Consider the following 55,386-nt stretch of genomic DNA (forward strand, 5'->3'; position numbering starts at 1 on the left):
CGACGTCACCTACGTCAATCCCGGCTACCAGCCCGGCCGCTTCCCGATCATCGGCGCCGGGGAATTGCCGTTCCTGATCTCGGACGCCAAGGGCGGCTCGATGGGACTGGACGCCTGGTATCGCAAATATGCCGAGAAGGAGATGAAGGACGTCAAATACTGCCTCGCCTTCGTCCATTCGCCCTCCTCGTTCCATTCCCGCACCAAGAAGATCGTCAACCCCGAGGACGTGAAGGGCATGAAGATCCGCCCCGCCCACGCTACCATGGCGAACTTCGTGACCTCGCTCGGCGGCACCAACGTGCAATCCTCGGCGCCCGAGGTCCGCGACATCATCGAGCGCGGCGTCGCCGACGGCGTCACCTTCCCCTGGGGTTCCCTCGTGCTGTTCGGCATCGACAAGGTGACGAAGTACGACATGGAGGCGCCGCTCTACACCACGACCTTCGTGTTCGTGATCAACAAGGACAAGTACAATGCGATGTCCGACAAGCAGAAGGCCGCGATCGACAAGAACTGCTCGATCGAGATGGCGGGCGCGGTCGGCGAGCACTGGGGCAAGTTCGAGGATGCCGGCATCGACAAGGTGAAGGCGGAATCCGGCCACGAGGTCTACAAGCTGACGGCTGAGCAGACCGCCGCCTGGAAGAAGGCCGCCGAACCGCTGGTCAAGACCTGGGGCGAGGGCGCCAAGAAGGCCGGCGCCGATCCCGACGCGGCGCTGGCGGATCTGAAGGCTTCGCTGAAAAAGTACAACGCGCTCGCGGAGTGAGGCGATGGCAGGCTCTCTCTCCCCATCTCCCCGTTCTTACGGGGAGAAGGTTGGGGTGAGGGGCTGCTTCCGCAAAGTTGCTGACAGATAGACTCGCGGAGAGTCCCCCTCACCCGGAATTCGCGCTGCGCGCGAATTCGGGGAGAGGCGAAATGCGCAGCGAGACCTGAGCCCAAAATGACGCCACTCGATAGGACCACCCCATGAAGCGCGCCTGGATGGATCGCGTGATCGACTCGATCGAATGGATCGCGGCCGGCTTCGTCGGCCTCGTCGCGCTCGACATCTTCCTGTCGGTGCTGTTGCGCAACACGCTGAACTATTCGATCCCCGACAGCTTCGACATCGGCCGCATGCTGCTCGGCATCCTCATTTTCTGGGGCATCGCGGCGACCTCCTATCGCGGAACCCACATCACGGTCGACCTCGTCTGGGGCAATGTCGGTCCGCGCTACCAGCGCTGGATCGACGTGTTCGCGACACTGGTGCTGCTGTTCGTCGTCACCGTGCAGACCTGGACGCTGTTCGACAAGGTGCGCGGCACCTACAACGACAATGTCCAGACCTTCGACATGCACATGCCGACCTGGCCGTTCTTCGCGGTCGCCTGGATCGGCGACGTCTCCGCCGTGCTGCTGATCGCGATCCGCACCTACCGGCTGATCTTCCACCCCGAAGAGATGCACGACCCCAAGATCAAGGCGACGGAGTAACCATGAGCACCGATGCCGTCGCCGCTATCGGCTTCGTTTCCTTATTTCTCCTGATGCTGCTGCGCGTGCCCGTCGGCATGGCCATGGGCCTCGTCGGCGTCTCCGGCTTCTCCTATCTGGTCGGCGCGACGCCGGCGCTGAAACTGGTCGGCCAGACCTCGATGCGGACCGTGACCGACTACACCTTCGGCGTCATTCCGATGTTCCTGCTGATGGGCTCGTTCGTCTCCCATTCCGGCATGAGCCGCGAGCTGTTCCGCGCCGCCAACGGTTTCGTCGGACATCTGCGCGGCGGGCTCGGCATTGCCACGGTCGGCGCCTGCGGCGGCTTTGCCGCGATCTGCGGCTCATCCGTTGCGACCGCCGCGACCTTCTCCGCCGTCGCCTACCCGGAGATGCGCCGCTTCGGCTATCCGCAATCGTTTGCCACCGGCGTGATCGCGGCAGGCGGCACGCTGGGCGCGATGCTGCCGCCCTCCACCGTGCTTGCGGTCTACGGCATCATCACCGAGCAGGACATCGGAAAGCTGTTCATCGCCGGCATCATCCCGGGCCTCTTGGCGATGACCATGTACATGATCACGATTTTCCTGATCGGCTATTTCAGGCCCGACTTCCTGCCCAAGGGGAAGGTGACGCCATGGCGCGAGCGCTTTGCCGGGTTGAAGGAGATCTGGGCGCCGGTGCTGCTGTTCGTCTTCGTCATCGGCGGCCTCTATGGCCTGCCGTTCCTGCCGCGCTTCACGCCGACGGAAGCCGGCGGCGTCGGCGCCACCGGCGCCTTCATCATCGGCGTGCTGACCGGCCGGCTCGACCGCGAAAAGGTGCTGGCCTCGCTGCTGCAGGCGACGCGCACTGCGGCCGCGGTGTTCACCGTGCTGATCGGCGCGCTGATCTTCGGCTATTTCCTCACGGTGACCCAGACGCCGCAGAAGGTCACTGAATTCCTCACTGGGCTCGGCCTCGGACCCTACGGCGTGCTGGCGCTGATCATGGTGATGTATCTCGTGCTCGGCTGCCTGATGGACGCCATGGCGATGATCATCCTCACCGTGCCGATCATCTTCCCCGTGATCATGCATCTCGGCTTCGACCCGATCTGGTTCGGCGTCATCATCGTGATGACGGTCGAGCTCGGCCTGATCCATCCGCCGGTCGGCATGAACGTCTTCGTCATCAAAAGCGTGGTGAAGGACGTCTCGTTCTCCACCATCTTCAAGGGCGTGATCCCGTTCGTGGCGACGGATCTCGTGCGCCTCGTGATCCTGATCGCCTTCCCGCTGCTGGCGACCTGGCTGCCGACGCGCATGATGGCGCATTGACGTTTTGAGGCTGGACAGTCGCCACAACGGCGGTGAGCCCCCTCGCCCCGCTTGCGGGGAGAGGCGAAGACGCCGGCGCCTTCTGACATGACAGTTGGAGTGATCGATGACCCCCACTCTCGAGACCAAATACGTATTCACCATCACAGCGCGCATCGGCGACGTCATCACCGCCGGCGAGACCGGCATCGGCGTTCGTCGCATCATCCCGATCATCGGCGGCGAGGTGACGGGCACCGTCATCGGGAAGGTGATGCCGTTCGGCGCGGACTTCCAGACAATCCGTCCCAACGAGCTGATCGATCTGGAGGCGAAATACGCCTTCGAGACTGACGATGGCGCAATCGTCTATGTAGAGAACAAGGGCATGCGCTTCGGACCGGTCGAGTTGTTGCAGAAGCTGAAGCACGGCGAGCCGGTCGATCCGAAGCTGATCTACTTCCGCACCGTACCGAAATTCGAGACGGGTCACGAGATGTATCGCTGGCTGATGCAGCACATCTTCGTGGCCTCCGCCGCGCGCCATGCGGACCGCGTGGTGATCGACGTGCATCAGGTGATGTGAGGGAGTCCGTGCGTCCCTTGGACGGCCAACGAAGTTGGCCCGCAGGCATTCAATTTCCTGCAACCGGTAGTGGCAATACCTCAACTGCGCACAGGGGGCGCGGGTACCAGCCGGCGGCTAGCTACCCTGCGCCTCCAAGCATTTCGAGGGAGCGCTGTCCGGCACAACGAGTGAAACGCACCGCGAGAAGGCAGACGTGCGCCCGACGCGACGTGAAAGTCGGATCGCAATCCGCCTTTGACCCAGGGCTCGGCTGGTTTCAGGATGGTCCGGCGCAAGGTTGCGCAGACCAGGGGAGTGCCACCATGTCCCTCATGGCTTCCAGCGGCTCGAGCCCGCAGCACCGCTTCGATCCTGCCGAAATGGGCGCTATTGCCCACCTCTACCGCGGCGAGGTCTATCGCTCGACCATCTGGCGAACGCGGCTCGACAACACGACCAACTGGGCGATCGTCACGATGGGGATCGCGCTGTCGACGACTTTTTCGACCCCGGGAGCATCGCCACTGCCGATGGTGCTCGTCGGCCTGCTGGTCGCCGTGTTCCTCGCCATGGAGGCGCGGCGCTATCGCTATTTCAACGTTTGGCGGGCTCGCGCGCGCTGGCTGGAGAAGAATTTCTACGCCCCGATGTTCACGGGCGAAGCACACGACGATACCTGGCAGGCCATTCTCGCGCGCGACTACACCGCACCCCGTCACCACATCTCATTCGTCCGCGCCGCAGGACGGCGGCTGCGTCGCAACTATGTTTGGATCCTCGTCATCCAGGCGGTCGCCTATTACGGCAAGATCGCCATCCATCCGACGCCGGCCGCGAACCTGGCGGAGTTCGTCGATCGTGCCGCCGTCGGACCGCTTCCCGGCGGGATCGTCCTCATCATGGGCTTTGCCTACGATTTCGGCTGGCTGGCGTTTGCACTCGGCACGCTGTGGCTCGACCAGCGCGAGCACGGCGCCAAGGGCGACGGAGTGGCGATGGGCTAGCGACGGGGTGTTGCGACCACAGACGCGGCGCGGCCGTCGCCACTGTCCTCGCCCTCTTGGGCAGGGAACCCTGTCCCATATTGACTCCTCCAAAATTCGTTATACAACATAACTATTCTGACAAGGACGCAAATGACACAGGGAAACGCCGAGACCGCGAACGCGGGCGCCTCCGGGCTACTCCGGATCGAGCGGGCAGACCGGGTTCTGACCGTGGGTCTGAACCGGCCCGCCAAGCGCAATGCGCTCAATGACGGCATCATCCTGGAAATCGGCGAGTGTTTCGCGAACCTGCCCGAGGACATCGGCGCGGTCGTCATCCACGGCATCGGCGACCATTTCTCCAGCGGTCTCGACCTGTCCGAATTGACCGAGCATGACGCCACGGGCGGCCTGCTCCATTCCCAGATGTGGCATAGGGTGTTCGACCGCATCCAGTACAGCCGCGTGCCCGTCATCGCGGCGCTCAGGGGCGCGGTGATCGGCGGCGGGCTGGAGCTTGCCTGCGCAGCGCATATCCGCGTCGCCGAGCCCTCGACCTATTTCGCGCTGCCGGAGGGACAGCGCGGCATCTTCGTCGGTGGCGGCGGCTCGGTGCGGCTGCCGCGGCTGATTGGCGTCGCCAGGATGATGGACATGATGCTGACGGGCCGCGTCTATAGCGCGACCGAAGGCGCGTCCTACGGCTTCGCGCAATACCTGACCGAGGCCGGCCACGGGCTCGGCAAGGCGCTGGAGCTCGCGACCAAGGTTGCGTCCAACGCGCCGTTGACGAATTTCGCCGTGCTCCAGGCGTTGCCGATGATCGCCGAGGCCAATCCGCAGACCGGCCTGTTGATGGAGTCGCTGATGGCGACCGTCGCGCAGAGCGATAAAGAGGCAAAGCGCAGGATCCGCGAATTCCTCGAGCACAAGACCGCAAAGGTGAAGCCGAAGTCATGAGCGCGCAGCCGTCCTCTTCCAGCATGGAGCGCGGCGCGAGCACTTTCCCGCTGCGGCCGATCTCGTTCGGCGATCCCGTCGTCAACATCGAGCGGCGTGAAGACGGCACGATCTATCTCAGGCCCAAGCAGCCGCTCGGCGACTATCCGGTCCGCATCACCGATCGCCTGCATCACTGGGCCACGACCACGCCGGACCGCGTCTTCATGGCCGAGCGTGAAGGCGGCCGCGGCTGGCGCAAGATCACCTATGCCGAGCTGCTCACCGCGAGCCGGCACATTGCCTCCGCGTTGATCCAGCGCGGCCTGTCGGCGGAGCGGCCGGTCGTGATCCTCTCCGGCAATTCGATCGACCACGCGCTGCTGGCTTTCGGCGCTTTGTACGCAGGCGTTCCGTTCTGCCCGGTGTCGCCGGCCTATTCGCTGGTGTCGAAGGATTACGGCAAGCTATCTTACCTGATGAAGCTGCTGACGCCGGGCCTCGTCTTCGCCGCGGACGCCGACAAGTTCGCCGATGCGCTTGCCGCCAACGTCTCGCTCGGCACCGAGATCGCCGCGTCCTACGGCAGCGTGCCGGGCCGCGACGTCACCCTGCTTGCCGACCTCATGGCCGCGCCGATCCGCGGCGACCTCGACGACGTCCATAGCAGGATCGGCCCCGACACGATCGCAAAATTCCTGCTGACCTCGGGCTCGACGGGCAATCCCAAGGCCGTCATCAACACGCAGCGCATGATCTGCGCCAATCAGGTGATGCTGCGCGAAACGCTCGCCTTCCTCAAGGACGAGCCGCCCGTCATCATCGATTGGCTGCCGTGGAATCACACCTTTGGCGGCAACCACAATATCGGGCTGACGCTCTACAATGGCGGCTCGATGTATCTGGACGCCGGCAAACCGGTGCCCGGCGGCATCGAGGAGACCGTGCGCAATCTCCAGGAGATTTCGCCGACGGTCTATTTCAACGTGCCCAAGGGCTACGAATCGCTGCTGCCCTATTTGCGCAAGGACCAGGGGCTGCGCGCAAAGTTCTTCGACCGGCTGCACGCGATGTTCTTCTCGGGCGCCGCGTTGTCGCCGTTCGTCTGGAACAGTCTCGACGAGCTCGCGGTGAAGGAGAAGGGCTATCGCGTGCCGATGCTGACCGGCCTTGGCGCCACCGAGACAGCACCGTTCTTCATGTCGGTCAATCCGCGCACCAGCCGCTCCGGTCATGTCGGACTCCCGGTGTCGGGCAACGAGGCCAAGCTGGTGCCCAACAACGGCAAGCTTGAGGTGCGCGCCAAGGGGCCGAACGTGATGCCGGGGTACTGGCGCCAGCCCGACATCACCGCAAAATCCTTCGACGAGGAAGGATTTTACAAGATGGGCGACGCGCTCAAGCCCGCCGACCCGAATGATCTCAACGCCGGCTTCGACTTCGACGGACGCGTCAGCGAGGATTTCAAGCTGGCGAGCGGCACCTGGGTCAGCGTCGGCCCCTTGCGCGCGCGCTTCGTTGCGGCCTGCGCGCCCTTGGTGCGCGACGTCGTCATCGCCGGCATCAACCGCGACGAGATCTGCGCGCTGGTCGTGCTCGATCTCGACGGCTGCCGCCTGATCAACCCGACGCTGCCGGCCGACGATCTGGTCGTCGCGACGCGCGACCGGCTGGTTCGCGAGGCTTTCCGCGAGCGCCTGACCATTTTCCTCAGCCAGGCCACGGGCTCCTCGACCCGGATCACGCGCGCGATCCTGATGGACACGCCGCTGTCGATCGACAAGGGCGAGGTCACCGACAAGGGCTCGATCAACCAGCGCGCCGTGCTGGAACATCGCACCGCATTGATCGACGAGCTCTACGCTGCCAATCCGTCGGACCGTGTGATATCGGTCCCCTGAGAAATCATCGCCAAAGGAGAACGCCATGTTGTTGAAGGATCAGGCAGCCATCGTCACCGGCGGCGCATCAGGGCTTGGCGCGGCCACCGCGCGAAAGCTGGCAGCGCAGGGCGCCAAGGTCGCGGTGTGCGATCTCAATACCAAGCTTGCCGAAACGGTTGCGGCCGAGGTCGAGGGCGTGCCCGTGACCTGCGACGTCTCCGATGCCGCGTCCGCTGAAGCCGCGATCGCGCAGGCGACGAAGGCCCACGGCCCGGCGCGCGTGCTGGTCAACTGCGCTGGCATCGGCGTGGCAAAACGCGTCGTTGGCCGTGACGGTCCGATGGCGCTTTCAGACTTCGACAAGGTGATCAAGGTCAATCTGATCGGCACCTTCAACATGCTGCGCCTCGCCGCGGCCGAGATGTCCAAGCTGGAGCCGCAGGCGAGCGGCGAGCGCGGCGTCATCATCAACACCGCCTCCGTGGCGGCCTATGACGGCCAGATCGGCCAGTCCGCCTATTCGGCGTCCAAGGGCGGCATCGTCGGCATGACGCTGCCGATCGCGCGCGAGCTCGCGCAGTTCGGCATTCGCGTGCTGACGATTGCGCCCGGCCTGTTCCTGACGCCGCTGCTCGCCAACCTGCCGCAGGAAGCCCAGGACTCGCTCGCTGCCGCGATCCCCTTCCCGCGCCGGCTCGGCAATGCCGACGAGTTCGCCGCACTCGCCCTGCACATGGTCGAGAATGCCTATCTGAACGGCGAAGTGGTGCGCCTCGACGGCTCGCTGCGCATGGCGCCGAAGTAAATTCGTGACGTAAGGCACCGCCATGTTCGTGAACCGGCGCGAGGTCCAGATCCAGTGGGGTGATTGCGACCCTGCCAACATCGTCTATTACCCGCGCTATTTCGCGATGTTCGATGATTCGACCTCGACCCTGTTCGAGGTCGCCGGCTTCTCCAAGCAGGACCTGGTCCGCAAGTACGGCCTGGTGGGCATTCCCATGGTCGACACGCGGGCCAAGTTCTACATCCCCTCGACCTATGGCGACTGGATCACCATCGAAACCAGAATCGAGAGCATCAAGCGCTCGAGCTTCGAGGTGAAGCACGACGTCTACAAGGACGAGGCGCTGGCGATCGAGGGGTTCGAGACCCGCGTCCTGGTCGGCCGCGATCCTGCCAACCCCGACAAGCTGAAATCGGCACCGTTTCCGCCGGAGATGGTCGCCAAATTCACGGGACGCTAAATCGCCGCATCACCAAAAGAGGGGGCTGAATTGCCCCCCGATTTCTGCTTTCAAGGAACGACGTCAAGGGAGGAATAGATGAAACGCTTTTATTTGACCGCTGCCATCACCGCGGCCGCACTGGCGCTGCCGGCACTGCCTGCGCTGGCCCAGACCAGCGAAATCACCATCGGCATCACCACCACCACGACCGGCCCGGGCGCGGCGCTTGGCATTCCCGAGCGCAACGCGCTGGAATTCGTGCCCAAGGAGATCGGCGGCGTGCCGCTGAAGGTGATCGTGCTCGACGACGGCGGCGATCCCACCACCGCGACCACCAACGCCCGGCGCTTCGTGACCGAATCCAAGGCCGACATCATCATGGGCTCGGCGCTGACGCCGCCGACGATCGCGGTCTCCAACGTCGCCAACGAAGCCGGCATCCCGCACTTTGGTCTGGCACCCTTCCCGATCACGCCGGAGCGCATGAAGTGGTCGGTGGCAATGCCGCAGCCGATTCCGATCGTGGGCAAGGTTCTGTACGACCACATGAAAGCCAAGGGTGTGAAGACGCTCGGCTATATCGGCTATTCGGACTCCTACGGCGACCTCTGGTTCAACGACCTCAAGGCGCAGGCGGTGCCGATGGGCATGACCATCGTCGACGAGGAGCGCTTCGCCCGTCCTGACACTTCGGTGACCGGACAGGTGCTAAAGCTCGTCGCGGCCAATCCCGACGCCATCCTGGTCGGCGCCTCCGGCACCGCCGCCGCGCTGCCGCAGACCGAGCTGCGCGAGCGCGGCTATCAGGGCCTGATCTACCAGACCCATGGCGCGGCCAGCATGGACTTCATCCGCATCGCCGGCAAAGCGGCCGAGGGCGTGCTGATGGCCTCGGGCCCTGTGATGGACCCCGAAGATCAGCCGGACGAAGCTGCCACCAAGAAGCCGGGCCTCGCGCTCAACTCGGCCTATGAAGCCAAGTACGGTCCGAACAGCCGCAGCCAGTTCGCCGGCCATTCCTACGATGCATTCGAGATCCTGAAGCGCGTGATCCCCACGGCGCTGAAAACCGCAAAACCCGGAACGCCGGAATTCCGCGAAGCGATTCGCCAGGCACTGCTTTCCGAGAAGGAGCTTGCAGCGAGTCAAGGCGTCTACAACTTCACCGAAAAGGACCGCTACGGCCTCGACGAGCGCTCGCGCATCCTGCTGACGGTGAAGAACGGCAAGTACTCGCTGGTGAAGTAGGCAGAGCGACAGTTTGAGACGACGAGAGCCGGCCCATTGGGCCGGCTCTTTTGTTTTTCTTCGGGATCAAATTGCCACCTGGGTCGTCATGCCCGGGCTTGTCCCGGCCATGACGATGTGGGGAGTTCAGCGCTTCACGAATAACCGACTTGCAAGCGCTAAGCCGCCTGCCGCAGCGGGGTCCAGGCGAACTCCGGATAGTAATCGTCCATCATGCGGTCGACATACGCCGTGAGGTTTGGAAATCCCTCGGCCCGCTGCCGCAGTCCAGATTCGAAGAATGGCGTCAAGATCCCGGCGAGTGCGCCGAAGGCGGTGGCGTCGACGCCGCAGGGCTTGTTGCCCATCAGATACGCCTTGTCGCCGAGCTGCACCGACAGCGCGAACAGCGAGCGCACGGCGAGATCGACGTCGTCATCGGGCGCATGGCGGCCGAGGCCGGAGAGCAGATAGTTCTCGGCGACGCGGAACTGTGCGTCCTCGCGGAGTTTTTCGCGGCTGTGCTCCGGCGCACCGTCGAAGAAATGCGCAGGGCCCTTGGCGAAGTTGACCGGATCCACCCAGCGGGCGCCGACCAGCGCCCAGTAGACGTGATGCTCGATCATGCGCTCGAACGCCCAAGCCTGCGCACGCTCCTGCAACGAGAGGCCGGCATCGAAATCGAAGCCGTAGCGGCGCTCGATGTGGGCGCGGATGAAGGTGGAATCGGCCACCGCCTCGCCGCCGTCGTCGATGAAAGGCAGCTGCCCCTTGGGCGAAGCCGGCGGCATTGCCCGCTCCTTCCGGTATGGCAGCCCCGCCATCTTGAGCTGCACCTCCGTCTTGGTGACGAAGGGGCTGATTTCCGGCAGGCCGAAGCCAGCGCCAAAGCCGTAAAGCGTGATCATGCGAGCTCTCCTGAACCTGTCGAACGAGAAGGAACCTAGCGGTCTGCTGCTGCCACCATGGTGGCAGCAGCCGTGATATCTTCTGCAAAGCGGGCCCCTCGCCAGGCGAGCCCCATGAAATGGCGGACCAGCGCATCCGCGGCATGAACCAGCGAACGCGTCACGGCGGTCGCGAGCGCAAGGCGGAGGTCGACAATGGTGAAATCGAGCGAAACGAGGCGGCTGAATGCCCAAGCCTGCCACGCCTGCACCTGGAAAGGCTGGCTCCGCCACAACGGGCCGGCCGGGCCGGAATGGGTTGAAATGATCATGGACAAATCCTCTTCAGTCGATGTGTTGCCCCGGTATAGAACTCACCTGCTGCCAACATTCTGTCAGCAGCCGCACGCCGCCTTCTGAGAAAGACCACCGAGAAAAAGCAGCGATAAGAGACCTGTCATGAGACGCGCCGACCGGCTGTTTCAAATCATCCAGGTGCTGAGGCGCACGCGTAAGCCGCTGACGGCGGACGCGATCGCAGCCGAGCTCGAGACCTCGAAGCGCACCATCTATCGCGACATCGCAACCCTGATCGGCCAGCGCGTGCCGATCCGCGGCGAGGCCGGGATGGGTTACATCCTGGAAAAGGGTTTTGACCTCCCGCCGCTCATGCTGACACCCGACGAGATCGAGGCGGCGGTGCTGGGTGCGCAATGGGTCGCAGGCCACGCCGACTCCGCTCTGGCGCGCGCGGCCGAAGACTTGATGGCCAAGATCGCCGACACCGTGCCTGAGCGCCTGCGGCCCTTCGTGCTGGAGCCGGCGAGCCGGGCGCGGCCGAGCTGGAACAGGGAGCCGGACCGCCTGGACATGGCGCGCACCCGCACTCATATCCACGAAGGCAAGAAGATCATGCTGCGCTATCGCGACGAGCAAGGCCGCCCCAGCGAGCGCGTGATCTGGCCGATTTCGGTCGGCTATCTCGAAGCGGTGCGGCTGCTGGCAGCCTGGTGCGAGCTGCGCGGCGACTTCCGCAGCTTCCGCACCGATCGCGTGGTCGAGGCGACCTATCTCGACGAGAAATATCCGGAGCGGCGCGACGTGCTGCGCGCAAGATGGCGGCAGAGCCTGGTCTGGGGTCCGCCAAAGGATACGTGAGGACGATGGAAGAGATCGACCCGTCGAGCTGTTGCCAGGGTTGCGGCGCCTGCTGCAGCTATTCGGAGAACTGGCCGCGCTTCTCGATCGAGAGCGACGAGGAGCTTGCCGCGATTCCCGACGCGCTGGTCAACGCGCGCCAATCCGGCATGCGCTGCGAGGGTGATCGCTGCGCGGCCTTGCAGGGGGAAATCGGAAAAGCGACGGCCTGCGGCATCTATGAAGTGCGGCCGGACGTGTGCCGCACCTGCATGCCGGGCGATGCCGAATGCGCGATGGCGCGGCGGAAGTTCGGGTTGCCGATGATAGAGGCCGTTTAGGCCGGAACGGCTTCGCTGATCTCGTCGTCGAGCTCGTCATCGAGCGGTGCGAGCACCGAGAGCGGTTTGGTCGACAGCGTGATCGGCTTGCGCCCGCCCGACAGCGACGATGAGGATTTCGCCGTGCCTTCGCGCGACAGCGTGTAGAGCGTCGAGCCGACGCGGCCGCCGTTCTCGATCAGGTCGCGCTCGCTGCAGCTTGCTGCGATCGCGACCGCCAGCGAGTGCAGATGGCTGCGGCGGTAGCAGAACAGCGCCAGCCTGGCGCGAACATCAGGGGAAACACTCTCAACCAGCCTCGGCAGGCCGCTCTCGCTGGCGCGATACATCTCGCCAAGGAGCTCGTCGCGGACCGGGCAGAAATCGCCTTCAAAGGTGTCGCGGCTTGAAAACATTGCAGTTCTCCCTCGTGTGCGGAAGATGCAGCGCAATTCTCTAACGAAAGGTTAACCACGCCGGGCGGCAGTCGTCCGGGGTAGTTTCGCGTGACCCGCGAATCAGGAGGGGGGCTTTGCTGATTGCCGTCATTCCGGGGATCGCGAAGCGAGAACCCGGAATCTCGAGATTCTCTCAGGAGCGCAATTGCGCTCCATCGTTCGGTCCTGCGGACCGCCCCCGGAATGACTGCGCAGCCCTCAGTTCGCCGCCATGAAGATGGAGAGGCCGAAGCCGGTCAGGTGATGCAGCGCCTGGTCGACGCCGATCAGGGTCCAGAACCAGGGATGCGCGAGGTCGACGCCGAAATTGGCGGAGACGAATCCCTTGGCGCGGTCGATCGTGATGTGGATCGCGAAATCAATGAAGGCCACGAACCAGAATTTTGGCGCCACGATCACGATCAGGGGCAGCGCAACGGCAAGGTGGACCAGGCAGTGCACCAGAAGCGGCAGGGCCCAGCCATGCTTCTGGTCCTTGCCGTGCGCCATCCAGGCGGTTTGGAGAACGAAATCGGCAATGATGTGCTTGAAGGTGAGCAGCAACATCCAGCCAATGAGCGCTTCAACCGGAATCGCCGATAACATGGTTGGAAACGACAAGCTGACGCCCTCATTGACGTGACGAGAAGAATTGGAGCGTTCAGCGCGACTTCTTCTTGGACCGGTCAAATCGCCGGGACGCGTGATTTATGACATCTCCCACGGCGGAATGCAGCCGGGTGGAACCGGAAAATCGCCAACTGTGGCTAACTGGTGATAGGATGACCAATAGCCGCGGCCACATCGGGTAAGGTTACCCTCCGGCTCGAAATTTGCATTCCGCTAGCCCGGCGCTATCATCGCCGCTAGAGAATATCGTTCTTTTTTCAGGCGTTTACGAATTACGGGGCGTCCGCCCATGAGCGCACTACCCGCCATCAAAGAGTAAGGCCAGAGTGCTGCCATGGGTACTGAAGGCCCCACCGCATCGCCGACCGTGCCTCCGCCCCGGCGCACCAAGGTGATCAAGACCAACCAGCAGCAGGTTTTCCTCTACGTCGTGCTGACCCTGCTGCTGTCGCTTGCCACCGTCTGGGCCGGCCGCACGCTGGTGCACAATTCGGAAACGCTCACCTTTGCCGTCGGTGGACCCAACAGCGACGAGGCACTGTTCGCGGCCAAGCTCGCTGCTCTCCTGAAGAACAACGCCTCGCGCTTCCGGATCAAGATCGTCAACAACGGCGACAACGCCAAGGCGGTCGTCCAGTTCGACCGCAGGCAGGCCGACCTCGCCGTGCTGCGCACAGATGCCAGGGTACCGCTGCGGGCGCGCACACTCGCGATCCTCGAGCACGACCTCGTGCTCCTGCTCGGTCCCGGCAACAAGAAGATCAAGTCGCTCGCCGAGCTGAAGAAGAAGAAGGTCGCGGTCGTCGCCGAGAACGAAGCCTCGCTCGCCTTCGTCCGCAGCATCCTCGACGTTCCCGACGGCCCTGACGCTGCGAAGATCCAGATGGCGCCGCAGGGCACAACACTCGACAAGCTGTTTGCGCCGTCAAACGGCTTCGGCGCAGTGGTCGCCATCGTCCACGCTTCGAAGGCGGTGCGGGACAAGTCCTATGAGCAAGCCGCCAAACGCGGCGGCTTCACGCTGAACGCGATCGACGAGGCCAAGGCGCTGGCGCGCAAATTCCCGGGTATTTCCGACGAGACGCTGACAGCGGGTACATTGTCGACCTCGCCGCAAATTCCCGACGACGATCTCGACACGATCGGGCTCGAATGGCTGCTGGTCGCACAATCCAGGATGTCCCCGACCACCGCCGGCGAGCTCGCACGCACCATTTACGAGAACAAGTCCGCACTCGGACTCGACAACGGCTTTGCCACCAGGATAGAGCCAGCCTCCGTCGAGAAGGACGCCTTCGTGATCGCGCATCGGGGCGCCGCCGACTACATCAACGACGACACCAAGTCGTTCATGGATAAGTACAGCGACATGATGTATCTGGGCGCCGCCGCGCTCAGCGTCATCGGCTCGATCTTCGCGGCGATCTACGCCAAGATCACCCGCATCGCACCGGAGAAGGCCAGCGAGCTCTCGACTGCGATTCTCGATATCGGCGAGCGGATCGAGCACGCCCACTCGCTGGATCAGCTCGAATGTCTCCAAGACGAGCTGGAGGCCATCTTGCGCGGCGCCGTGATCGGCCTCAGAGACGGCACGATCAGTACCGACGGGCTCGACACCTTCAAGCTCGGCTACGAATTCGTCCGCGACGAAATCGGCATGCGCCGCGACTATCTGAAACGTCATGCCAGCGAAGCTGAAAAGACCGCGCGCGATGCCGGCCCGGCCCCGCTGGACGACAGCAATGTCGTGGTGGTGAAGACCGCCCAGAGCGCCTGATCCACCGGGCTGGGCCAACCCACCACCCTCATGTTCCGGACAAGCTGCAATGCCGAAGGCGTTGCGGCGCCGAGCCGGGACCCAGGAACCCACCACACCATGCGCTGCCATCATTACGTGCTGCGCCGCGCCCGGGGCACGGCACTGAGGCTATGATGTCCCGCCTGATCGTGAGCCGGCGGTCTGGAACCCTGCCCATCCGCAACCGTTGGCTTCCAGTTACAACCGGAGAACGCGGCATGCGTGCACTCCTGATCACCCTCCTTCTGGCAATGCTTGCGGCGGCCGGCTACTTCGCCTATTCCGCGATGGCGGTCGAAGGTGAGCCGATCCCGACTGAAGGTTATGTGGCGCTGGCGCTGGGTGCGGGGTTTTCGGTCATCGTCGGGGTCGGGCTGATGGTACTGCTGTTCTTCAGCAGCCGTCGCGGCTACGACGAGCCGCCACACTTCAGATAGCCACTCCGCCAGCGATGGTGGCACGGACCGGCAAGGCCCGGCGCAGCGGCGCCGGCAAAACGGCCTGCGCCATCGTTGACGGCCTCCGCCCGGGCGGGCACTTTGGTGTCGACGTCCCAACCGGGGCCTCGAGACTTGCCCCGAGACCGAATAGCCTTCCCGCATGTCCAAGCCGCTGATCTCCGCTCTGGCCCAGTTCACGGCCGCCACGGCCGGCCGCAACATGACCAAGGCGGCTTATGTCGCGGTGATCGTCGGCGTGCTCAGCATGGTGTTGCTGACGGACAGCCGGGCCAAAGAGGCGCGCGGCTGGGTCGACGCCCTGCTCTGGACCTGCCTCGCCTATTTCGTGTTCGAATGGCTGGTGCGGCTGCGCCACATGACGCGGCAGGGGCGTCTTTCGCTCTATGTGTCCTCCTCCGCCGGCATCGTCGACGCGATCGGGGCGCTGGCCGTGCCGGTCGCGCTTCTCCTCGGCGTTGAGCCGAAGACGGCCTGGCTGCTCAGCGTGCTCTGGGTGCTGAAGGTGGTGCCGGGCATTCCCGGCCTGCGGCAGCTGCGCCGCGTGCTGGTGCTGGAATCGGGGCCGCTGCTCAGCGTGCTCGTGATCTTCCTGATGGTGGTCTTCCTCGCTTCCGTCGCCGAATATTTCCTGGAGCGCGACGTGCAGCCGCAGACCTTCGGCAGCGTACCGGCCGCGCTGTGGTGGGCGGTGGTGACCCTGACGACGACCGGCTATGGCGACGTCGTGCCGGTCACGCCGCTAGGGCGCTTGGTGGCGGCCCTGGTGATGATCTCCGGGCTCGGCGTGTTCGGCCTCTGGACCGGTATTTTGGCGACCGGATTCGCCGCGGAGACGCGGCGCGACAATTTCCTCAAGACCTGGGAGTCCGTCAGCAAGGTACCGTTCTTCGCGACCCTGGGACCCGCGGCCATCGCCGACGTCACCCATATGCTGCGCACCATCGAGCTGCCGGCGCGCACCACGGTCATCCGCAAAGGTGCGCAAGGCGACTGCATGTATTTTATCGCCGCCGGCGAGGTCGAGGTCGATCTGCCCGGCAAGAAGGTGCAGCTCGGCGAAGGCGACTTCTTCGGCGAGATGGCGCTGCTCGGCAACAACAAGCGCGGCGCGAACGTCTCGACCACGAAAGTGTCGCGGCTTCTGGTGCTCGACCTCGTCGATTTCCGCGTGCTGATGGCGCGGCATCCCGATCTCGCCGAAACTATCGACGCGGAAGCAAAACGGCGTGCGCTCGAGAACAAGTAATGGAGACAAGAATGTCGGATACAGCCGAGACGGCATCCAGCCCCCTGCTCGAGATCACCGGCGCCCGCGCCACCATCCGCCTCAACCGGCCGAAGCATCTCAACCGGCTCCAGGCGGAGGATCTCGGCGAATTGACGAGACTGTTCGACCGGGTCGAGGCCGATCGCGACATTCGCGTGCTGGTGCTGACCGGCACCGGACGCGCCTTCTCCGCGGGCTACGATCTCAATTCGGTGGCAGAACGCGCTGTCAGCGCCAGCGAGCAGCAGAGCGCGGGCTCGGCCTTCGAGGTGGTCGTCAACCGGCTCGAGGATCTCGGCGTGCCGACGATCTGCCGGCTCAATGGTGGCGTCTATGGCGGCTCGACCGACCTCGCGCTCGCCTGCGATTTCCGCATTGGCGTCGATACCGCGGAAATGTTCATGCCGGCGGCGCGGCTTGGGCTGCACTATTACCCGAGCGGTATCAAACGCTACGTGACCCGCCTCGGCGTGGACAATGCGAAGAAGCTGTTCCTGACCGCACAAAAGATCAGCGCCCCGGAGATGCTGCGCATCGGCTATCTCACCGCGATGGTGCCGGTGGAATTCCTGGACGAGGAGGTCGACAAGCTCGCTGGCCTCCTCGCCGGCAACGCGCCGCAGGCGATGCGCGGCATGAAACGCGCGATCAACGAGTTCGCCCGCGGTGAGCTCGATGAGGAAGCCGCCGACCAGCGCCACCGCGACAGCATGCGCGGCGAGGAGATCAAGGAAGGCATCAAGGCGTTTGCCGAGAAGCGGGCGCCGCGGTTTTGAACTCTCATCCACCCGCCGCAGCGGCATGCTGCGCCGCCATCTCGGCGTCGGCGGCGGTGACGCGCTGGAACGCCGGCCGCGCGGTCATGCGCTCGGCATATCTTACGAAGACGTCCTTCTTCGGGACGATGCCGAACATCATGGTCCAACTGAAGGCGACGCCCCACAAGATATCGGCCGCCGTCATACGCTCGCCGAGCAGATAGGGTCCTTTCGCCAGCTGGGCCTCGAGCGCACCCAGCATGGTGTCGTAATCGGGATAGGGCGATTGCGTGATCGGCGCCGGCTCGCGCTGCATGAACTTGTCGATCAGGGCCGGCTCGAACGACGATCCGTAATAGGCGATCCAGCGCAGATAAGGCCCGCGCAGCGGATCGTTCAGGGCGGGCGTCAGCCCAGCCTGCGGGAACAGATCGGCGAGATAGATGGTGATGGCGACCTGCTCCGTCACCAGCGCCTCGCCGTGGCGGATCGCCGGCACCTTGCCGAGCGGATTGATGGCGAGATAGGCGGGCTTGCGCTGCTCGCCGGCCTTCATGTTGAGAATATGGAGATCGTAAGGTGCTCCCAGCTCCTCCAGCAGCACCCGCGTGCCGGTGGCGCGCGTCTGCGGCGAATAGAACAGGGTGACGCGGATCGGATCGGTCATGGCAGTCTCCATCTGGCCGGCTGGCGATGGGCTGCTTCTAGCGAACCATACCTGACATTCTCTGTCAGGTATGGTTTAAGGCATCATGCGCGCGAGCCGGATGCTGTCGATCCTCACCACACTCCAGGCCAGGGGGCGGGTCACCGCGCCCGAGCTCGCGGAAGCCTGCGAAGTCTCGGTGCGCACGATCTATCGCGACATTGACGCGCTCGCCGCGTCCGGCGTTCCCGTTTACGCCGACCGCGGCGCGGAAGGCGGCTATCGCCTGCTCGACGGCTATCGCGTGCGGCTGAACGGGCTGTCGCAGAGCGAGGCCGGCGCGCTGTTCCTGGCGGGATTGCCAGGCCCGGCCGCGGCGCTCGGGCTCGATGCCGCGATGATCGCCGCCCAGAACAAGCTGATGGCCGCCCTGCCTCCGAATTTGCGCGAGGATGCCGGGCGGATGCAGGAGCGTTTCCACCTCGATGCGCCAGGCTGGTTCGGCGAAGCGGAAGACCCGAAGCACCTGCGCACCATCGCCGGCGCGGTGCTGCGCGGGACGCTGATCAGGATCCGCTACCAGAGCTGGCGCGCGGAGAAGCAGCGCCGCGTCGCCCCGCTCGGCCTCGTGCTGAAAGGCGGCAGCTGGTATCTCGCCGGGCAAGTCGACGGCAGCGTGCGCACCTATCGCGTCGCACGCGTGCTCGACTGCACGGCGCTCGACGACCGCTTCGACCGCCCCGCCGATTTCGATCTCGCCGCCTATTGGCAGGCCGCGACACTTCGCCTCGAGGCCGAGATGCATCCCAATGTCGCGATCGTCCGGCTGTCGCCATTCGGCGTCAAGCTGCTCGACGCGCTGAGCCAGCCCTACGTCAAGGCGCGCACGCAGCTCGAAGAGACGGCCGACGCAGACGGCTGGCGCATTGCGCGACTGCCGGTCGGCAAGACGTCGTGGCACGCCGCAGCCGAATTGCTGCGGCTCGGGCCCGAGGCCGAGGTGCTGGAACCCGCCGATCTCCGCGACAAGATGGCCGAGCTGACACAGGCGATGGCTGTGCGCTATCGCGCGGTACGAAGAGCCTGACAGCGGCACATTTGCCGCAGCCGACGAAACAATCCTGAAACACGATTCTTCCCTCGCGCCATGAACGAGTTCGCGGCTCGCGCCGACGCAGACGCAGGGACACAACAACGGCCTCGCGCCAAACTGGAGAATGAAGATGTTTCGTAAGCTCGCTCTTGGTCTGATCGCTGCCGGCTCGCTCGGCGCTGCCGCTCTCGCGCCCACCGCCGCTTCGGCTCACGGCTTCCATCACTGGGGTCATGGCTGGGGCCCGGGCTGGGGCTATGGCGGCATCTACGTCAACACCGGCGTCAGCAACTGCTACCAGGAGCGCGTCGTCCGGACCCGCCACGGCCTGCGCGTGCGCGTCGTGAATGTCTGCCCCTACGGGATCTACTGATAACTCGCGTTCACGACAAAGCTCCGGTCGCATTGCGGCCGGAGTTTTGCGTTCGTTCAAGCGATTTTGGTGTCAGCCGGCCTGCCGCTGCCGGCGAAACCACGCCCAGGTCTCGCGCGTCGTCCTGATGTAGCCGCGCCCGCGATGGAAGATCTCGCCGTCGACGATCTCGTTCAGTTTCGGCAATGCGTGAAAGGGAATCGAGGGATAGGCGTGATGCTCGACATGATAGGGCATGTTCCACGCGAACCATTTGACGATGGCAGCGGTATAGGTGGTGCGGGTGTTCTGGAAGGCGCTGCGGGTACGATCGCAACCGGTGTGCTCGGCCAAGAGATAGGGCCGCAGGAAGAATTGCCCGATGACCAGCGGAACGACCCAGACCATGAGCAGCAGCGCGGAGGAGAACCACAGCGAGAGCGCGAGCAGCAGAACATAGAGGGCGGCATAGACGCGCGCTTCGGTCACGATAATGGCGCGCTTGTTCTCGGGGATCCAGGGCACCGTGACCTTGCCGGTGACGGCATGGCCGAGCATCAGCCGGAGGCGCCCCGCAACCTGGAGCAAGCCGCTATAGGCGATCACGATCTGGGTGTCGGATTTCGGCTTCACGCCGACGATCAGCTCCGGGTCCCTCTCGGGATCCTGGGTGTAGCGATGATGGTCCCAGTGGAACAAGCAGTAATATTCGTAAGGTTGCCCGATGATGAAGGCCGAGAGATAGCCGACCGTGAGATTGAGGCCGCGGCTCTTGAACGCGGTCTTGTGCGCGGTCTCGTGCACCGCCATGAACAGGAAGGCGACGAAATAGCCCTGTATTACCATCAGCGGCAGCGCCCAAAGGACGCCATAGCTCGAGCTGACTTTCCAGATCAACGACCCGACCAGAATGACCACGCCGTAATGGCAAAGGCTGCGCACCGCGCCCTGGAAATTGGAGCGGGCCGACAGTTCGCGCAGCATCGCCGGGCTCAGCGGCTTCAGGCGATGGCCGGACTCGGAAACGGTTGCGTCAGTCATGATCGGGTGCCTGTCTTACTTGCGGAGGAGCCCGGCGATCTCGGCCTTGATGAAGACCTGGTCGCGGGGATTGTTGACGGGATTGCCGGCGCGATGGCCGTGCAGCGATGGGATCGGATGCAGCACGGCTGACTTTGCATTGATCAGCTTGCCGAGTTCGTCCTCGTTGTCGCGGACGTCGAAATAGCGATCGGTCGCGCCCGGCATCAGCAGCATATGCGCCTTGATCGCGGCGAGCGCACGATCGAGATCGCCGCCGAAGGCCGAGCACCGGCTGATGTCGCCGCGCTGCCAGATGCCGATCTGCGCCAGGAGATCGTTGGCATCGCGCCGCGCGAAAGTCGCATCCCAGGCGCGGACGAGATAGTCCTCGAGCGAGGTGAAGCCGGCCTCGCGCCAGAGCTCGTCGCGATAGAAGCCGTGCGACATCGCCCAGCCGGCATAGACGCGTCCCATGGCGCGATAGCCGGCGACGGGCCTTTCGACGAACCGGCCGTCCCGGAAAGCGGGATCGCCGGTCAAGGCGGCCTTCACGCTTTCCAGGAAGACGTAGTTGTAGGGCGCGCAACGCGCGCTGCCGCAGACGACCGCGGCACGCGCGACCATATCAGGATGCAGTGCCGCCCAGTGATAGGCCTGCATGCCGCCCATCGACCAGCCATACACCAGCGCGAGCTTTGTGATGCCGAAGCGCTCGGCGAGAAGGCGATGCTGAACGGCGATGGCGTCGTGAAAGCTGAGTTCGGGGAACGGCGCGGCGGAGTTCGACGGCGAGGATGACAGGCCGTTGCCGAACAGATTCGGGATGACGATGAAATAGCGCGAGGGATCGAGCACGCCGTCAGGCCCGATCAGCCACTCGGTGTCGAAGTGCTGCGCGCTGAACGAGGTCGGATAGAGGATGACGTTGTCTCTGGCCGGGCTGAGCGTTCCGTAGGTCTTGTAGGCGAGCTTCAGCTTCGGAAAGACGACGCCGGATTGGAGCACGACGTTGCCGGCCTCGAAGATCTCATAATCGCGCTCAGCCATTGTGCGTCCCACTCTCGCTCGCGGCCCCCACGACGCGACGCGGCAGCGGCGATGCATCGATCATGCCAGCAGCAGACGCGCCATTGCGTCACACTCAATAACTGTACTTATAGTACATTTATTATGGACCGGCAAGACAAATCCGATCGGGCGCCGGGTCTCAGGCGATGGCCGCGATATATCGCGCCACCGATGCCGCGAACGCGGCCTTGGCAGCGCTGGCGATGTTGCGTCCCCACCAGGCGCCATAGATGCGATCGAAGGCGAGCGGCTCGACGGCAGCAGCGATCCGCCGCACCGCGGCTGCGTTGAGCGGCATGTAGTTTGGATAGGAGTACATGAAGCTGACGAAGCGGCGGTCCATCGTCACCTGCGCGATGTCCCCGGTGAGCAGAGCGCCCGCGCCGTCCGTACCGCGTGCCCAGTGCAGCATGGTGGCGCCGGCGAAATGGCCGCCGGTGCGCAGCAGCAGCACGTCATCGGAGATGCGATGCTGATCGCCGGTCCAGTGCACGATCGACGGATGTGGACGCGTCACCCATTGGCCATCGTCCGCGTGCAGATAGACCGGCACGCCGCCGAAGGCATCGCTCCAGTCGGCGAGCGCACCATAATAATGCGGATGCGAGATCGCGATCGCTTTCAACCCGCCGAGCGAGCGGACGTGAGCGATCGCCTCCGGCGTCGCCAGCGGCACGCAGTCCCACATCATGCATCCATCCGCCTGCGGCACCAGCAGCGCGCGCTGGCCGATGGCGAAACTCGGCTCGAGGGCGAGACCGGTGAGGCCGAGATCGTCGCGCCAGACGACGCGGTGACGTTCGGCCACCGTCTCGCGCGTCATGAAGGTCTGCCCCTTCCAGTTCACATATTGGCGTTCGTCCTCGCAGATCGGACAGGATGCGGGCGGATGTCCGCCATCCGGAAATTGCGCGCCGCAGGTTTCGCAGGTCCAGAGTGGCATGGCCGTAGTCCTATTGAGACCGTCGCAAGTATGACATGACGTCGCGGGGCCGCGATCGCAAGGGCGATCGGAACCAACGTGATGAGCGCAGGTTAGGTTCTGGTCCGCCCGGGCACCTATGAGCCCGCAGTCTCCGCCTCATGCGAGATCCCAGTCGATCGGCAACATTGCGTTGAGCGTCTCGATGACATCGCGCCCTTCACCGTCTCGTATCTGGCCCCTGTTCGCGCTCAACTTCTTCATGGCCGACATGCAGTCCGGCATCGGACCGTTCGTCGGCGTCTTCCTGCAGGAGCGCGGCTGGGCCAGCGGGTTGATCGGCACCGCAATGACGATCGGCAACGTTGCGGGCATGCTGATCACCACTCCGATCGGCGGCTTCATCGATTCCAGCCGCAACAAGCGCATGTGGGTCGTCATCCCCGGCATCTGCGTGGTCCTTGCCTCCGCGATCATCCTGATCTCGCAAAACTTCTGGGCCGTCACCTTTTCCCAGGTCGCGCAATCGCTGGCGAGTGCGGCGATCGTGCCGGCGGTGACGGGTATCACGCTCGGCATCGCCAAGCAGAAGGGCTTCAACGCGCTCAACGGCCGCAACCAGGCGTACAACCACGCCGGCAACATGGTCGGCGCCGCGTTGTCGGGCTATCTCGGCTACAAGTTCGGGTATGTCGCCGTGTTCCTGCTGGCCGCCATATTCGGCGCCATCGCGATCGCCTGCGTGCTGATGATTCCAGCCCAGGCGATCGATGATCGCGCCGCGCGCGGCAGCAAGGAGGACGATTCCAAAGCTCCGCCGGATGCGCTCACGATGCTGCTCAAGCACAAGCCGCTACTCGTGCTGGCGCTGACACTCGCGCTGTTCCATCTCGGCAACGCCGCCATCGTGCCGCTCTATGGACTTGCGGCCGTGGCCGACGGCCAGGCCAACGGCCCGAGCTTCGTCGCAACCACCATCGTGATCGCACAGGGCATGATGATCGTGACCTCGCTGATCGCGATGAAGGCGGCGAGCAAGCGCAATTACTGGCCGGTGATCCTGGTCTCCTTCATGTTCTTACCCGTCCGCGGCGTGCTTGCCTTCTTCGTCACGGGATGGTGGGGTGTCGTGCCGATGCAGGTGCTCGACGGCATCGGCACCGGACTGCAAACTGTCGCCGTCCCCGGCATGGTCGCGCGCTCGCTCAACGGCACCGGCCGCATCAATCTCGGCCAGGGCGCCGTGATCACGGTGCAGGGCGTCGGCGCGAGCCTCAGTCCCGCACTCGGCGGCTGGATCGCGCAATGGATCGGCTACGGCCCGACCTTCCTGCTGCTCGGCGGCTTCGGCCTCGCGTCTATGGCGCTGTGGCTGGCCTTTGGCGCCGCGGTGAAGAAGTATTGAGGGCCGCAACGCGGAGAAGATTGGGTTCCCGCAACCTCCTCCTCTCAGTCATCGCGAGCGCCGCGAAGCAATCCAGCCCTCAGCCAAAATTCTTCTGGATCGCCCTGTCGAGCGTCTCGCCGCCAACGAAGCGCTGGCGCAGCTCGCGCTTGAGCAGCTTGCCGCTCGGGTTCTTCGGCAGGCTATCCACGAAGATGACGCGCTTGGGCACCTTGAAATGCGCCATCTGGCCGGCGCAGTGCTTGATCACGGTGTCTTCGTCCAGCGCCTCGCCGCTCTTGACCACGACGATCGCGGTCACCGCCTCGGTCCAGCGCGGATCAGGCAGGCCGACGACGGCGACTTCGGAGACGGCGGGGATGCGGTAGACCATCTCCTCGACCTCGCGGCTCGCGACGTTCTCGCCACCGGTCTTGATCATGTCCTTGACGCGGTCGACCACGGTGATGTGGCCCTCCTCGTCGACGGTGGCGAGATCGCCGGAGTGAAACCAGCCGCCGGAGAAGGCCGCCGCGGTCTTCACGGGATCGTTGTAATAGCCGGACAGCAGGTGCGGCGAACGGTGCACGATCGCGCCGACCTCGCCGATCTTCACGTCCTCCATCGCCGTGTTGACCACGCGCGTCTCGACATTGAGAACGGGCTTGCCGGCCGAGCCGGCCTTGCGCAGCTGATCCTCCGGCCGCAGCACGGTCGCGAGCGGCGCGATCTCGGTCTGGCCGTAGAAATTCCAGAACTTGACGTTGGGCAGGCGGCGCTGCAGCTCGAGCAGCACCTCCACCGGCATGATCGAGGCTCCGTAATAGCCTTTCTGCAAGGTGGACAGATCGGTCTTGTCGAAGTTCGGCGAGCGCAGCATCGCGATCCAGATCGTCGGCGGCGCGAAGAACGAGGTGATCTTGTGTGCCTGGATCAGCGCCAGAATGTTGTCGGCCGTCGGCTTGCCCGTGATCACGCCGGAGGCACCGAGATAGATTTGCGGTCCCAGGAACACATCGAGCTGGGCGCAGTGATACAGCGGCAGCGCGTGCAGGAACTTGTCCTCCACGCTCATGCCGCCATCGATGATGCAGCTGACATACTGCCACATCACGGCTTCATGGGTCAGCATCGCGCCCTTGGGCAGTGATTCCGTGCCGCTGGTGTAGACGATCTGCGCGAGATCGCGGCTGTCGACGGAAGCGTCCAGGAAGGAGCCGTCGGCGTCGAGGAGATCGTCGAAGGTGGTGAGGCCCGCAGGCGCCGTGGCCGGATCCTCGCCGGGCAGCCAGATCATCTTCTCGACCGCGCAATCCTTGCCGCTGGCCGCGCGTCCGGGCTCGACGAAATCGGGTCCGGTCGCGAGCAGCTTGGCGCCGGAGCTCTTCAGGATGAAATTGATCTCGTCCGGATTCAGCATGAAGTTGATCGGCACCAGCACCGCGCCGATCCGCGCCACGGCGAAGCGTAGCGCGGCGAAGGCGTGCGAATTGCGCGAGAGCACGGCGAGGCGGTCGCCCTTCCTGACGCCGAGTCCCAGCAGGCCGCGGCCGAGGCGGTTGCAGATCGCATCCATCTCGGCAAAGCTCCAGCTGACATTGCCGCAGCTCACCGCGAGCTTGTTCGGCTCCCGGCCCGCCGAGCGGCGCAGGAGGTCGCCGATGGAATGCTCGCGCGCTTTCGAGATGGTGGCTGCGGTGTCGCCGGTCATGTCCTTCCCCCTGAATCTTTACCCTGCGTGAATGGTGGCATGAGCATCCGCCGGCCCACCGCATTCAAGCGTTTTGTGTTTGCGCAAACGTAGTCGGCACGATTGGCTGCGTCAAATTAGCCGGCCCGCGCGGCGCCAGCACGCAAGAATTGACACTCCGGAGCAGCAAATCTGGATTCGTGCACCAACCATAATATCAGGGGGAATACCATGTGCCGGACTATGTGCGCCGCATTTGCGGCCGCACTCGCTGCGTTTGCCATCTGCCCTTCTCATGCCCAGCAGGCGCCGCTCAAGATCGGGGTGCTCTCCGACTTCTCATCCGTCTATTCCGACATCGGCGGCATGGGGAACGTCGAGGCCACCAAAATGGCGATTGAGGATTTTGGCGGTCAGATGTTCGGCAAGCCGATCGAGATGATCAGTGCCGACGTGCTCAACAAGCCCGACGTCGCCTCCACCATCGCCCGCAAATGGTGGGAGACCGAAGGCGTCGACATGATCATCGACCTGCCGACCTCGGCCACTGCGCTCGCGGTGATGGAGCTGTCGAGGCAGTACGAGAAGATCATGATCGTGACGGATGCGGCGAGCTCCGATATCACCGGAAAATCCTGCTCGCCCTACACCGCGCATTGGACCTACGACACCTATGCCAACGCGCACACGGTCGGCAGCGCCATCGTCAAGAATGGCGGCGATACCTGGTTCTTCCTCACCGCCGATTACGTGTTCGGCCATTCGGTCGAGCGCGACACAGGTGACGTCGTGAAGGCCTCCGGCGGCAAGGTGCTAGGCAGTGTCAAGCATCCGCTCAACACGGCGGATTTCTCCTCGTTCCTGCTTCAGGCCCAGGCGTCCAAGGCCAAGATCATCGGGCTGGCGAATGGCGGCGGCGACACTATCAACGCGATCAAGCAGGCCGGCGAGTTCGGTATCGTCGCCGGCGGCCAGAACCTGGCTGCGATCGTGATGTTCATCTCCGACGTGCACAGCCTTGGCTTAAAGCTGGCGCAAGGCCTGATCATCACCGAGGCCTATTACTGGGACCTCAACGACAAGACCCGCGCCTTCGGCAAGCGCTTCCTGGAGCGCGTCAAGCGCATGCCAACCATGAATCAGGCCGCGACCTACAGTGCAACGCTACACTACCTCAAGGCCGTGCAGGCCGCCGGCACCAAGGACACCAAGACGGTGATGGCCAAGATGCGCGCGCTGCCGGTAAGGGATGCCTTCACCGACAACGGCGTGCTGCGCGAGGACGGCCGCATGGTGCACAGCATGTACCTGTTCCAGGTGAAGAAGCCCGAGGAATCGAAGGGCCCGTGGGATTACTACAAGCTTCTCGCCGAAGTCCCGGCCGACCAGGCGTTCCGGCCGCTGAAGGATGGCGGCTGCCCGCTCGTGAAGTGAGGCTCGCGGGGACGTACAACCGGTCGATCGGCCTCAATTCGCTCGCAGCGGCGCTGAGGTCGGCCGCAGCAGCATCGCGGACCGGCCCGAGGCAGAGTCAGGTGAACTCGTCGCCGCTCGCCAGCATCGCGCTCAGCATCGCTTCGGCCTTGTGCTTCAGCGGCAGCGCGCCGCTGTCGGAGGCGAGCGCGATGGCGGCGCGCAGAGCGACAAAGATAGCGGCCTTGTTCGCCGCATCCGATGGCGGGGTCACGATGGCTTCGCCGAACAGGGCTTCGGCCTCGAGGCCCGAAAACCCCTGCTGACAGGCGGTGTTGCGGGCCTCGCGCAGCATGTTCTGCGCGGCCCTGATATCGCCGAGGCGGTGGGTGACGAGCGCAAGATAGATCGAGCTGCGCAGCACCGCCGAGGTATAGCCGACCGCCCTCGCCTCCTCACGCGCCTCGGTCAGCATGCCGCGCGCCCGCTCCAACAGCCCCTGCTCCAGATAGGCGATGCCGAGATGGCAGGCGAGCACCGGCACGAACAGCCGGATGCCGTGCTTCTGCGCCAGGACAAAACCGTCTTCGAGAATGGCGGCGGCGGCCGCCGGATCGTTCTGCCCGAGCTTCAGCCAACCGCCGCTATAGGCGGCGGCGACGCGGTCGTAGGGGCGGCCGGTCTCCTCGGCGATCGTGGCGGCTTCGCGCTGGAGCTGCTCGGCGGCGTCGAGCTGGCCCATGACGGTGTGGGTGAAGCTCTTCATCATGCAGCAGAGGAGGAGTGTGTATTTCGGGGGCGTGGCGAAAGGCGCACTCGCTTCCATCCCCAAGAGATGACTACGGGCCCGTGCGAAGGTCTGCTCTGCCTCGCAATAGCGCCCGGCAAGAAAGTACGCTTGGCCGAGATTGTATAGTGCGAGGTTGCGCCACCCCGGATTACCAGTTTCCTCGGCAAGACCAACAACTTCCTCACCGAGAGCAACAGCTTCGGTGGGCGTCCCGTAGAAGTTCTGCCCGCCGGCCATGACTGTCATGGCGGCAACCTTCCTACCGACGTCTTCGATCTCGTTGGCCCTGCGGTCGGCCTCCTTTCCCAGCTCGACCCACTCGGCAATCCGGCCGGACCAGATGAAAGCCATGCGCGCTTCCATCCGAAGATCGATGGCATTCATCTCGCGCGAACGCGTCATTGGGGTTTTATCGAGCGCACTCATCGCCGTCTGGAAATAGTCGACCGCATCAGCATATGCCGAACGCAAAAGACACTTTTGTGCGGCGCTTCTCCCGTAGCTGAACGCCTTCGGCCAGTCCTTGGCACGTACCGCATGGTAACTGAGGGAGTCGGGATCATCTCTCCACGTACCGTCGCTCTCGAAAGCCGCAAGAACGCGCGCATGTATGCTCTCGCGTACCTTTTCGACCATCGATTCATACGTAACTTGGCGGACCATTTCATGCCGAAACTCAAGCGAGTTCTCGAGGTCGCTATCGACCCGAACGAGAAGCTCGGCGCGGTCGAGCGCCGCAAGGCAATCTTGGAAGGCGCTTTCAGGCAACTCCGAGACCTTCTGCACGACCGCTTCGTTCGATCGCGGCCCCAATGCGGCAGCCACTTGCAAGACGAGGCGCTCCTGTCTCGACACGCGATCCAGCCGCGCTGCAATCACGCCTTGGATGCTCGCGGGAATACCCAGCTCTTCAATCGGCCGAACGAGAGCCAGATCGCCCCACTGACCGCGCAGCGTACCGTTATCTTTCAGGCCCCGGCAGACCTCCTCGATGAATAGCGGGACGTTTGCCGTGTGGGAAATGATCCGGTTCTTCAAGTCGCCATTTGTCGCTGATGTGCCAAGCATGTCGGTCAGCATCGCCAATCCTGAATCATCGTCCAATGGACGCATCGCAATGACCTCGGCACGACAACGCGCGATCCATTCCGGCATTCCGTTCGGTCGGCTCGTCAGGAACACGAACAGATTGGGAGTCTGGAGCGACGCAATCGCCGCAATAACGTTGTCGCTGGCTCGATCGACCCAGTGTAAGTCCTCTATGAGCAGAATGGCGCTCTTTCCACGGACCACGCTTTCCACGATCGCGCAACTTGCCTCGGAAATCGCGCGACCACGCGCGTAAGGCTCCAGTTCGCTCCAGCGCGGATCGGAAATGGGCAAATCCAGCACTGCATCGATTGCAAGCCGATGCACCGCCGACAAATCCTCTCGAGGATCTCCACGGCGATCGCAGTCCTTTGCGACGGCCTCGAGAATAGAAAGCACCAGACGCTTCAAGGTGCTGAATGGCGCCCCCTGAAGGTTAGGGCTGCATTCGGCGTCGACCAGCAGCCAGCCATCGGTCCGAAGATCCTGCACAAACTCGTGTGCAAGCCGCGATTTTCCAATGCCGGCGTCGCCCATCAGCAGAACGGTCTGCCGACTCGTCGGAACCCTTTCCGCGGCACGCCAGAGCAGCGCCCGCTCCATCGTGCGATCAACGAACCGGGAAACGCTACGCGCACGCCGCACCCGCCAACTCGAAAGATCGCTCGCTCCAACAATGCGATACACAGGCAGGGCTTCGCTGAAGCCACGCAGGCTCTTGCGACCAAGAAAATCAAACCGGACGTGCCCGTCTGCTAGCTTCTGGCAGGCTTCCGACACATAGATCTGGTTTGCCTCAGCCGCCGACTCCAGCCGCGCGGCCAAATGCTGGGCTGCGCCACCGATCTCATAAACCTTGGAAAACTCGCTGGAGACCATGTAGGCCACCACATGGCCCGAGTGGAGGCCGACGCGGACCTGAAGTCCGGGATCGCCAAGGCTGCCTACACGCCGGACCAGCTCGATGGCCGCGTGGCAGGCCAAGGGTGCATGGTTGTCGTCGGCGATCGGGGCGCCAAAGACCGCCGCCAGGCCGTCCCCCAACTCCTTGCTGACAATTCCGCCAAACTGACGTACCGCGGCCCTCATCGCTGCCAGCGCCGGCTCGAGGCGCGAGACGGCCTCCTCCGGCTCCAATTCGGCAACAAGACCCGTGGAGTCCACGACATCAGCTCGCAGGATCGTCACAAAACGACGTTCGCTATCGGGATCGACCTGCTTGCGCACTGCGGCCCCGCATTTGGAGCACCAGCTATCGTCCGGATCGATCGCCGACTGACATGCGAAGCAATGCATCCCTGCGCCTCAAGGGTCGCGGTCCTTCTGTCGACCAGAATCCACCGGCAACTTTCGACAACAATACCTATCAAGAACCGCTTAGCAATCGCGCTCGCTCCTCAGTCAGCCGGCACGGTGCGGTTGGCGATCTGGACGAAGCACAGTCCTGAGTGGTAGCGTAAACAATCCCAGCAAAGATGGGGCACATTTTCGACGGCGTGAGGTCGGCCAGACTGATCAGCGTTGCCGGAGTTGTATGTATATTCGCAAAGCCAAGGAAATATTGAGGGAAAGGCGATGGGCTCGAGAACTTACACCGGGGCTTCATTCAAGGATTTGATGAACGACAATTATTTCCCGCTGGAAAACATGCAGCGGAGCGTGGACATTCTGAAGGCGTCGTCGGATATTCATCTGCCGACCCTCGAGTATGGTCAATACCACCTGATCCTGACGCCGGCCGACAGATGGCCGGATGGGAGCGCTGCGTATTGGCACAAGGAGAAGGGCCGGGCTCGCGTCGATCTCAGCACCCAGCCGAACTGCACGCCGCTCTCCAACGACGAGCCCGGCGTCATTCCGCTGACTCGCTGCGATCTGCTCGATGCCCGTCCGCAAATGCTTCAACTCCGAGCCGCCGATCCCGATGAAGACGAACATCATCACGCATGCAGCCAGCGATGCGTTTGCGCACCGACACGAGATCCGGCTCAAGTGGGAATATGCCAACGGCGAGGACAAGGCGCCAACCCTGCTCTATCTGACGATGGTCTGCCCGTACAGGGACTGATCTTTCGCCGTCTTCGGCTTTGATCAAGGGTCACAGCAATCGCATCTCGCACGCTCCGGGCCCCACGGAGTAAAGACGCCGCCGTCAGCTCCGTGTCGGTCAAGCGCTGTCGCCACAACCGCATCGTTGAATGGTGAGCTCGCTGCTCTTGATCGGTGCTGTCGACGTGCGGCCCTTGATCTTGGGGCCCTCGAAGACGTGGGTCGGCTGGAACGCCGCGCAATTTTGCGGAGTTCGTCGAGGGCGGAAAGACGATCAAGTTTCAGCCTGATCGCTTGGTGTTCGGGGAAGCACCGTCGATGCTGGTCGGGACCGAAAGGCAATCAGGGACAGTTCTGTGCGTCAAGTTCAGCAAAATTGATCATGGGGTCCGGCCGAGCCATCCCCTCGGAGCCGCCGTCGCTCGCTTGCCCAAAAGCGCAGCGCTGGCGAGCGACGGCGGCGGAGAGGGGTGGCGTGCATCCCCTTGGTGGGCCTGAGCATCGTCAGGCCGCCTGGCGTAACGCCTCCTTCTTGTGTTCCTTGAGCAGGTCCATGTTGAGATAGCGATGATCCTCGAGCCAGGTCTCGTGACGCTCGACGGTCAAGGCGCGCACCAGCCGCAAGCAGCTCTCGGCATTGGGGAAGATCCGCACCACGTAGGTGCGCCGCCGGATCTCCTCGTTGAGTCTCTCCAGCATATTGGTCGACTTCATGTGTTTGCGGTGCGCCAGCGGCAGGCGGAAGTAGGTGAGCGTCTCCTCGATGTTCTCTTCCACCCAGCCGGTGAGCTTGGGGTACTTGCCGCCCCATTTGCCGAGCCAGGCGGCCAGATCGCGCCGGACCTCCGAGAGGTCGCGCCGGTCGTACATCCATCTGAGCTCCAGCAGGCAATCGTCATCGACCTTCCGAGGCACATAGTCGAGCGCGTTCCTGAGGAAGTGCACATAACAGCGCTGCCAGAACACGCCGGTGAGAACTTCGGGAATGGCCTTCTTCAAGCCCGGATGATCATCGGAAACGACGAACTCGACGCCATGCAGGCCGCGGGCCTTCAGGCCTTCCAAAAACTCCTTCCAGCTCGATCGGCTCTCCCGGTTGGCGAGATCAACCGCGAGCACCTGACGCCGGCCCTCCCAGTCGACCCCGATCGCGATCAGCACCGCCTGGCTCGCGATGATGCCATCGTCCCTGACGCGCTCGTAACGGGCGTCCAGGATCAGATAAGGGAACGGCTCCTTGAGCTTGCGCTCGCAGAACGCCTTCAGCGACGCATCCAGCCGCTTGTTGATCGCGCTGATCGCCGAGGCCGAGAAGGCATGGCCCACCAGCTCCTCGGTGACCTGCTTCACCTTCCGGGTCGAGACCCCTTGCACGTACATCTCGGCCAAGGCCGCCACCAGCGCCTTCTCCGAGCGCTGGTAGCGCTCGAACAGCTCGGTCGAGAACCGTCCCTGCCTGTCCTGCGGCACCTTCAGCTCGATCTTGCCGACCCGGGTGATCAGCGAGCGGGAATAGTAGCCGGAGCGATAGCCAAGCCGCCCCTCGCTGCGCTCCCCTTTCTCCGCACCCAGCGTCTCCGTCATCTCGGCTTCGAGAATGTCCTGCACCGCACCCTGGATCAGCGGCTTCAGGAACTCCTTGTCCGACCTCAACAACTCTTTGACTGCAGAGACATCCGTCCTAATCTTCGTCACGGTCATGGCGGGTCCAAGCTCCTCTACGAGCGGTGATCTTCGCAATCACCGGACTTACCATGACCGCTTCAGCCTCTCAGCTTTTGCAGAACCTCCCGCACACTACCTCAGGGACTTTTGAGAGCGGCCGAATCTGAAGATGGAAATGGCCCGCTTCGCGCGGGCCATTTCCGTATCGGGGCGGCGCAAATACCAATACCGGCATTCGCTTCAAGTTGCGATCAGATCGAGGCACCTCCCGCGTCACGAACGCAGTGAACCTCCTTCAAGCCATTGATCTTTCGCAATCGCTCCCGGATCGAACGAAAACGTCAGATCGCGCGACAGAGGTGCATGGTTAGATCTGATGATCCCAATGATTTGCCTGAAGAGGATGATCCTCTGGACCGCACGGTGCGCCTGCCGCCCAACGACTGCTCGCTGGCCAGGACGGTGCAGCAGGGCCGCGACATGATGTTCGCGCAGCTCGCTGGCGTCGACATGACCGAAGCGAACTTTTACTGCGCGATGTTTCACGATGCGGTGCTCGAAGGCGCCATTTTGGCGCGTTGCGATCTGCGCGGCGCGACCTTCAATGACGCCAATCTGCGCCGAGCCGACCTTCGCGGTGCCAACTGTGGGCTCGACAATCTAGGCGGTTCGACCGATTTCATTGGAGCTGATCTGTCAGGTGCCGACTTGCGTCAGGCCAATATCGGCGGTGCGGATTTCACCAACGCGAAGTTGGTCGGCGCCGATCTTTCCGGTGCCAATGCCGTCAGCGAGTTGCCTAACTGGCGTCTCACATGGTTCAGGGGCGCCGATTTGACGGGTGCACGTCTTGCCGGGGCAAGGCTGAGCGGCGCGACATACGATGATCGCACTGTCTTTCCCCGCGGGTTCAATCCGAACGAGGCCGGAATGATTCTATTCATCGGCCGATAGATGAATGTGGTGGATGTAACCGCCTTCGGGAATTGCGGGAGCTGCACATTCGATTGAGCGACCAGAAGTCCGCACCGCTGCAACGTCTCGCCGAGCCGAGCCTGCCGACGAGGCCAAACGGCCCTGCAATAATCTCCGCCCAAACAAAAAATGGCCCGCATCAAGCGGGCCATTTTCGCATCGGATCCGGTGAAATCCGAATTTGGTTGCGGGGATAGGATTTGAACCTATGACCTTCAGGTTATGAGCCTGACGAGCTACCGGGCTGCTCCACCCCGCGTTAAACACTTGCGCGCCTTCGCCAAAATGCCGGGACGGTCGGTTGAGGCCGGCGCTGTTCGCGCAGCTTGCTTCTTCCGTCCCAAAGGCTTCCTTGGAAGGCAACCCGGGGGCGGTGCCCGTCGGGTGCGGGGCGTATGTATCAAGGCGAGGTGCCTTTGGAAAGGGCTGCGGGAACGTTTTTTTCGACTTTATGACAGGGAGATGGACGGATTTCGGCTCCGTTCCGCGCGCTCTTGCCAGAAGTTCCACAAAGGGCCAGCTTGCGGCAACAAGATTAAGGCTGGAACGCCGGTCGAGGGAGGAAAGCCGTGGACAAATCCCTGACGACCGCCCCGCTGCGGACGCTGGAGGAGGCCTTGCACGCCATGATCGTGCGGTCGCGGAGCGAGCCGGCGCCGGACCTTGCCGAGCGGCTCGACCGGCTGGCGCGGCTGCGCAGCGTCGTCGCCGACAATGAAGAGCGCTTCCGGCAGGCGATCACGGCCGATTTCGGCCACCGCTCGGCGGTCGAGACCACCATCGCCGAGATCATGCTGGTGTTCTCCGAGATCCGGCATGCGACAAAGCACCTCAAGACCTGGATGACGCCGCAGCGCGTCGCCACCGCGCTGCAGTTCCTGCCCGCACGCAACCGGCTGATGCCACAGCCGCTCGGCGTCGTCGGCATCATCGCGCCCTGGAATTACGCGCTCCAGCTCACGCTCGCGCCCGCGATCGGCGCCATTGCCGCCGGCAACCGGGTCATCATCAAGCCGAGCGAGCTGGTCCCGCACTTCGCGGCGCTGCTGAAAGAGGCGGTCGGGGAGAAGTTCGATGCCGCGGAGGTGCTTGTCACCGGCGTCGAGGACGAGATCGCCACGGGCTTTGCGGGCCTGCCATTCGACCATCTCATGTTTACCGGCTCGACGCGGGTCGGTCGGCTGGTCGCGGAGGCCGCGGGGCGCAACCTGACGCCCGTTACGCTCGAGCTCGGCGGCAAGTCGCCTGCGATCATCGACGCCTCGGCCGATCTCGACGAGGCAGCCGAGCGCATCGCCTACGGCAAGCTGCTCAATGCCGGACAGACCTGCATCGCGCCGGATTATGTGCTGGTGCCGGAGCGCTCGTTGCAGGCCTTCGCCGAGAAAGTGCGCGCGCAGATGCGGCGCATGTTCGGCACCGATCCCTCAAATGAGGACTACACCTCCATCGTTTCCGACCGGCATTATGCCCGGCTCGAAGGCCTGGTCGCGGATGCGGCGCAGCGTGGCGCGAAAATCCTGCAACCGGCAAAGCCCGATGAGCCCAACTGGAAGGCGCATCGCAAATTCCCGCCGACGCTGATCCTTGGTGCGACCGAGACGATGGCGGTGATGCAGGAGGAGATCTTTGGGCCCGTGCTGCCGGTGCTCGGCACTCGCGATGCTGCGGAGGCGATCGCCTTCGTCAACGCCCGCGACCGGCCGCTGGCGCTGTACTGGTTCGGCAAGGAACGCAGCGCGCGCGACGAGGTGCTGGCGCGCACCGTCTCGGGCGGCGTCACGATCAACGACTGCCTGTTTCACTTCACGCAAATCAACCAGCCGATGGGCGGCGTCGGCGCCTCCGGCACCGGCGTCTATCACGGCGAATGGGGCTTTAGAACGTTCAGCAAGCTGAAGCCGGTGTTCTATCGCTCCAAGTTCAACCGCCTCGCCGATCTCTATCCGCCCTACGGCGGCAAGATCGCGCGACTGGAGAAGTTGATGCGGCTCATGTCGTAGATCGTCAAACACCGTCGTTGCGAGCCAACGGGTCTGCGATGGAGACGCCGGCGCTGCGCGCGCTGCCAACTTGATCCTGTGGTTATGGGTCCCGGCCTCCGCCGGGACGACACCTGAGTGAATCGCGCTTGTCCGGGACGACGGAGAAAATCAATTCAGCAGGAACCCGCCGTCCACCGTCACCACGCTCCCCGTCATGTAGCGCGACGCGTTCGATGCCAGCAGCAGGATCGCGCCGTCGAGATCGGACTCGGCGCCGACGCGGCGCTGCGGGATGCGTTTGGCGAGGCGCTCGCCCGCCGGCGTCGACCAGAACGCGTGGTTCATCTCCGTGTCGATATAGCCCGGCGCGAGCGCGTTGATGCGGATGTTCTGCCCGGCGAGCTCCAGCGCCATCGCCTTGGTCGCCTGAATGATGCCGGCCTTGGAGATCGCGTAAGGCGAGACAGCCTTCAAGACGCCGGTGCCGAGCACGGAGGCGATGTTGACGATGTTGCCCGACTGCTTGCGCGCGATCATGCGGCGGGCGATCTCGGTCGCGAGGAAATAGGCGCCCTTGAGATTGGCGCCGATCACGGCATCCCAATCGGCCTCGGTCTGCTCGGTCGCGAGCTTCTCGATGGCGATGCCGGCATTGTTGATCAGCACCGTGACGGGACCGAGCGCCGCTTCCGCCGCATCGACGGCCTTCGCGATCGAGGCCGTGTCGGTGACATCGAGCGCGACCGCAGCCGCGCGGCCGCCCTTGCCGCGGATCTCCTCCTCCAAGCTATTCAGCTTGTCAGTCTGCCGCGCGGCAAGCGCGACGGCCGCGCCATGCGCCGCCAACACCCGGGCAAACTGCCGGCCCAGCCCCTGGCTCGCGCCCGTGACGAGGATGGTTTCTTGACTGACGTCGAATAGGTCTGACATTGGCGATAACCCTTCGCTTTTGGAGCCATCAATACAGACGATTTTAACGATCTGAAACCGGAATGATCGGTTCGGCGTTCATTCGTCAGGCAGGGCTTTCGCTCATGAACAGTTTCGATCTCGCGGTCTATGCCGTGCTCGCCGTCGCTGTCGGCTTCGGCTTCAGGACCGGCCTGCTGCGCAGCGGCATGACCATTCTCGCCTATCTCCTCGCCGCGCCGGTCGCGGTGGCGCTGATGCCGATGATCGCACCGCAAATCGCCGCCAATCCAAACTCGCCGCTGCTGCAGAACTGGATGTGGTTCTTCGCCATCTTCGTGGTGGTCGGCATGCTGTTCGGCCATATGGGCCGCATCGCGCTGAACGACACCATCGGCGAGGCCGGCATCGGCGACCGGCTCGGCGGCGCCGCGCTCGGCGCCGTCAGGGTCGGCCTCGTGGCCACAACCCTGGTGCTGGTGTTCGACCAGATCGTGCCGGCCAACCGGCAGCCGCAGTTCCTCGCCGGCTCGCATCTGCGGCCGCTGTTCTCGGCTGCCGGCCAGATGGGATTCAAGTCGCTGCCGCCGGAGGCCGCGGCCGCGATCGACCGTCTCAAGCAGGAGCGGCGCATCTGATCAGGCGCATATGCATCGCCGCACGGAGGCGCATGCATTTTGTGCGAGCGTCTCTCTTATCAGAGGCGTCACAGTTGGCTAGAGTGCGGCCCGTCCAAAACCTGCCTGACATTTACGGGAGTGAAACAGTGGATCTTGGGATCAAAGGTCGCCGCGCCATCGTCTGCGCATCCAGCAAAGGCCTCGGGCGCGCCTGCGCCATCTCGCTGGCGGAGGCCGGCGTTCATGTCACACTGACCGCGCGCGGCGCCGAGGCCCTGAAGAGGACGGCTGACGAGATCCGCAAGGCCTATCCCGATGTGACGGTCACCGAGATCGTCGGCGACATCACGACGCCGGCCGGCCGCGAGGCGGTGCTGAAGGCCTGCCCCGAGCCCGACATCCTGATCAACAATGCCGGCGGCCCGCCGCCCGGCGATTTCCGCAACTGGACCCGCGACGACTGGATCAAGGCGATCGACGCCAACATGCTGACGCCGATCGAGCTGATCAAGGCGACTGTCGACGGCATGATGGCGCGCAAGTTCGGCCGCATCGTCAACATCACATCGGCCGCGGTGAAGGCGCCGATCGACATCCTGGGCCTCTCCAACGGCGCGCGCGCCGGCCTCACCGGTTTCATCGCCGGCCTCTCGCGCAAGACGGTGATCAACAACGTCACCATCAACGGCCTGTTGCCGGGCCCGTTCGAGACCGATCGGCTCACCGGCACCGCGAAGGCCGAAGCTGACAAGCGCGGCGTCAGCCCTGAGCAGATCCTGGCCGAGCGCGCCAAGCTCAACCCCGCCGGCCGCTTCGGCCAGCCCGACGAGTTCGGCTACGCCTGCGCCTTCCTGTGCGGCGCCAAGGCCGGCTTCATCACCGGGCAGAACATTCTGCTGGATGGTGGTGCGTTCCCGGGCACGCTGTAGTCGGCACCGCAGGTGTGCTCCCTCGCCGCATTCTTAAGGGGCGCGGCGATGGGCTCGCAAGCGACACGACATGATATTGGTCACCGCCGCTTCGTCGATTCGTCCTCGTCCCGCGCGCTGGGATCGGAGGAATCGGCGGTGAGGCGCTCGCCGGTCCAGTCGATGCCGAATTCGTCGAGCCCATTGGCGAGCAGGTCGCCCAGCATCGGCTCGCCAAGCAGATAGTGCACCGTTTCGCGACGCGGGCTGCGATACTCCCCCCGCGCCTCGACGGCGCGGGCCCGCAGATCGTCCCAATCCTCGATCGTGCCGTCGCCGCGACCGAGCCAGGTCAGCGCGACGAGATCGAGCTGCTCGTCCTCATTCAAAGCGATCATGAAGCTTCCGAGTTCTTGGATGACGGGGTCGGAGCCATCGTCATCGAGGACATCGACCGCATCGTCATCGCTCGGGTTGGAGCCGGAATCCGGATCGGAGCCCGCCTCCTTGACGTCGAATTCGCGTGCCTTCTCGATGATGAAGGCGACCTTGTCGGCGGATATTGCAAGCTCTGGCATGGCTCCTCCTCCGGTTCCCGCGATAACGCCGCATTGCGCCAGATGATCCATTGCGCTTGATGGCGGAAAGCCGCATCTTTCGGCGCCAAAACAAGAACACGGGAAGGTGCCGGATGCGGTGGAAGGTTGGCAGGGTCAAAATCACCAAAGTTGTGGAATTGGAGACGGTCGGCTCGACCCGCTTCATTCTGCCGCTCGCGAGCAACGAGGAAATCCGCAAGCTGCCCTGGCTGATCCCGCATTTCGCAACTGAAGAAGGCCGGCTGAAAATGTCGATCCATTCGCTGGTGGTGGAGACGCCCGGCAGGCGTATCGTGGTCGATACCGGCCTCGGCAACGACAAGCAGGGGCGCAACGTCCCGACCTGGAACAACCGCAGCACGCCATTTCTGGAGACGATGACGGCGGCCGGCTTTCCGCCCGACAGCATCGATACCGTGCTGTGCACGCATCTTCACGTCGATCACGTCGGCTGGAACACGAGATGGTCCGGCGGCAAATGGGTGCCGACTTTCCCGACGGCGCGCTACGTTTTCGGCAAGACCGAATACGAATACTGGCGCGACCATTCGACGGAGCCGGACAAGCAGGCCGTGTTCGGCGATTCCGTGCAGCCGATCGTCGATGCTGACAGGGCCGATTTGATTCCGAGCGACCACCGGCTCTGTGAGGAGATCAGCGTTGTCCCGACCCCGGGCCACAGCCCCGGCCACATGAGCGTCCTGATCCAGTCTGAGGGCGAACAGGGCCTGCTCACCGGCGATGTCGCCCATCATCCCTGCCAGATGGCGCATCTCGACTGGTCCTCGACCGCCGATTCCGACCAGGCGCAGTCTGCCAAGACGCGGGCAGCGCTGTTCGGCCGCTTCGCCGACACGCCGACGCTGGTGATCGGCGGGCATTTCGCGGCCGGGCACATCCGGCGCGACGGGGACGCGTTCAGGTTTGTGGCGCTGGCGTAGGTCTCATGCCCTGGACGCTGCGCAGCACGAAGTAATGCGCTGCTGAGCCGGGGTCCATACCGCGCCAAATCGGGCACAAGTGATCTGGATCCCGGCTCTGCGGAGCAGCGTTGCACGCTGCACCGCGTCCGGGACACGATCGCACCCATCGAATCCAGAAGCCTGCAATGCGGCCCGTTATGAGCGGTTGAATTTCCTGCCGCCCTGTTCCATGAAGCTATTAACCGATCGGTCCAATCTCCAGGGAGAAACGAGAATGAAGCTTGTTCGTTATGGCGAGAAGGGTGCGGAAAAACCCGGCCTGATCGACAGATCCGGCCAGTTGCGCGACCTGTCGGCGCATGTGAAGGACCTCACCGGCGAGGCCTATTCGCCTGAGTCCCTGAAGAAGCTGGCGGCACTCGATCCCGCCTCGCTGCCCTCCGTCTCCGGCAAGCCGCGGCTCGGTGCGCCCGTCACCGGCATCTCCAAATTCGTGGCGATCGGCCTCAATTACAGCGACCATGCCAAGGAGACGGGCGCAGAGATCCCGAGCGAGCCGATCATCTTCATGAAAGCCAACACCTCGCTGTCCGGCCCGAACGATCCGGTCGAGAAGCCGCGTGGCTCGACCAAGCTCGACTGGGAGGTCGAGATCGCCGCCATCATCGGCACCCGTGCGAAGTACGTCTCGGAAGCCGATGCGCTCAACCATGTCGCCGGCTATTGCGTCTGCAACGACGTCTCCGAGCGCGCATTCCAGATCGAGCGCCTGGGCCAGTGGACCAAGGGCAAGTCGCACGACACGTTCGGGCCACTCGGGCCGTGGCTCGCCACCAAGGACGAGATCAAGGACGTGCAGAACCTGTCGATGTGGCTCGACGTCAATGGCCAGCGCCGCCAGACCGGCTCGACCAAGACCATGATCTTCTCCATGGCCAAGTGCATCTCCTATGTGTCGCAGTTCATGACGCTGCTGCCCGGCGATATCATCACGACGGGCACCCCGCCCGGCGTCGGCCTCGGCATGAAGCCGCCGACCTTCCTCAATGTCGGCGATGTCGTCACGCTCGGCATCGAGGGCCTCGGCGAGCAGCGCCAGGAGATCGTGGCGGCGTAGGCCGCACGCGCATCACACTCCGTCGTCATGCCCGGGCTTGACCCGGGCATCCACGTCTCGCAGTCTGACCACACCGCGACGCGTGGATGGCCGGGTCAAGCCCGGCCATGACGGAGGAGACACCGTTCGCAAAAGATCGATTGCAGGGAATAGTCCTCATGAAACTCACCTTCTCCCCCGCCTCGCCCTTTGCGCGCAAGGTGCGGATCGCCGCGATCGAGCTCGGGCTGATCGACAAGATCGAGCTCGTGCCGGCGACCGTCGCGCCGGGCACCGCCAACGAGGACTATTCGCGCATCACGCCGCTGAAGAAGCTGCCGGTGTTGATCACCAACGACGGCGACGTGATCTTGGACTCCTATGTCATCGTCGAATATCTCAACGAGCTGGCCGGCGGCAGCCTGGTCCCGGACTACGGCCCGCGGCGCTGGAAGGCCAAGACCAACCACTCGCTGATCAACGGCATGCTCGATTCCATGCTGCTGTGCCGCTACGAGAAGATGGTGCGGCCGCAGGGCCTGCAATGGCAGGCCTGGTCGGACGATCATTGGAACAGGGCCTGGACCGGCATGGCGCGCTTCGAGAACATGCCGGAGGTGCTGAACGGCCCGTTCGACATCTCGCAGATCGGCCTCGTTTGCGTGCTCGGCTATGCCGACTTCCGCTTCGCCGATTGCGGCTGGCGCAAGGCCTATCCCAAGCTCGACGCCTTCCACCAGAAGATGCTGGAGCGGCCCTCCGTGAAGATTTCGGTGCCGCCTCCGGCGTAGTCGCAGGAGTTCTCATGAGCCTCACATACTCGCTCGGCGATCTCACCATCCATCGTGTCATCGAGCAGGAAACCTCGTTCGTCCCGGCGCTTGAGATGCTGCCGGGGCTGACTGGCGAAGTGCTGGCCGAGAACCGGGCATGGATGCGCGAAGCGAAGGCGCTGGACCAGCAGGATGTGCTGCTGCTGTGCTTCCAGTCCTATGTGGTGAAGACGCCGCACCACACCATTTTGATCGACAGCTGCATCGGCAACGACAAGCCGCGGCCGCAGCGGCCGAAATGGAACATGAAGACCGACGACACGTATTTGCGTGCTCTCAACGCCGCGGGGTTCTCGGTCGATGACATCGACTTCGTGATGTGCACGCATCTGCATGTCGATCACGTCGGCTGGAACACGCGGCTGGAGAACGGTCGCTGGGTCCCGACCTTCCCGAAGGCGCACTACATCTTCGCGAAGCAGGAGTTCGATCACTGGTCCGCACAGAATGCGAAGGCGGAGATCCCCCCTTTCGCCGATAGCGTGCTGCCGGTCGTGGAGGCCGGCCGCCATGAGCTCGTCGGCAACGACCATGCGATCGGCGACCACGTCCGCATCCTGCCGACGCCGGGCCACACGCCCGGTCACGTCGCCTTCACGATGGGCCGCGGCAAGGACGACGCGGTATTCTCCGGCGATCTCATGCATTCGCCGTTGCAGACGCACTATCCGGAGCTCTCGATCAAGTTCGACGTCGATCCGGACGCGGCGGCGAAAACGCGCCGCAGCTTCCTGGAGCGCTATTGCGACAGCGACACGCTGTGCTGCACCGCGCATTTCCCCTCGCCGTCGGTCGGCAAGATCAGGCGCAAGGGCAACGGGTTCGTCTGCGTGGCGGTTTAAGGCGACCTTTCTTTTCGGTCATGCCCGGGCTTGTCCCGGGCATCCACCTTCTTACAATCGATGGCGACGAAGGACGTGGATGGCCGGAACAAGCCCGGCCATGACGAGGAAGCAATCATGGCCGATCTGCCCGACATTCCCCTTCCCGCCGGCATCCGCTCGCGTTATGTCGACGACATCAACGGCCTGCGCATGCATGTGCTCGAGGCCGGCTTCGAAACCAGGGACCGTCCCTGCGTCCTGCTGCTGCACGGCTTTCCCGAGCTCGCCTTCTCCTGGCGCAAGGTGATGCCGGCGCTGGCCGCCGCCGGCTACCACGTGCTCGCGCCCGACCAGCGCGGCTATGGCCGCACCACCGGATGGTCCGCGGACTATGACGGTGATCTTACGCCGTTCTCGCTTCCGAACCTCGTGCGCGACGCGCTTTCACTGGTGTCAGCGTTCGGTTACAGGCAGGTCGACCTGGCCGGTCATGATTTCGGCAGCCCGGTCGCGGCGTGGTGTGCGCTGATAAGGCCGGATGTGTTTCGCTCGGTGACGCTGATGAGCGCGCCGTTCGGCGGCGCGCCGCCATTGCCGTTCGACACGGTCGATGGCCCGCGCAAGCCTGCGCTCGAAGATCCCGTGCATCGCGAGCTCGCCGCGCTGCCGCGGCCGCGAAAACACTATCAATGGTACTACTCGACGCGCGAGGCGAACGCCGACATGCACCGGGCGCCGCAGGGCGTGCATGATTTCCTGCGCGCCTATTATCACCACAAGAGCGCGGACTGGGCCGACAACAAGCCTTATCCGCTGAAGTCGTGGTCGGCGGACGAGCTCGCAAAGCTGCCGACCTATTACGTGATGGACCTCGGTGAGACCATGGCCGAGACCGTCGCCAAGGAAATGCCGTCGCCGGCCGCGGTCGCCGCCAACCAATGGCTGCCGGACAGCGATCTCGCCTATTACAGCGCCGAATACAGCCGCACCGGATTCCAGGGCGGGCTGCAATGGTATCGCTACGGCACGTCGGGCATGCTCAACAACGAGATGCAGCTGTTCTCGGGCCGCAGCATCGACGTGCCCTCCTGCTTCATCTCGGGCAAGCAGGATTGGGGCACTTACCAGCGTCCCGGCGTGTTCGAGACGATGCAGAGGCGCGCGTGCACGAAGATGCTCGGCTGCCATCTCGTCGACGGCGCCGGCCATTGGGTGCAGCAGGAACAGCCGGCCGAGGTGAGCCGGTTGCTGCTCGACTTTCTCGCAAAGGCCGGCACGGCCTGATTTGACCCGGAAACGGTGGCGTCCTATATAGTTTAGAATAATTCTAAACAATTGAAACAGGGCCGCCGTGAAGAATTTTGCCGATCTGACCGAGCGCGAGGTGCTGGCGGTCGCGATCTCCTCCGAGGAGGAGGACAGCCGCATCTACATGACCTTTGCCGAGGATCTGAAGGAGCGCTATCCCGACTCGGCAAAGCTGTTCGAGCAGATGGCCGAGGAGGAGCGCGGCCACCGTCACATGCTGCTGGAAATGTATGAGCAGCGCTTCGGGCAGCACCTGCCGCCGATCCGCCGCGAGGACGTCAAGGGTTTTCTGCGCCGCCGCCCGATCTGGCTGACCAAGAACCTGCCGCTCGACACCATCCGCAGGGAAGTCGAGACCATGGAGCTCGAGGCCGAGCGCTTCTATGCGAAAGCCGCCGAGCAGGCCGAGGACGTCAACGTGCGCCGGCTGCTCGGCGATCTCGCCGAAGCCGAGAAGAGCCATGAGCACACCGCCGCCCGGCTGACCGGCGAAATCCTCAAGCCCGACGTGCGCGCGGAGGAAGACCGCACGCGCCGGCGGATGTTCGTGTTGCAATATGTGCAGCCGGGCCTCGCCGGCCTGATGGACGGCTCGGTCTCCACGCTGGCGCCGTTGTTCGCGGCCGCGTTCGCCACGCACCAGAACTGGCAGACGTTCCTCGTCGGCCTCGCCGCCTCGATCGGTGCCGGCATCAGCATGGGATTTGCGGAAGCCTTGTCCGACGACGGCTCGCTCACGGGGCGCGGCTCGCCCTGGCTGCGCGGCATCACCTGCGGCGCAATGACGACGCTCGGCGGGCTCGGCCACACCGCGCCCTATCTCGTGCCCGACAGCTGGGCGAACGCATTCTGGATCGCGACCGGAATCGCCTGCGTCGTCGTGTTCTTCGAATTGTGGGCGATCGCCTTCATCCGCTCGCGCTACATGGACACGCCGTTCCTCCAGGCCGTATTCCAGATCGTGCTCGGCGGCGCCATCGTGCTGGCAATGGGGATATTGATCGGGGCGGCGTAGGCCTCTTCTGTCGTTCCGGCGAAGGCCCAGACCTTCGCCGGGACGACGGCGGAAGTTGTAGCGCCGCGTCTGCCTGTTTCTCCCACACATCAATCGCCATCAAGCAGCGGCTGCAGCGTTCGGCCAAACTGCGCATAATCCAACAACCAGAGCGGGAGAACGCGCCGTGGCCAAATCGGAATGGAGTTTCAAGAGTGCGGTCGAGCAGTCGGCCGCATTGAGCGCGAAGAAGGTCTCGGCGGTCGAGCTCACGCAGGATGCGATCGCCCGTATCGAGCGTCACGATGGCAAGATCAACGCGGTCTGCGTGCGGGATTTCGATCGCGCGCTCGGCACCGCGCGCGAGGCGGACGCCGCATTGGCCCGCGGCGAGCGCAAGCCGCTGCTCGGCCTGCCCTTGGCGATCAAGGAATCCTTCAACATCGCCGGCCTGCCGACGACCTGGGGGTTCGTGCCGCAGAAGGATTTCAAGCCCGTGGAAGACGCGCTGGCGGTGGCCCGCATCAAGCAGGCCGGCGGCGTGATCCTCGGCAAGACCAACGTGCCAGTCGGCCTCGCCGACTGGCAGAGCTACAACGACATCTACGGCACCACGAACAACCCCCATGATCTCGGCCGCACGCCGGGTAGATCGTCCGGGGGATCGTCGGCTGCCCTTGCCGCGGGCTATTGTGCGCTCGCCACCGGCTCCGACATCGGCGGCTCCCTGCGTGTGCCGGCATTTCATTGCGGCGTCTTCGCTCACAAGCCGACCATCAATCTGTGCGCCGCGCGCGGCGAGACCCCGCCGCCGTTTCCAGCCATTCCGCGCGAGGGCGACCTCGCCGTCATCGGGCCGATGGCGCGCACGGCGGCGGATCTTTCCTTGCTGCTCGACGTCATGGCGGGACCCGATCCGCTCGACGCCGGTATCGCCTACAAGCTCGGCTTGCCTGTCGCACGGCATCAGTCGCTGCGGGATTTTCGCGTCGTGGTGATCGACAGCCATCCGCTGCTACCGACTGACCGGGATGTCCGCAGCGCGATCGACGGGCTCGCAACCGATCTTGCGAAGGCCGGCGTCACCGTCGCGCGCGAGAGCGCGCTGCTCCCGGACTTCGCGGAGACGTCGCGGCTTTACATGCGCATGCTGCTGAGCTTCCTCGGCGCGTTCTTACCTCCCGACGAGCTGGCGGATGCGCAGGCACGGGCGAGCCAGCTGTCGCCGGAGGACCGGAGCCTCGGCGCCGAACGACTGCGCGGCATCACCGCGAGCCACCGCGCCTGGGTGCTCGACGCAGGTAGCCGCGCCGGCCTGCGTGCGCAATGGCGCGCGCTGTTCAGCAGCTTCGACGCGGTGATCTGCCCGATCATGCCGACACCGGCCTTTCCGCATGATCATTTGCCGGAACAGCGCCTGCGACGCATCAGCATCGACGGCAAAGACTACCCTTATTCCGACCAGCTTGCCTGGCCGGGCGCTGCGACGCTTCCGGGCCTGCCTGCGACCGCCGTTCCGCTCGGCCTGTCGAAAGACGGCCTGCCGGTCGGCGTGCAGATCGTCGGCCCCTTCCTCGAGGACCGCACGCCCCTTAAGCTCGCCGAGCTGATCGAGCGCGAATTTGGCGGGTTCGAACCGCCGCCATTATTTGACGATTAGCCTTGATCGTCATTGCGAGCGAAGCGCAGCAATCCAGCATCTTTCCGAGGCGACAGTCTGGATTTGCTTCGTCGCAAGAGCTCCTCGCAATGACGGAGCAGAACAATTTCGAGATTCCGGGGTCGCGCTCCGCGCGCCCCTCAGCTATCGAACACGATCACGCTGCGCAGCGTCTTGCCGGCTTTCATGCTGGCAAAGCCCTCGTTGATCTCGTTCAGCTTCAGCTTGGCCGAGATCCAGTCCTCGAGGTGCAGCCGGCCGCGCAAGTAGAAATCGACCAGGCGCGGCATGTCGACGCGAAAGTGGTTCGAGCCCATCGAGGAGCCCTGGATCTTGCGCTCGCGCAGGAAGTCGAAGCCGTGCAGCTCGATCTTCTGTCCGAACGGGATCATGCCGACGATCGTTGCGGTGCCGCCGGAGGCGAGCATCGCAAAAGCCTGCTCGGCGGTCTCCTTGCGGCCGAGCACCTCGAAGGAATGATGCACGCCGCCATTGGTGAGATCGCGCACCTGCTTCACGACATCGCCATCCGCCGGGTTGATGATGTCGGTCGCCCCAAGCTTGGTCGCGAGCTGGAGCTTGGCCGGATTGGTGTCGATGGCGATGATGCGGCCGGCGCCGGCGATCTGTGCGCCGTTGATCGCGGCCATGCCGACGCCGCCACAGCCGATCACCGCCACGGTCTCGCCGGCCGTCACCTTCGCGGTGTTCACGACCGCGCCGTAGCCGGTGATGACACCGCAGCCGATCAGTGCGGCGAGATCCAGCGGCATCTCCTTCCTGATTTTGACGATGGCGTTCTCGTGCACCAGCATCTGCTCGGCGAAGGAGGAGAGATTGAGGAACTGGTGCAGCTTTTCCGGCTTCGACCATTGCATCCGGTTCGAGACACCCGGCATCATCTTCACCGTGGTGTCGGTGCAGAGCACGGTCCGGCCCGTGGTGCAGTTGTCGCAGGTGCCGCAGAACACGGACAGGCAAGTCACGACATGGTCGCCCGGCTTGACGTAAGTGACGTCCGAGCCGACCTGCTCGACCACGCCGGCGGATTCGTGCCCGAGCACCGCAGGCAGCGGATGCGGATAGAGCCCTTCCATGAAGTGCAGATCGGAGTGGCAGAGGCCGGCGACGGCGGTGCGGATCAGAACCTCGCGCGGACCCGGCTTCGGCAGGCTGATGTCCTCGATGACGAGCGGCTTGTTGACTTCGTAGAGGACGGCGGCCTTCATCGGTGTTTCCTCGTTGTTATGATTTCGTTGCCTTGCAGGGACTCCACCTCTCCCATGGGGAGAGGTGAACGGAGAGCCTACGCTGCCAGAACCAGCTCGCCAACCTCGCTCATGCCACCTGCGCGATCGCTGAGCAGCAGTTCGGCGATCTTCGTCTGCGCTGCATTTTCCGTCAGCCGGAACGGGTCGCTCGGCGAAACCCGATGGTCAATGACGAGGCGTGACAGCAGCAGTCGGCGCGCATCGCCGCGCCTCTCGTGGATGCGATGCGCCTCGCAGGCGAGCGCGACGGCGCTTGCAACATGATAGAGCAGGCTGGTGGCGCGGCGCGCATCAGCCTCGTTCTCGGACCTGCCCGCGACCTCGCGTGCGAAGCCGACCACGCGATCTGTGAGGCCGCGCAGATGGTCGCGCCAGGCCTGCGGCACGGAGACGCTGTCGTCGAGCCGGGCGTGCAGATCGGCAGCAAGCGCGGACTCCGCGCCGTGACGGCCCACGGCGCGTCGCAGCGCATCGATTGCGACGATGTTGCCGGTGCCTTCCCAGACCGAGCCGAGATGGGCATCGCGCAGCAGGCGGGCGGTGGCGAATTCCTCGATGTAGCCGATGCCGCCGCGCATCTCGAGCGCATCGCCGCAGACCTTTCGCGCGTCACGCGTGGCACGGAACTTCAGCGTCGGGGTCAGGATACGCAGCAGCGCCGCCGCGTCCTGGCTTCCGGCTTCGGCGCGGTCTAGCGCGTCCGCGGTGAGAAAGCTCATCGACAGCGCCTGCTCGACCGGCAGCATGATCTTCATCATTTGCCGCCGCCCGAGAGGCAGATCGATGATGCGCCGACCGAATACGACGCGGTTGGTCGCCACCGTCATCGCGTCATGATAGGCGCGGCGCATCAGCGCGGCCGATTTGACCCCGTTGGAGAGCCGCGACGAGTTCACCATCTCGGCCATCTGCACGAAGCCGCGGTCGAGCTTGCCGACGGCATAGGCGATCGCGCCTTCGAGCTTGATCTCGCCTGACGCCATCGAGCGCGTGCCGAGCTTGTCCTTGAGGCGCACGATCCGGTACCGGTTCTGCGCACCGTCGTCGAGGAAGCGCGGCATCAGGAACAGGCCGACGGAGCGCGTGCCGGGGCCGGCACCTTCGGGGCGCGCCAGCAGCATCACGACCTCAGCATCGGCGTTCGAGCAGAACCATTTCTCGCCGTAGAGACGCCAATGATCGCCCTCCTGCACCGCGCGCGTGGTCAGCGTGCCGACGTCGGAGCCGCCCTCCTTCTCCGTCATGAACTGGCCGCCCTGGGTCAGCTTGCTCATGTCGGTCGAGGTCAGGCCGTCCAAATATTTCGCCTTCAGCGCCTCGCTGCCGAAATTTGCGAGCAGCTTCGCGCAGCCGTCAGTGACGTTGATCGGACAGCCCATGCCGAATTCGGTCTGGTTGAACAGGAAGGTGAAAGCATGCTTGGCGACGACGGGATATTTGTCTGGCCAGCCCATGATGCCCTTGCGGATCGAGAGCGCGTGGATGCCGAACTCACCGAATGCAGCCTTTTCCAACTCGCGGTAGGCCGGGTGATATTCGATCCATTGCACGTCGCGCCCGAACTTGTCGCGCTGATGCAGGATGGGCGTGTGCCGGTCGGCCAGCCGCGCGCATTCGTCGAGATGGCCGCCGGCGAGTTCGCCGAGGCGGTCGAGATGCGGCTCGATATGGCGGAACAGATTATCCGGCAGATGGATGCGCAAGAGGTCCGCCAGCGCCGGATCGGCGCGGTAGAAATTCATGCCTGACGTATCGGGCGCCAGCAGGCCGGATGGTGCGGCCGCGACATTTTGTGACTGCGCTGTGGCCGGTTTGTGCATGATCGTCCTCGTCGTTTCCGCCCGACGGCAATTCTTTGCGCTTGCCGCTTGGGATGATGTCGATCATGCTCCAGAGGCGGACGCCGATAAAGCCGCAAATCGTCAGGGCGGCATGACCGTCGCGAGGGAGCAATTCGCCCTGCGGAATTGTGGGCGCTCTGGCTGGCTGTTCGCGCGGGCCCTGCATAGATCAACGGCTCCCCGTCCTGAGAGATCACGCCATGGAACATCCGAAATACAAGATCGCCCTCATCGTCGGCGCCGGCGAAGGCCTGAGCGCATCGCTGGCGCGCCTGCTTGCAGCGCAAGGCATCCGCGTCGCGCTCGCCGCGCGAAAGATCGAGAAGCTCGGCGCGCTCTGCACCGAGATCGGGGCCAAGGCCTATGCCTGCAACGCCACCGAGCCTGAGGAGGTGGAGCGGCTGTTCGGCCTCGTCGAACGCGAGATCGGCACGCCCGACCTCGTCGTCTACAACGCCAGCGGCCGCACGCGCGGGCCGTTCATCGACCTCGTCCCGGCCGACGTCGCGCAGGCGATTGCGGTCAGTGCCTATGGCGGTTTCCTCGTGGCGCAGCAGGCGGCCAAACGCATGCTGCCGAACAAGCACGGCGCGATCCTGTTCACCGGCGCCTCCGCCAGCGTCAAAGGTTATGCGCAGTCGGCCCCGTTCGCGATGGGCAAGTTCGCGCTGCGCGGCCTCGCGCAGAGCATGGCGCGCGAACTGTCGCCGCAGGGCATCCATGTCGCGCATTTCGTCATCGACGGCGGAATCAGGAGCGCGGCGCGCACCGAACCGGACGACAAGCCCGACTCGATGCTCGATCCCGATGCAATCGCGTACAGCTATTGGAACGTGTTGCAGCAGCCGCGCAGCGCCTGGAGCTGGGAGCTGGAGCTGCGGCCGTGGGTGGAGAATTTTTGAGGCGATAACGTCGCCACAACAACCGTCATTGCGAGGAGCCCTTGCGACGAAGCAATCCAGGGCTGTCTCCGCGGATACATTTCTGGATTGCTCACATGGGGATTTGGTGTGTCAAGGCGGTTTGTTCAGCTCTTTGTTCGATTGCAGGCCAGCTCTTCGTCCCGACCGTGGAGCACGTAGGATGGCGCGCGCAGATCGAGTCAAGGTCGGCCCGTAGGGCCGTCGCGAAGCGACTTGGCCTTGACTCGAGCGAGCACGCCATCAGGCTTTGGCAGTCGGGGCAGCGGGCGGATAACTCCTTTTCGTCAGGCGATCCAAGGGTCGAGCCGGTTTTTGCAATCTGGTTTGCTTGCCAGATCAAACTCACATTCGGTCGCCGCGCGGCGGCGGCTGCACCAACATTCCGCTTGCGGCGGGCAGGCTCGAGAGGACGAGACCATTCTTCGTTACGGCGTTTGAAGCCATGCAATCCATCGGTTCGTCCACCCGGATCGGCCGAGGCTGATCAATCTCGGCGGATTGGCTTTGAGGCTGAGGAGCGTGGTGTCAGGCGGCGGCCTTTATCTCGGCTCCCTCGATCACCACGCCCGCGGTCACGTACTTCCAGAGGGCCACGAGCAGCTTGCGCGCGAGCGCCACGATCGCGCGCTTGCGGCCGCGTTGGCTGTGCACCTTGAACCACTGGGTCAAAGCCGATTGAGGCTGGTGGCGTACCCAGAGCCAGGCGAGCTGGATCATCGTGGTTCTCAGGCGCGGATTGCCAGCCTTCGACACGCCTTGCTCGCGCTCGATGCCGCCACTGCGCCATGGCGTGGCTGCAAGGCCGGCATAGGATGCAATCTGGCGGCGGTTGGCGAACTGCCGGTAAAAGGCCTCCGACCAGAGAACGGCCGTGAAGTTCGGGCCCAGGCTCTTCAGTTCGAGCAGCATTGCCACCGGGTTCGATACGGTCTTCTCCCCCGCCGCCTTGCTCGCGGCCAGCAACGCATCCTGCTCGCGCTCCACCGCCGTGATCTGGTCGAGCAGCAGTTCGAGCCGGTCGAGTTCGCGGCTGATCTGCGCCTTCAGATGCGCCAGCAAGGCGCGCCCGTCGCCCGTCCGCAAGGCCTCCAGCCGCTTCCGCCGGTCTCGCCGCAGCGGCGCGTAGTCGAAGATCCCTTGCGCGAACAGAAGACCCTTGATCCGGTTCACATGCTCGATCCGCTCCGCGATCAAGGTCTCTCGCTCGCGGCACAGCCTACGGCGGTCCTCCTCTGCCGGAGAGGGCGCAACGACCATGGCGCAGACCCGTACCTCGCCGCGCTTGTAGGCCAGCAGCGTCCGCAACAGCGTCTCGCCATCCAGCCGGTCCGTCTTGGCCCGCCGGCGCCGGCGCGGCGTCGCAATCGAGGCCGGATCGACTACGTGGCTCTCGATGCCTTCCTGCTGCAGGGCGCGGTGAAGCCAGAACCCGTCCAGCCCCGCCTCCTGGATCGCGATGATCGGATAGCTCTCACCCGTTCGCGCCTGCGCCTTGCGCTTCAGCTCCGCAAACAGCTTCAACAGTTCCGAAAGCTCGCCGGCCTTCATGCTGCGTTTGGACATCTTCTCGCCCTTGCAGGGCGACAGCGAAGTGACCAGCCATGTCGAACGGCTCAGTTCCAATGACACAAAAATTGCGCCAAACTGCGTGCGGATAGCGGCCAGTCCGTCGGAAGGATGATCGAGCAACATCGTCGTCTCCAGGTTGAATGGATTCAGCAACCCTCAGTCTGGCCTCAGACCTGGTCGCTATCCACTCCCCATGGAATCTTCGCTTCGCTCGCAATGACGGCAGGGAGGATCAATGACCACGGAAACCACCATCGACACCGGCACCAACGAACTGCTCTGCGTCATCCGCGACCGCGTCGCGATCATCACGCTGAACCGGCCGGAAGCGCGCAACGCGCTGTCGGACGCGCTGACGCCGGCGCTGCGCAGCATGATCCGGAGCTGCGGCGAGAATCCTGATGTCGGCGCGCTGCTGCTGACTGGCGCGGGCGAAGCGTTTTGTGCCGGCGGCAACGTCAAGGGCATGGGCGCGCATCGCGACAGGGCAAAGCTCGACATGTCCTTTGACGACAAGGTCGCCGATCTGCAGGAGCGGCAGAGGCTGCTGACCGGAGCGCTGGTGTCGGTGCGCAAGCCGACGATCGCCGCCCTGCCCGGCCCCGCGGTCGGCGCCGGCCTCGCCATCGCCATGGCCTGCGACATTCGCATCGCCGCGCAATCGGCCTTCGTCGCCACCGGCTACGCCCGCATCGCGCTGTCAGGCGATTACGGCATCGCCTGGCTGCTCACCCGCCTCGTCGGCACCGCGCGGGCGCGCGAATTGATGTTCACCGGCGACCGTGTCGATGCCGCACGCGCCGAAGCGATCGGCCTCGTCAACCGCGTCGTGCCCGACGACAAATTGCAGACTGAGGCGTTCGCGCTGGCCAAATCGCTCGCCGAAGGCCCACGTCTGGCGCTGCGCTACATGAAGGACAATCTCGACGAGGCCTTGCTGTTCGACTTCGAGACCGCGCGCGACCACGAAGCCGAACGGCTGGTCCGCCTCACCACGACCGCCGACCACAAAGAAGCGGTTCAGGCCTTCATCGAGAAGCGCAAGGCGGTATTCACGGGGAAGTAGGATTAGTCGTCCGAGCAACCCCGACTATCAGATGACTCCATATAGCAGGTACCCTACTTCAAGGAGCGCTGAATGGATATCTCTGAGGTCATCCGCCGTCCTGGCGGAGAAGACGGGCTATGTCACGTTCCATCAGTTGAACGAGTTGATACCGTCGGCCAAGGCGGAACCTGAAGACATCGAGGCGATACTCACCGCTTCGAGCGAACGGCATCTGGATTGCAGAGGAATGGGTCGGCGCTCTTGCGGGATACGATTGAGTTCGTCTCGAAAAAAATGCCCGGCTCTGGCTGGGCCAGGCCGGGCTCGGAGTGTTGTCAGGCCGAGGCTGAGGGGTTGTCGGCCTGACGGGAAAGGGCGGCGAGGCGCCAGCTCGCGCAAGGGATCTCTTTCGGGCCAACGCTGATCTCCTTGTCGAAGCGCACCAGCTTCCAGTCGTCGGGATGGTTGACGAAGGCGAAGCCGGATTTGCGCGCGAGCGAGACCATGGCCTCGTTGGAGCGCAACGTGTCGCCGAACATGTGCTCGGCGCCGAGCGCGGCGGCGCGGCATTCGAGATTCTTCATCAGCGCGGTGGCGATGCCGTGGCCGTGCCAGCGATCATCGACCGAGAGGCCGAACTCGAGCGTCGCGGTCTCGGTATGGAAGGCATAGCGCGCTTCGGCCACGATGGTCTCGAAGCCGTCAACCATCATCGTCGCCACGATGGTGAAACGATCGCGCTCGCCGACCTCGAGGAAATCTCGCAGCAGGCCTTTCGGCAATTCGCTGACGGCGCCGAAGAAGCGGTTGTAGCGGGAGTGGGTCGAGAGCGAACGGAAATAGTGCTGCAGCTCGTCAGTGTCGCGCGGCTCGACGAAGCGGAGATCGAGCCGCTCACCGTGTCGGGTGCGCATCACGTCGGAATATTGCTTGAGGTCTTCGAGGCGAAGGGTGCTCATGACACACGCCATGCGGAAAAGGGACCGCCGGCGCCCCACAGACAGGCGGCGCCGGCCTGGCGGCCAATCAGGCCCGCCAGAAGGGTTTGTCGGCCTCGTAGGCGATGTCGGACCAGGACAGCCCGACGTCATGGAGGTCGCGGGCGGTCCAGTGGGTCAGTTCGCGCCGGGTTCGGTAGCGCTCGTGCCAGACGTGAAGGGTCTCGCCGATCTGGTAGAGCAGCCCGAGTGCATGATGATTTGTCATCGAATTGTCGGTCAACGTAGACATTTTCAGCTCCTGGAGCTAAGTTGATTGCTAATATCTGCCTCCTTCTGCGCTGCGACAAACGACAATTTGTACCTTTTCGCATGAAATAACGTCATGCATCCTGCTGCCAAATGACTGCCAGATTGCCATCCCTGAACGGATTGCGGGCGTTCGAGGCCGCTGCGCGCCATCTCAGCTTCACGCTGGCCGCCAGCGAGTTGAACGTGACCCAGACCGCGATCAGCCATCAGATTCGCAGGCTGGAGGAGGAGCTCGGCATCCGCCTGTTCATCCGGCAGAACCGCGCGCTGGCGCTCACACCGGAGGCGCGCGACTATTTGCCGGGCGTGCGCGCCGCCTTCAACGATCTCCGCCTTGCGACCGACCGGCTGCTGCGCAAGGACGACGACAAGGTGCTGACGGTCTCGACGCTGGCCTCGCTCGCGGCAAAATGGCTGCTGCCGCGGCTGACCGATTTCCAGGAGCAGCATCCCGGCATCGACGTGCGCATCACCACCTCGACCAGCCTCGTCGATTTCCAGCGCGACAATGTCGATGCCGCGATCCGCTATGGCCGCGGCCAGTGGCCGGGCGTGCGCGCCGAATGGCTGATGGCGGACGAGCTGTTTCCGGTGTGCAGCCCGTCACTGCTGCGCGGCGACAAACCGCTGCGCCGGCCCGAGGATCTGCGCAACCATCCGCTGCTGCACACATCCAATGCCAACAGCGACGACTGGCGGCTGTGGCTGACCGCGGCGGGCCTGCCGGCCGACATCGCGAGGCAGCCTGGCATCACCTTCGACATGATCTTCATGACCATCCAGGCCGCGATCGACGGCATCGGCGTCGCGATGGGGCGGACCTCCTATGTCCAGGACGACATCGCCAAGGGCCGGCTGGTGGTCCCCTTCAAGATCGCGCTGCCGGCCGATGCCGGGTTCTACCTGGTCGCGCCGGAGGGCCGCCGCGAGGCGCCGAAGCTTGCCGCGTTCCGGCAATGGGTGCTCGCGGCTGCGCAGAACAAAGCCTGAAGGACGCGATTTATCTCCCTAAGAGCTGGCGAGGGAGCGCACCTGCCGTGCGGCAGCTCACAGCTCCACCACCACGTAATCGCTCTCAATGCTGACCGTAACAGTCTCGGCGACATACGGTCCCTTCACCACGCTCGCGCCCGGCTCGACATTGGCCGGATAGGCCTTCACGCGGAAGCGGCGAGGGTCGCAGTAGGATTGTCCGGTGCGGATGTCGAACTCCCAGCCGTGCCAGGGGCAGCGAATGATCTCGCCGAGTTTCGTGTACTCGATCTCGCCGGGATTCTTTGACTGCGCCAGCCCGATCAGCGGCCCCTCGCACAGCGCCGCGCCCTGATGCGGGCAGCGGTTCATCAGGCC

At 64.2% G+C, this 55,386-nt stretch carries 54 protein-coding genes and 1 tRNA gene (2 of these 55 only partly in view); 35 read left to right on the top strand and 20 right to left on the bottom strand.

What is annotated here, in order from left to right:
* The 10 genes from P6U27_RS34195 to P6U27_RS34240 form a co-directional block, all read left to right on the top strand.
* Positions 1-772 carry the 3' portion of a TRAP transporter substrate-binding protein gene (locus P6U27_RS34195; RefSeq protein WP_129142687.1) on the top strand. Its footprint begins 245 nt before the window's first position, so the window shows 772 of its 1,017 coding nt (coding positions 246-1,017); its start codon lies beyond the left edge, outside the window; it ends in the stop codon at positions 770-772.
* 203 nt (positions 773-975) lie between these two features.
* Complete coding sequence (locus P6U27_RS34200; RefSeq protein ID WP_122405805.1) at positions 976-1,485, top strand: TRAP transporter small permease; 510 nt, start codon at positions 976-978, stop codon at positions 1,483-1,485.
* Between the two features lie 2 nt (positions 1,486-1,487).
* Positions 1,488-2,807, top strand: a complete 1,320-nt coding sequence (locus P6U27_RS34205) for a TRAP transporter large permease (RefSeq protein WP_129142688.1) — start codon at positions 1,488-1,490, stop codon at positions 2,805-2,807.
* Between the two features lie 106 nt (positions 2,808-2,913).
* Positions 2,914-3,372 (top strand): DUF3237 domain-containing protein, encoded by a 459-nt coding sequence (locus P6U27_RS34210; protein WP_129142689.1) that lies wholly within the window; start codon positions 2,914-2,916, stop codon positions 3,370-3,372.
* A gap of 305 nt (positions 3,373-3,677) precedes the next feature.
* Positions 3,678-4,358: a DUF2270 domain-containing protein gene (locus P6U27_RS34215; protein WP_122405808.1), complete on the top strand. Its 681-nt coding sequence runs from the start codon at positions 3,678-3,680 to the stop codon at positions 4,356-4,358.
* 132 nt (positions 4,359-4,490) lie between these two features.
* Entirely contained in the window at positions 4,491-5,300 is an 810-nt protein-coding gene (locus P6U27_RS34220; protein ID WP_122405809.1) for a crotonase/enoyl-CoA hydratase family protein, read from the top strand.
* A complete protein-coding gene (locus P6U27_RS34225) occupies positions 5,297-7,180 on the top strand; it encodes a feruloyl-CoA synthase (RefSeq protein WP_129142690.1) in 1,884 nt (627 codons plus the stop codon). Before P6U27_RS34220 ends, P6U27_RS34225 begins: the two co-directional genes overlap by 4 nt.
* A gap of 25 nt (positions 7,181-7,205) precedes the next feature.
* Positions 7,206-7,967 carry an SDR family NAD(P)-dependent oxidoreductase gene (locus P6U27_RS34230; RefSeq protein WP_129142691.1) on the top strand — a complete coding sequence of 254 codons (762 nt, stop codon included), beginning with the start codon at positions 7,206-7,208 and terminating at the stop codon, positions 7,965-7,967.
* A 22-nt stretch (positions 7,968-7,989) separates the two neighbouring features.
* The gene (locus P6U27_RS34235) at positions 7,990-8,409 is read left to right on the top strand and encodes a thioesterase family protein (protein ID WP_129142692.1); all 420 of its coding nucleotides are present in this window, start codon (positions 7,990-7,992) and stop codon (positions 8,407-8,409) included.
* A gap of 78 nt (positions 8,410-8,487) precedes the next feature.
* A complete protein-coding gene (locus tag P6U27_RS34240) occupies positions 8,488-9,639 on the top strand; it encodes an ABC transporter substrate-binding protein (protein ID WP_122405813.1) in 1,152 nt (383 codons plus the stop codon).
* A 158-nt stretch (positions 9,640-9,797) separates the two neighbouring features.
* Here the strand turns inward: P6U27_RS34240 and P6U27_RS34245 are convergent, their stop codons facing one another.
* Together P6U27_RS34245 and P6U27_RS34250 are read right to left on the bottom strand one after the other, a co-directional pair.
* Positions 9,798-10,526 carry a glutathione S-transferase family protein gene (locus P6U27_RS34245; protein WP_129142693.1) on the bottom strand — a complete coding sequence of 243 codons (729 nt, stop codon included), beginning with the start codon at positions 10,524-10,526 and terminating at the stop codon, positions 9,798-9,800.
* Positions 10,527-10,561: 35 nt separating this feature from the next.
* Positions 10,562-10,837 (bottom strand): hypothetical protein, encoded by a 276-nt coding sequence (locus P6U27_RS34250; RefSeq protein WP_129142694.1) that lies wholly within the window; start codon positions 10,835-10,837, stop codon positions 10,562-10,564.
* 127 nt (positions 10,838-10,964) lie between these two features.
* On the opposite strand from P6U27_RS34250, the gene P6U27_RS34255 reads away from it, so the two are divergent.
* A complete protein-coding gene (locus tag P6U27_RS34255) occupies positions 10,965-11,663 on the top strand; it encodes a YafY family protein (protein WP_122405816.1) in 699 nt (232 codons plus the stop codon).
* A gap of 5 nt (positions 11,664-11,668) precedes the next feature.
* A complete protein-coding gene (locus P6U27_RS34260; RefSeq protein ID WP_164936773.1) occupies positions 11,669-11,983 on the top strand; it encodes a YkgJ family cysteine cluster protein in 315 nt (104 codons plus the stop codon).
* On the opposite strand, the gene P6U27_RS34265 is transcribed toward P6U27_RS34260, so the two are convergent.
* Entirely contained in the window at positions 11,980-12,378 is a 399-nt protein-coding gene (locus P6U27_RS34265) for a hypothetical protein (RefSeq protein WP_162500465.1), read from the bottom strand. The two genes, P6U27_RS34260 and P6U27_RS34265, sit on opposite strands and share 4 nt — an antisense overlap.
* A 240-nt stretch (positions 12,379-12,618) precedes the next feature.
* Entirely contained in the window at positions 12,619-12,966 is a 348-nt protein-coding gene (locus tag P6U27_RS34270) for a DUF3307 domain-containing protein (RefSeq protein WP_174221653.1), read from the bottom strand.
* A gap of 397 nt (positions 12,967-13,363) precedes the next feature.
* On the opposite strand from P6U27_RS34270, the gene P6U27_RS34275 reads away from it, so the two are divergent.
* The 4 genes from P6U27_RS34275 (at position 13,364) to P6U27_RS34290 (ending at position 17,334) form a co-directional block, all read left to right on the top strand.
* Positions 13,364-14,809, top strand: coding sequence for a TAXI family TRAP transporter solute-binding subunit (locus P6U27_RS34275; protein ID WP_407193414.1), 1,446 nt, complete (start codon positions 13,364-13,366; stop codon positions 14,807-14,809).
* 239 nt (positions 14,810-15,048) lie between these two features.
* A complete protein-coding gene (locus P6U27_RS34280) occupies positions 15,049-15,267 on the top strand; it encodes a hypothetical protein (RefSeq protein ID WP_122405820.1) in 219 nt (72 codons plus the stop codon).
* Positions 15,268-15,430: 163 nt separating this feature from the next.
* A complete protein-coding gene (locus P6U27_RS34285; RefSeq protein ID WP_129142697.1) occupies positions 15,431-16,537 on the top strand; it encodes a cyclic nucleotide-gated ion channel in 1,107 nt (368 codons plus the stop codon).
* Between the two features lie 11 nt (positions 16,538-16,548).
* The gene (locus P6U27_RS34290; RefSeq protein WP_129142698.1) at positions 16,549-17,334 is read left to right on the top strand and encodes an enoyl-CoA hydratase/isomerase family protein; all 786 of its coding nucleotides are present in this window, start codon (positions 16,549-16,551) and stop codon (positions 17,332-17,334) included.
* A gap of 4 nt (positions 17,335-17,338) precedes the next feature.
* Here the strand turns inward: P6U27_RS34290 and P6U27_RS34295 are convergent, their stop codons facing one another.
* On the bottom strand, positions 17,339-17,983 hold the full coding sequence (locus tag P6U27_RS34295) for a glutathione S-transferase family protein (protein ID WP_407193415.1): 645 nt from the start codon (positions 17,981-17,983) through the stop codon (positions 17,339-17,341).
* Between the two features lie 85 nt (positions 17,984-18,068).
* Between P6U27_RS34295 and P6U27_RS34300 the strand changes: the two genes are divergently transcribed.
* Both P6U27_RS34300 and P6U27_RS34305 read left to right on the top strand, forming a co-directional pair.
* Positions 18,069-19,049 carry a YafY family protein gene (locus tag P6U27_RS34300; protein ID WP_129142700.1) on the top strand — a complete coding sequence of 327 codons (981 nt, stop codon included), beginning with the start codon at positions 18,069-18,071 and terminating at the stop codon, positions 19,047-19,049.
* A gap of 136 nt (positions 19,050-19,185) precedes the next feature.
* A complete protein-coding gene (locus P6U27_RS34305; RefSeq protein ID WP_129142701.1) occupies positions 19,186-19,428 on the top strand; it encodes a hypothetical protein in 243 nt (80 codons plus the stop codon).
* Positions 19,429-19,500: 72 nt separating this feature from the next.
* Here the strand turns inward: P6U27_RS34305 and P6U27_RS34310 are convergent, their stop codons facing one another.
* The 3 genes from P6U27_RS34310 to P6U27_RS34320 form a co-directional block, all read right to left on the bottom strand.
* Positions 19,501-20,448, bottom strand: a complete 948-nt coding sequence (locus P6U27_RS34310) for a fatty acid desaturase (RefSeq protein ID WP_129142702.1) — start codon at positions 20,446-20,448, stop codon at positions 19,501-19,503.
* 15 nt (positions 20,449-20,463) lie between these two features.
* Positions 20,464-21,477, bottom strand: coding sequence for an alpha/beta fold hydrolase (locus tag P6U27_RS34315; RefSeq protein WP_129142703.1), 1,014 nt, complete (start codon positions 21,475-21,477; stop codon positions 20,464-20,466).
* A 160-nt stretch (positions 21,478-21,637) separates the two neighbouring features.
* The gene (locus tag P6U27_RS34320) at positions 21,638-22,441 is read right to left on the bottom strand and encodes an MBL fold metallo-hydrolase (RefSeq protein ID WP_129142704.1); all 804 of its coding nucleotides are present in this window, start codon (positions 22,439-22,441) and stop codon (positions 21,638-21,640) included.
* Positions 22,442-22,625: 184 nt separating this feature from the next.
* On the opposite strand from P6U27_RS34320, the gene P6U27_RS34325 reads away from it, so the two are divergent.
* The gene (locus P6U27_RS34325; RefSeq protein ID WP_122406948.1) at positions 22,626-23,825 is read left to right on the top strand and encodes an MFS transporter; all 1,200 of its coding nucleotides are present in this window, start codon (positions 22,626-22,628) and stop codon (positions 23,823-23,825) included.
* Positions 23,826-23,904: 79 nt separating this feature from the next.
* Here P6U27_RS34325 and P6U27_RS34330 read toward each other — a convergent pair whose 3' ends face one another.
* A complete protein-coding gene (locus tag P6U27_RS34330; RefSeq protein ID WP_407193416.1) occupies positions 23,905-25,515 on the bottom strand; it encodes an acyl-CoA synthetase in 1,611 nt (536 codons plus the stop codon).
* A gap of 222 nt (positions 25,516-25,737) precedes the next feature.
* Between P6U27_RS34330 and P6U27_RS34335 the strand changes: the two genes are divergently transcribed.
* Complete coding sequence (locus P6U27_RS34335) at positions 25,738-26,928, top strand: ABC transporter substrate-binding protein (protein WP_209295077.1); 1,191 nt, start codon at positions 25,738-25,740, stop codon at positions 26,926-26,928.
* Positions 26,929-27,025: 97 nt separating this feature from the next.
* Here the strand turns inward: P6U27_RS34335 and P6U27_RS34340 are convergent, their stop codons facing one another.
* Entirely contained in the window at positions 27,026-30,082 is a 3,057-nt protein-coding gene (locus tag P6U27_RS34340; protein ID WP_209295064.1) for an adenylate/guanylate cyclase domain-containing protein, read from the bottom strand.
* A 321-nt stretch (positions 30,083-30,403) separates the two neighbouring features.
* Here P6U27_RS34340 and P6U27_RS34345 point away from each other — a divergent pair, with 321 nt between their 5' ends.
* Complete coding sequence (locus P6U27_RS34345) at positions 30,404-30,877, top strand: hypothetical protein (RefSeq protein ID WP_407193417.1); 474 nt, start codon at positions 30,404-30,406, stop codon at positions 30,875-30,877.
* 462 nt (positions 30,878-31,339) lie between these two features.
* Here P6U27_RS34345 and P6U27_RS34350 read toward each other — a convergent pair whose 3' ends face one another.
* Positions 31,340-32,536: an IS256 family transposase gene (locus P6U27_RS34350; protein ID WP_129146477.1), complete on the bottom strand. Its 1,197-nt coding sequence runs from the start codon at positions 32,534-32,536 to the stop codon at positions 31,340-31,342.
* Between the two features lie 354 nt (positions 32,537-32,890).
* Between P6U27_RS34350 and P6U27_RS34355 the strand changes: the two genes are divergently transcribed.
* Positions 32,891-33,454: a pentapeptide repeat-containing protein gene (locus P6U27_RS34355; RefSeq protein ID WP_209295066.1), complete on the top strand. Its 564-nt coding sequence runs from the start codon at positions 32,891-32,893 to the stop codon at positions 33,452-33,454.
* A 203-nt stretch (positions 33,455-33,657) separates the two neighbouring features.
* Here the strand turns inward: P6U27_RS34355 and P6U27_RS34360 are convergent.
* Positions 33,658-33,734, bottom strand: a tRNA-Met gene (locus tag P6U27_RS34360).
* 367 nt (positions 33,735-34,101) lie between these two features.
* Here P6U27_RS34360 and P6U27_RS34365 point away from each other — a divergent pair.
* Entirely contained in the window at positions 34,102-35,478 is a 1,377-nt protein-coding gene (locus P6U27_RS34365) for a coniferyl aldehyde dehydrogenase (RefSeq protein ID WP_209295078.1), read from the top strand.
* Positions 35,479-35,628: 150 nt separating this feature from the next.
* Here the strand turns inward: P6U27_RS34365 and P6U27_RS34370 are convergent, their stop codons facing one another.
* The gene (locus tag P6U27_RS34370; protein ID WP_209295067.1) at positions 35,629-36,390 is read right to left on the bottom strand and encodes an SDR family oxidoreductase; all 762 of its coding nucleotides are present in this window, start codon (positions 36,388-36,390) and stop codon (positions 35,629-35,631) included.
* A gap of 104 nt (positions 36,391-36,494) precedes the next feature.
* On the opposite strand from P6U27_RS34370, the gene P6U27_RS34375 reads away from it, so the two are divergent.
* The gene (locus tag P6U27_RS34375) at positions 36,495-37,007 is read left to right on the top strand and encodes a CvpA family protein (protein WP_209295068.1); all 513 of its coding nucleotides are present in this window, start codon (positions 36,495-36,497) and stop codon (positions 37,005-37,007) included.
* Positions 37,008-37,135: 128 nt separating this feature from the next.
* A complete protein-coding gene (locus P6U27_RS34380) occupies positions 37,136-37,918 on the top strand; it encodes an SDR family oxidoreductase (RefSeq protein WP_209295069.1) in 783 nt (260 codons plus the stop codon).
* Between the two features lie 80 nt (positions 37,919-37,998).
* On the opposite strand, the gene P6U27_RS34385 is transcribed toward P6U27_RS34380, so the two are convergent.
* Positions 37,999-38,475, bottom strand: a complete 477-nt coding sequence (locus P6U27_RS34385; protein ID WP_122405834.1) for a DUF3775 domain-containing protein — start codon at positions 38,473-38,475, stop codon at positions 37,999-38,001.
* 113 nt (positions 38,476-38,588) lie between these two features.
* On the opposite strand from P6U27_RS34385, the gene P6U27_RS34390 reads away from it, so the two are divergent.
* The 7 genes from P6U27_RS34390 (at position 38,589) to P6U27_RS34420 (ending at position 46,134) form a co-directional block, all read left to right on the top strand.
* A complete protein-coding gene (locus P6U27_RS34390; protein WP_164936779.1) occupies positions 38,589-39,437 on the top strand; it encodes an MBL fold metallo-hydrolase in 849 nt (282 codons plus the stop codon).
* A gap of 256 nt (positions 39,438-39,693) precedes the next feature.
* Entirely contained in the window at positions 39,694-40,536 is an 843-nt protein-coding gene (locus P6U27_RS34395) for a fumarylacetoacetate hydrolase family protein (RefSeq protein WP_122405836.1), read from the top strand.
* A 158-nt stretch (positions 40,537-40,694) separates the two neighbouring features.
* Positions 40,695-41,306 carry a glutathione S-transferase family protein gene (locus tag P6U27_RS34400; RefSeq protein WP_407193418.1) on the top strand — a complete coding sequence of 204 codons (612 nt, stop codon included), beginning with the start codon at positions 40,695-40,697 and terminating at the stop codon, positions 41,304-41,306.
* A 14-nt stretch (positions 41,307-41,320) separates the two neighbouring features.
* The gene (locus P6U27_RS34405) at positions 41,321-42,190 is read left to right on the top strand and encodes an MBL fold metallo-hydrolase (protein ID WP_209295072.1); all 870 of its coding nucleotides are present in this window, start codon (positions 41,321-41,323) and stop codon (positions 42,188-42,190) included.
* 117 nt (positions 42,191-42,307) lie between these two features.
* Positions 42,308-43,456: an alpha/beta fold hydrolase gene (locus tag P6U27_RS34410; protein WP_209295073.1), complete on the top strand. Its 1,149-nt coding sequence runs from the start codon at positions 42,308-42,310 to the stop codon at positions 43,454-43,456.
* Between the two features lie 67 nt (positions 43,457-43,523).
* Positions 43,524-44,495, top strand: coding sequence for an iron exporter MbfA (gene mbfA / locus P6U27_RS34415; protein WP_407193419.1), 972 nt, complete (start codon positions 43,524-43,526; stop codon positions 44,493-44,495).
* A 166-nt stretch (positions 44,496-44,661) separates the two neighbouring features.
* The gene (locus P6U27_RS34420; protein ID WP_407193420.1) at positions 44,662-46,134 is read left to right on the top strand and encodes an amidase; all 1,473 of its coding nucleotides are present in this window, start codon (positions 44,662-44,664) and stop codon (positions 46,132-46,134) included.
* A 140-nt stretch (positions 46,135-46,274) separates the two neighbouring features.
* Here P6U27_RS34420 and P6U27_RS34425 read toward each other — a convergent pair whose 3' ends face one another.
* Both P6U27_RS34425 and P6U27_RS34430 read right to left on the bottom strand, forming a co-directional pair.
* On the bottom strand, positions 46,275-47,363 hold the full coding sequence (locus P6U27_RS34425) for a Zn-dependent alcohol dehydrogenase (RefSeq protein WP_122405840.1): 1,089 nt from the start codon (positions 47,361-47,363) through the stop codon (positions 46,275-46,277).
* 77 nt (positions 47,364-47,440) lie between these two features.
* A complete protein-coding gene (locus P6U27_RS34430) occupies positions 47,441-49,225 on the bottom strand; it encodes an acyl-CoA dehydrogenase family protein (RefSeq protein ID WP_407193421.1) in 1,785 nt (594 codons plus the stop codon).
* Positions 49,226-49,446: 221 nt separating this feature from the next.
* Between P6U27_RS34430 and P6U27_RS34435 the strand changes: the two genes are divergently transcribed.
* Positions 49,447-50,148 (top strand): SDR family oxidoreductase, encoded by a 702-nt coding sequence (locus P6U27_RS34435; RefSeq protein ID WP_209295076.1) that lies wholly within the window; start codon positions 49,447-49,449, stop codon positions 50,146-50,148.
* 546 nt (positions 50,149-50,694) lie between these two features.
* Here the strand turns inward: P6U27_RS34435 and P6U27_RS34440 are convergent.
* Complete coding sequence (locus P6U27_RS34440; protein WP_407194530.1) at positions 50,695-51,861, bottom strand: IS110 family transposase; 1,167 nt, start codon at positions 51,859-51,861, stop codon at positions 50,695-50,697.
* 112 nt (positions 51,862-51,973) lie between these two features.
* On the opposite strand from P6U27_RS34440, the gene P6U27_RS34445 reads away from it, so the two are divergent.
* A complete protein-coding gene (locus tag P6U27_RS34445; protein WP_122405843.1) occupies positions 51,974-52,804 on the top strand; it encodes an enoyl-CoA hydratase in 831 nt (276 codons plus the stop codon).
* Between the two features lie 317 nt (positions 52,805-53,121).
* Here P6U27_RS34445 and P6U27_RS34450 read toward each other — a convergent pair whose 3' ends face one another.
* Both P6U27_RS34450 and P6U27_RS34455 read right to left on the bottom strand, forming a co-directional pair.
* On the bottom strand, positions 53,122-53,745 hold the full coding sequence (locus P6U27_RS34450; protein ID WP_122405845.1) for a GNAT family N-acetyltransferase: 624 nt from the start codon (positions 53,743-53,745) through the stop codon (positions 53,122-53,124).
* Positions 53,746-53,812: 67 nt separating this feature from the next.
* Positions 53,813-54,016, bottom strand: coding sequence for a DUF1127 domain-containing protein (locus P6U27_RS34455; RefSeq protein ID WP_122405846.1), 204 nt, complete (start codon positions 54,014-54,016; stop codon positions 53,813-53,815).
* A 110-nt stretch (positions 54,017-54,126) separates the two neighbouring features.
* Between P6U27_RS34455 and P6U27_RS34460 the strand changes: the two genes are divergently transcribed.
* Complete coding sequence (locus P6U27_RS34460) at positions 54,127-55,026, top strand: transcriptional regulator GcvA (RefSeq protein WP_122405847.1); 900 nt, start codon at positions 54,127-54,129, stop codon at positions 55,024-55,026.
* Positions 55,027-55,083: 57 nt separating this feature from the next.
* On the opposite strand, the gene P6U27_RS34465 is transcribed toward P6U27_RS34460, so the two are convergent.
* Positions 55,084-55,386 carry the 3' portion of a Rieske (2Fe-2S) protein gene (locus P6U27_RS34465; protein ID WP_122405848.1) on the bottom strand. It continues 111 nt past the right edge of the window, so only the last 303 of its 414 coding nucleotides appear in the window; its start codon lies beyond the right edge, outside the window; the stop codon is at positions 55,084-55,086.

Origin of the sequence: Bradyrhizobium sp. STM 3566 (assembly GCF_045571445.1) — a bacterium.
GTDB classification, from domain to species: domain Bacteria; phylum Pseudomonadota; class Alphaproteobacteria; order Rhizobiales; family Xanthobacteraceae; genus Bradyrhizobium; species Bradyrhizobium vignae.

What these genes read in the sequence shown, in the direction of transcription:
- P6U27_RS34250 (WP_129142694.1), bottom strand. Translation starts at nt 10,837, where the DNA reads ATGATCATTTCAACCCATTCCGGCCCGGCCGGCCCGTTGTGGCGGAGC.
- P6U27_RS34255 (WP_122405816.1), top strand. Translation starts at nt 10,965, where the DNA reads ATGAGACGCGCCGACCGGCTGTTTCAAATCATCCAGGTGCTGAGGCGC.
- P6U27_RS34340 (WP_209295064.1), bottom strand. Translation starts at nt 30,082, where the DNA reads ATGCATTGCTTCGCATGTCAGTCGGCGATCGATCCGGACGATAGCTGG.
- P6U27_RS34405 (WP_209295072.1), top strand. Translation starts at nt 41,321, where the DNA reads ATGAGCCTCACATACTCGCTCGGCGATCTCACCATCCATCGTGTCATC.
- P6U27_RS34220 (WP_122405809.1), top strand. Translation starts at nt 4,491, where the DNA reads ATGACACAGGGAAACGCCGAGACCGCGAACGCGGGCGCCTCCGGGCTA.
- P6U27_RS34290 (WP_129142698.1), top strand. Translation starts at nt 16,549, where the DNA reads ATGTCGGATACAGCCGAGACGGCATCCAGCCCCCTGCTCGAGATCACC.
- P6U27_RS34390 (WP_164936779.1), top strand. Translation starts at nt 38,589, where the DNA reads ATGCGGTGGAAGGTTGGCAGGGTCAAAATCACCAAAGTTGTGGAATTG.
- P6U27_RS34345 (WP_407193417.1), top strand. Translation starts at nt 30,404, where the DNA reads ATGAACGACAATTATTTCCCGCTGGAAAACATGCAGCGGAGCGTGGAC.
- P6U27_RS34330 (WP_407193416.1), bottom strand. Translation starts at nt 25,515, where the DNA reads ATGACCGGCGACACCGCAGCCACCATCTCGAAAGCGCGCGAGCATTCC.
- P6U27_RS34395 (WP_122405836.1), top strand. Translation starts at nt 39,694, where the DNA reads ATGAAGCTTGTTCGTTATGGCGAGAAGGGTGCGGAAAAACCCGGCCTG.
- P6U27_RS34370 (WP_209295067.1), bottom strand. Translation starts at nt 36,390, where the DNA reads ATGTCAGACCTATTCGACGTCAGTCAAGAAACCATCCTCGTCACGGGC.
- P6U27_RS34455 (WP_122405846.1), bottom strand. Translation starts at nt 54,016, where the DNA reads ATGTCTACGTTGACCGACAATTCGATGACAAATCATCATGCACTCGGG.
- P6U27_RS34265 (WP_162500465.1), bottom strand. Translation starts at nt 12,378, where the DNA reads ATGTTTTCAAGCCGCGACACCTTTGAAGGCGATTTCTGCCCGGTCCGC.
- P6U27_RS34245 (WP_129142693.1), bottom strand. Translation starts at nt 10,526, where the DNA reads ATGATCACGCTTTACGGCTTTGGCGCTGGCTTCGGCCTGCCGGAAATC.
- P6U27_RS34325 (WP_122406948.1), top strand. Translation starts at nt 22,626, where the DNA reads ATGACATCGCGCCCTTCACCGTCTCGTATCTGGCCCCTGTTCGCGCTC.
- P6U27_RS34435 (WP_209295076.1), top strand. Translation starts at nt 49,447, where the DNA reads ATGGAACATCCGAAATACAAGATCGCCCTCATCGTCGGCGCCGGCGAA.
- P6U27_RS34275 (WP_407193414.1), top strand. Translation starts at nt 13,364, where the DNA reads ATGGGTACTGAAGGCCCCACCGCATCGCCGACCGTGCCTCCGCCCCGG.
- P6U27_RS34320 (WP_129142704.1), bottom strand. Translation starts at nt 22,441, where the DNA reads ATGCCACTCTGGACCTGCGAAACCTGCGGCGCGCAATTTCCGGATGGC.
- P6U27_RS34310 (WP_129142702.1), bottom strand. Translation starts at nt 20,448, where the DNA reads ATGACTGACGCAACCGTTTCCGAGTCCGGCCATCGCCTGAAGCCGCTG.
- P6U27_RS34305 (WP_129142701.1), top strand. Translation starts at nt 19,186, where the DNA reads ATGTTTCGTAAGCTCGCTCTTGGTCTGATCGCTGCCGGCTCGCTCGGC.
- P6U27_RS34335 (WP_209295077.1), top strand. Translation starts at nt 25,738, where the DNA reads ATGTGCGCCGCATTTGCGGCCGCACTCGCTGCGTTTGCCATCTGCCCT.
- P6U27_RS34205 (WP_129142688.1), top strand. Translation starts at nt 1,488, where the DNA reads ATGAGCACCGATGCCGTCGCCGCTATCGGCTTCGTTTCCTTATTTCTC.
- P6U27_RS34215 (WP_122405808.1), top strand. Translation starts at nt 3,678, where the DNA reads ATGTCCCTCATGGCTTCCAGCGGCTCGAGCCCGCAGCACCGCTTCGAT.
- P6U27_RS34400 (WP_407193418.1), top strand. Translation starts at nt 40,695, where the DNA reads ATGAAACTCACCTTCTCCCCCGCCTCGCCCTTTGCGCGCAAGGTGCGG.
- P6U27_RS34450 (WP_122405845.1), bottom strand. Translation starts at nt 53,745, where the DNA reads ATGAGCACCCTTCGCCTCGAAGACCTCAAGCAATATTCCGACGTGATG.
- P6U27_RS34280 (WP_122405820.1), top strand. Translation starts at nt 15,049, where the DNA reads ATGCGTGCACTCCTGATCACCCTCCTTCTGGCAATGCTTGCGGCGGCC.
- P6U27_RS34385 (WP_122405834.1), bottom strand. Translation starts at nt 38,475, where the DNA reads ATGCCAGAGCTTGCAATATCCGCCGACAAGGTCGCCTTCATCATCGAG.
- P6U27_RS34425 (WP_122405840.1), bottom strand. Translation starts at nt 47,363, where the DNA reads ATGAAGGCCGCCGTCCTCTACGAAGTCAACAAGCCGCTCGTCATCGAG.
- P6U27_RS34285 (WP_129142697.1), top strand. Translation starts at nt 15,431, where the DNA reads ATGTCCAAGCCGCTGATCTCCGCTCTGGCCCAGTTCACGGCCGCCACG.
- P6U27_RS34240 (WP_122405813.1), top strand. Translation starts at nt 8,488, where the DNA reads ATGAAACGCTTTTATTTGACCGCTGCCATCACCGCGGCCGCACTGGCG.
- P6U27_RS34430 (WP_407193421.1), bottom strand. Translation starts at nt 49,225, where the DNA reads ATGCACAAACCGGCCACAGCGCAGTCACAAAATGTCGCGGCCGCACCA.
- P6U27_RS34230 (WP_129142691.1), top strand. Translation starts at nt 7,206, where the DNA reads ATGTTGTTGAAGGATCAGGCAGCCATCGTCACCGGCGGCGCATCAGGG.
- P6U27_RS34260 (WP_164936773.1), top strand. Translation starts at nt 11,669, where the DNA reads ATGGAAGAGATCGACCCGTCGAGCTGTTGCCAGGGTTGCGGCGCCTGC.
- P6U27_RS34440 (WP_407194530.1), bottom strand. Translation starts at nt 51,861, where the DNA reads ATGTTGCTCGATCATCCTTCCGACGGACTGGCCGCTATCCGCACGCAG.
- P6U27_RS34300 (WP_129142700.1), top strand. Translation starts at nt 18,069, where the DNA reads ATGCGCGCGAGCCGGATGCTGTCGATCCTCACCACACTCCAGGCCAGG.
- P6U27_RS34445 (WP_122405843.1), top strand. Translation starts at nt 51,974, where the DNA reads ATGACCACGGAAACCACCATCGACACCGGCACCAACGAACTGCTCTGC.
- P6U27_RS34270 (WP_174221653.1), bottom strand. Translation starts at nt 12,966, where the DNA reads ATGTTGCTGCTCACCTTCAAGCACATCATTGCCGATTTCGTTCTCCAA.
- P6U27_RS34375 (WP_209295068.1), top strand. Translation starts at nt 36,495, where the DNA reads ATGAACAGTTTCGATCTCGCGGTCTATGCCGTGCTCGCCGTCGCTGTC.
- P6U27_RS34200 (WP_122405805.1), top strand. Translation starts at nt 976, where the DNA reads ATGAAGCGCGCCTGGATGGATCGCGTGATCGACTCGATCGAATGGATC.
- P6U27_RS34235 (WP_129142692.1), top strand. Translation starts at nt 7,990, where the DNA reads ATGTTCGTGAACCGGCGCGAGGTCCAGATCCAGTGGGGTGATTGCGAC.
- P6U27_RS34295 (WP_407193415.1), bottom strand. Translation starts at nt 17,983, where the DNA reads ATGACCGATCCGATCCGCGTCACCCTGTTCTATTCGCCGCAGACGCGC.
- P6U27_RS34350 (WP_129146477.1), bottom strand. Translation starts at nt 32,536, where the DNA reads ATGACCGTGACGAAGATTAGGACGGATGTCTCTGCAGTCAAAGAGTTG.
- P6U27_RS34210 (WP_129142689.1), top strand. Translation starts at nt 2,914, where the DNA reads ATGACCCCCACTCTCGAGACCAAATACGTATTCACCATCACAGCGCGC.
- P6U27_RS34460 (WP_122405847.1), top strand. Translation starts at nt 54,127, where the DNA reads ATGACTGCCAGATTGCCATCCCTGAACGGATTGCGGGCGTTCGAGGCC.
- P6U27_RS34225 (WP_129142690.1), top strand. Translation starts at nt 5,297, where the DNA reads ATGAGCGCGCAGCCGTCCTCTTCCAGCATGGAGCGCGGCGCGAGCACT.
- P6U27_RS34315 (WP_129142703.1), bottom strand. Translation starts at nt 21,477, where the DNA reads ATGGCTGAGCGCGATTATGAGATCTTCGAGGCCGGCAACGTCGTGCTC.
- P6U27_RS34410 (WP_209295073.1), top strand. Translation starts at nt 42,308, where the DNA reads ATGGCCGATCTGCCCGACATTCCCCTTCCCGCCGGCATCCGCTCGCGT.
- P6U27_RS34365 (WP_209295078.1), top strand. Translation starts at nt 34,102, where the DNA reads ATGATCGTGCGGTCGCGGAGCGAGCCGGCGCCGGACCTTGCCGAGCGG.